Consider the following 55,834-nt stretch of genomic DNA (forward strand, 5'->3'; position numbering starts at 1 on the left):
TCCGTCACGTTCCTCATGGTGATCAACGCGGGCGGCATCGTCGGCATGCTCGTCGCGGGCCGCGCCGCCGACCGGTTCGGCGCGGTCAAGGTGTCCGCGCTCTGGTTCGTCCTGACCGCCTGCGGTGCGTTCCTGCTCCGCGCCCACCTGCCGCTCGGCGTCGCGTACGCCCTGGTCTTCGTCACCGGCGTCTGGCTGTTCTCCGCCCAGGTCATGGTCTACGCGGCCGCCCCTTCCGTGTACACGCCCGGCCAGCGCGCCACCGGCCTCGGCTGGATCACCGGCGTGGGCCGCACCGGAGCCGTGGTCGGCCCCTGGCTGGGCGGCGCGGTCGTCGCCGGAGGCAACGCGGGCCTCGGCTTCACCACCTTCGCCGTGGCCGCGGTCCTCGGCGCCGTGGCGATCTTCCTGGTGCCCCTCGTTCGGCGGAACACCGGGCCTGCCCCGGACGTTGCGGGTAACAGGATGGGAAAGATCCTCCCTGAGCACTAGGCTGGGATCTTTGCCTGCCTATTACCCTTGAGCCAAGGCCGCGCAGGGTGGCCATGGAGGAGTGAGATGAGGAGCAGTAACCCGGTCTTCTCGCGACGGGGGTTCAGCCGTGACAACGGCTACGCGAGCTTCAACGCGCAGCCGCAGGCCGGGGGACCCGCAGTCGGCACCCAGGGCAACCCCTACGCCGGCAACAACCCGTACGCGCAGAACCCCTACGCCCAGCAGGACCTGCAGTACGGCGCTCCGCCGCAGGCCCCGGCCACCACCGGCCGCATGACGATGGACGACGTCGTCATGCGCACCGCCACCACACTCGGCGTCCTCGTCGTGACGGCCGCGCTCGCCTGGGCGCTGCTGCCGGTCGACGCCGCGAACGTCAACAAGTCGTACGGCATCGCGATCGGCGCAGGCCTCATCGCGATGGTGCTCGGCTTCGTCCAGGCGTTCAAGCGCAAGGCGTCCCCGCCGCTGATCCTCGCGTACGCGGCGCTCGAGGGTGTCTTCCTCGGCGTCCTGTCGAGCATCGTCGACAACTACATCGCGAGCGGCGCGGCCATGCAGGCCGTGCTCGGCACGATGGCGGTCTTCGTGGCCGTCCTCGTCGCGTACAAGGCGGGCTGGATCCGCGTCAACCGCCGGTTCTACGGCTTCGTGATGGCCGCGGCCATGGGCTTCATCCTGCTCATGGCGGTGAACCTGCTGTTCGCCGTCTTCGGCGGCGGTGACGGCCTCGGCTTCCGCAGCGGCGGCCTCGGCATCCTCTTCGGCGTCATCGGCGTGCTGCTCGGCGCGTGCTTCCTCGCTCTCGACTTCAAGCAGGTCGAGGACGGCATCGCGTACGGCGCCCCGCGCGAGGAGGCCTGGCTCGCGGCCTTCGGCCTCACGATGACGCTGGTCTGGATCTACCTCGAGTTCCTGCGCCTCATCGCGATCCTGCAGGGCAACGACTGACCGGTCGGCAGCAGTGTCTGAAAGGGCCCGCACACCTACGGTGTGCGGGCCCTTTCATGCGTGCGGCTGTCGTGGGGACGGTCGGGTCGGGGGTGGAACGCTCAGCCCAGGCGGCGGGCGGCCCGCCGCAGGTCGTACTCATGGATGATCGCCTTGGCATGGCCGTACGCGAGGTCGTGCTCCCCGCGCAGCCAGCTGACCTTGTCTTCGAAGCGGAGGAAGCACGGGCCTTCCTCGACGGTGCGCAGCCAGTCGGAGATCTCACGACCGGTGCAGTGGGGGATGCGAGCCAGCAGATTCTGGTGGGTCTCCTGCGAGAACACTTGGGACATCGGCGCCTCCGGACGCATTGCGATGTAGCCGGTCCTTCAGGCCACCGTGCCTGAGCGTTCGGTTGTTGGCAACAGTCGAGGGAAGGCGCATAGGGTCGCGGCATGCTCGATACGACGCCGTTGACGGACGCAGTGGACCGATTCGCCGACCGGCTGCGCGCCGCTCCGCAGAGCAGGCTCCAGCGGGGGGCCGCCGCCGAGGCGCTCGCCCTCGCCAGGGAACTGTCCGCATGGGCGCAGCGCCTGGAGGACCCCGAGGGACCCGTACGGGAGATGCCGGACGCCGGGATGTTCGCCGGGGCCGACCAGATCACCGTCGCCGCACGCGACCTGTCCGTCGTCCTTGAGAACCCCGTCCAGCTGGGCGAGGCGCTCACCCTCGTGGAGGAGGCACAAAAACGCGCCGGGGTGTGAGCCGACCCGGCGCGTTCTTCGATGTGTGGACGTGGAAGCGGAGCGGGGCCCTCAGACGGACGCGATGACCCGGTCGGCCAGGATGTAGACGTTGTCGCGGCCGCAGGCGAACGTGAGCGCGTACGCGCCCGAGACACCCGAGCCGCCGAGCAGCACGGGGGACTCGCCCTCGCGCAGCGCCGCGGCCAGCTGCTCCGCGGTCTCGCGGTGGCCGGGCGTCATGCAGAGCGTCGTGCCGTCCACGAAGACGTACACGTCGAGCGTGCCGAGCGGACCCGGGCGCACATCGGCGAGCGCGGTGCGGGCGTCGGCCAGCTCCTCCAGACACGCCACCGTCCGCTCGTGGTCGCTGCTCCCGCCCGAGACGGGCGACTGCACCGGCACGAAGTCGGGGTGCGAGGGGTGACGGCGACGGGCGGCCGCGAGCTCCGCGGACTCCCCCGCAAACTCGTCCGCGCCCGCGTCGGCCGGCTCCACCACGGGCTCCAGGCCCGCCGCGAGACCCGGCTCCAGGCCCGCGAAATCGGCCTGGCGCGGCATGAACAGATCGTCACCGAGTCCCAGCGCGCCACCGAGCATGGACGGTGCGTCGGAGGCGTCCCGCGCCTCCTGCGCGGCCCAGAAGGCACGCGCTTCGGCGAGCTCGCGCTCCCGCTCCTCGGCGAGGGCGTCGGCGACGGCCGCGCGTATCTCCTCGGTGTCGGGCGTGGTGCGCGCGGCGGGCACGCCACGACCGGCGCCGATGGCGCGGTCATGGGCGAGCTCGTCCCGCAGTTCGGTGATCTGCCTGCGCAGTCCGTGGACGGTGTGCAGGGCAGCGGCGCCCACGGCCGTGGCGGCGGCCGTGGCGATGAGCAAAGCAAGAGGCATGGCGCTCACTGACGTACTCCCGGTTTCAAGTCGACCCCCGACTTCCTACATCAGCTTGAAGCCTGGACCATCCCGCTGTCAGTGCATTACGTCACGAAATGGACAGGTGTTTTGGGCGGGTGTTTAGGGGTGTTATGCCCCGAGAGCCCTGCTGACCTGCAAAAACCGTCTCCCCCAGGAGATACGTCACATCCTGGGGGAGATTGGATCACGATTCAGCAGAGGCGCAACCCCGCCTCCTGGGTCACCCGGTTCAGCTGAGGCGCTCGATGACCATCGCCATGCCCTGGCCGCCGCCGACGCACATGGTCTCCAGACCGAACTGCTTGTCGTGGAACTGGAGGCTGTTGATCAGGGTGCCGGTGATGCGGGCGCCCGTCATGCCGAAGGGGTGGCCCACGGCGATCGCGCCACCGTTGATGTTCAGCTTGTCCTCGTCGATGCCGAGGTCACGCGCGGAGGGGATGACCTGCGCGGCGAACGCCTCGTTGATCTCGACCAGGTCGATGTCGCCGATGCCGAGCCCGGCACGCTTCAGCGCCTGCTTCGACGCCTCGACCGGGCCGAGGCCCATGATCTCGGGGGACAGGCCCGAGACGCCGGTGGAGACGATGCGGGCGAGCGGCGTCAGACCGAGCTCGCGGGCCTTCGTGTCGGACATGATCACAAGGGCCGCGGCGCCGTCGTTGAGCGGGCAGCAGTTCGCCGCCGTGACCATGCCGTCGGGGCGGAACACCGGCTTCAGGCCCGAGACGCCCTCCAGGGTGACACCCGCGCGCGGACCGTCGTCCTGCGAGACGACCGTGCCGTCGGGGGTGGTGACCGGGGTGATCTCCCGCTCCCAGAAGCCGTTCTTGATGGCCTGCTCGGCCAGGTTCTGCGAACGCACACCGAACGCGTCCATGTCCGCGCGCGTGACGCCCTTCGTCCGCGCCAGGTTCTCGGCGGTCTGGCCCATCGCGATGTACGCGTCCGGGACGAGACCGTCTGCGCGGGGGTCGTGCCACGAGGCGCCCTCGGACTCGGCGACGGCGGCCGTACGGGCCTCCGCCTCGGCGAACAGCGGGTTGTGCGTGTCCGGCAGCGAGTCCGAGTTGCCCTTCACGAAGCGCGACACCATCTCGACACCGGCCGAGATGAAGACGTCACCCTCGCCGGCCTTGATCGCGTGCAGCGCCATGCGGCTGGTCTGCAGCGACGAGGAGCAGTAGCGGGTGACCGTACATCCCGGCAGGTGGTCCATGCCCATCTGCACGGCCACGATGCGGCCCAGGTTGTTGCCCTGCTCGCCGCCGGGCAGACCGCAGCCGAGCATCAGGTCGTCGATGTCCCGCGGGTCGAGCTCGGGGACCTTGGCCAGCGCGGCCTGGACGATCGTGGCGGTCAGATCGTCCGGGCGCAGGTCCTTGAGGGACCCCTTGAAGGCGCGGCCGATGGGAGAGCGGGCGGTCGAGACGATCACGGCTTCGGGCATCACGGCTCCAAGAGGTCTACGCGTACGAGCTATTCGCCTACCAGCTGGGAAGTTACCTTTACGTACTGTCCGGGTCACCGGTGTGCGCGTGTGACTCCCACCGCATTTTTCTAAGCGCTTGCTCAGGGCTCCTCCGGGGTAGGGGGAGCCCTGCTCGGGGGTGCCGGGGCCCTAGATGTTCAGCGGTGTCGGGTCCTGAGTCGTCAGACGCCGGCGCCTGCGACGCTTCAGCAAAGCCCACGGCCCCCTGGGACCCGTCGGCATCGCCGCCGTCACCTCCGTGCCGCCCTCTTCGGCCGCCTGGGCCGCAGCCCTGGCCACCGGCAGGAAACCCTCGCGCCGCGACACGTCCGGACGCTCCTCCTCCGGCCACAGCCCCAGCGACGCGCACAGCGTCGGCAGCACCGCCATCGCCGCCGTCGCATACCCCTCCGCCGACGGGTGGAAGTTGTCGGGACCGAACAGCTCCCGCGGGTTCGCCTGGAACTCCGGGCCGAGCAGGTCGCCCAGCGACACCGTGCGCCCGCCCTGCTCCACCGCGCCGATCGTCTGCGCCGCCGCCAGCTGCCGCGAGGCCCGCCGGGCCAGATACCGCAGCGGCTGGTTCACCGGCTCGATCGTGCCCAGATCCGGGCACGTCCCCACGACCACCTCCGCACCCGCCGTACGCAGCCTGCGCACCGCCGCCGACAGATGGCGCACCGACCGGGTCGCCGGCATCCGGTGCGTCACGTCGTTCGCGCCGATCATCACGACGCACACGTCGGGGACCCAGTCCGGATCCGAGAGGATCACCGCGACCTGACGGTCCAGGTCGTCGGACCTGGCGCCCGGCAGCGCCACGTTGCGCAGCTCCACCGGCCGCTCGGCCACCGCCGAGAGTCCCGAGGCGAGCAGCGCGCCCGGCGTCTGCCGGGCCCGGTGCACGCCCTGCCCCGCCGCCGTCGAGTCACCCAGCATCGCGAACCGCAACGGCTGCGTCTCCGCCACCTCCGCGGCCGGACGCTCGGCGAACCCCCTCCCGTAGAGACCGTCCGCGGACGGGACCTGCACGCCTCCCCTGTTGTGGTTGCCCACCTGCCGCTTCGCCAGCTGGACCTCCGCGATCAACAGACCGACCGCGGCCGCGCCGACCAGACCGATACCGCCGCCGCCGTACGCCGCGCCCGCGGCGATCCGCCGTGCCACCCTCGCCCTCGACATACGTCGCAGCCACCTGCCTCTGCGTAGTCCTTTTCAGCCGTACATCCAGTCATTGCCCCGTAAGCACGGTCGGCCAATCGCAACAGGCCGTGAAGGAGCGGCACTCGGCTTACGCTGACCGCACATCACATCGCGGATCCCTCACAGATCCATCGCAGCCCGGAGACAACGGTGCAATTCCACGACTCGATGATCAGCCTCGTCGGCAACACCCCGCTCGTGAGGCTCAACAGCGTGACCGAAGGCATTCAGGCAACCGTCCTGGCCAAGGTCGAGTACTTCAACCCCGGCGGTTCGGTGAAGGACCGCATCGCCCTGCGCATGATCGAGGCGGCGGAGGAGAGCGGCGCCCTCAAGCCCGGCGGCACCATCGTGGAGCCGACCAGCGGCAACACGGGCGTCGGCCTGGCCATCGTGGCCCAGCAGAAGGGGTACAAGTGCATCTTCGTGTGCCCCGACAAGGTCTCCACGGACAAGATCAACGTGCTGCGGGCGTACGGCGCGGAGGTCGTCGTCTGCCCGACGGCCGTGGACCCGGAGCACCCGGACTCGTACTACAACGTCTCCGACCGGCTCGTGCGTGAGACGCCCGGCGCCTGGAAGCCGGACCAGTACAGCAACCCCAACAACCCCCTCTCGCACTATCACTCCACCGGCCCCGAGCTGTGGGAGCAGACGGAGGGCAGGATCACGCACTTCGTGGCGGGCGTCGGCACGGGCGGCACGATCTCCGGCACCGGCCGCTATCTGAAGGACGCGAGCGAGGGCCGCGTACAGGTCATCGGTGCCGACCCGGAGGGCTCGGTGTACTCCGGCGGCTCCGGCCGCCCGTACCTCGTGGAGGGCGTGGGCGAGGACTTCTGGCCGACGGCGTACGACCGCACGGTCGCGGACGAGATCGTGGCGGTCTCCGACAAGGACTCCTTCCAGATGACCCGCCGCCTCGCCAAGGAGGAGGGCCTCCTCGTGGGCGGCTCCTGCGGCATGGCGGTGGTAGCGGCTCTGCGCGTGGCGGAACGCCTCGGCTCGGAGGACGTGGTGGTGGTCCTCCTTCCGGACAGCGGCCGCGGCTACCTCAGCAAGATCTTCAATGACGAATGGATGGCCGACTACGGCTTCCTCGCCGACGCGGGCACGAGCGCCCGCGTGAGCGACGTGCTCCAGGACAAGGAGGGCGGCGCGCTGCCGTCGCTCGTCCACATGCACCCGGAGGAGACCGTCGGCGAGGCCATCGAGGTGCTGCGCGAGTACGGCGTCTCACAGATGCCCATCGTGAAGCCGGGCGCCGGCCACCCGGACGTGATGGCGGCCGAGGTCATCGGGTCCGTCGTCGAACGGGAACTGCTCGATGCCCTGTTCACGCAGCGCGCCTCGCTCGGCGACCCGCTGGAGAAGCACATGTCCGAGCCGCTGCCGCAGGTCGGCTCGGGCGAGCCGGTGGAGGACCTGATGTCCGTGCTCGGCTCCGCGGACGCCGCGATCGTCCTGGTGGAGGGCAAGCCCAAGGGCGTGGTCAGCCGTCAGGACCTGTTGTCCTTCCTCGCGAAGAACGGCGGGAAGTAGCCGGAAGCAACGGGAGCGGGTTCGTGCAATCGGTACGAGCGCGACACGTGCGCGCAGCACCCGCTTAACACGCGTCCGGCACATTGGTGGGTGTCGGCAGGGGTGGGAGCGGCTCCCCGCTCAGGCCGGCACCGTAGCGGCGTCAAGGACCTCCGGAGCGGCTCCCGGACCTCCATGGACGCCTGCGGACGCGGTGGCCCGGTCCTGACCCGGTGCCGTGTCCTTCGCGGGGACCGCCGTCGTCCCGCCCCCCGTTCACGGGGGTGCGGCGGTCCCCGCGCATCACTCTTGCGAGCACTCCTCTATTCGACGAACAGGCCCCGTTCCGCGGCGCGCACGTCGAATTCCTCCAGGCGGGCCTGCGCCTCGGGCAGGTTGTCGCACATCGCTTCCAGGAGTACGCGGCCGAGCAGCATCGGTGAGCACGCCGTGTCGAAGGCGAGGCCCTCGCCGACCGCGGCGGGCAGGAGCAGGTCCGAGTACTTGGCGACGGGGGCGAATGCCGAGTCGGCGACGGTGATCACGGTGAGGCCGGCCGACTTGGCGTAGGCGAGCGCGTCGACGACTTCCTTGGGGTGGCGGGGGAGCGCGAAGCAGAGGAGCGCGGTGGCTCCGGCGCGGACCGCGGCGTCGACGCGGTCCGCGAGCATCGTGCCGCCCTCGTCGAGGAGCCGTACGTCGGGATGGACCTTCGCCGCGAAGTACGAGAACCCGTAGGACTGGGAGGCGGCGGCGCGCAGGCCGAGGACGAGGAGCGGGCGGGAGGCGGCGAGGAGGCGGCCCGCGCGTTCGATCGGGGCGGGGTCGGCGAGGAGCTGGGCGAGGTGGCGCAGGTTCTCGATCTCGGCCTCGACGGCCTGCTGGTACTCGTTGGCCGCGGCCGGGGTGGCGGGTGCGGCGGGGGCCACCTCGCGCAGGTGTTTGCGCAGGGCGGGGTAGCCGTCGAAGCCGAGTGCCACGGCGAAGCGGGTGACGGAGGGCTGGCTGACTCCCGCGAGTTCGGCGAGTTCCACGGAGGAGAGGAACGGGACGTCGGCGGCGCGGCGCACCATGCAGTGGGCGATGCGGCGCTGAGTGGGTGTCAGGCGGTGGACCTCGAAAAGCTGTTGGAGTCGTGCGGCAGGGCTGTCGTTCATTCCGTCCCCCCAGGTCGGTCTGATCCGGCTGTTGCGGTGGCGGCCGGTCCGTCTGTTCCGTCGGCGATGCGGGTGAAGCTGTCCAGGAGTCCCGCCGCGGCCAGGGTGACATCTTCCGTCAGGGGGCGGTCGGTGGCGTCCTGGTCGAGGACCGAGTCCGCGAGGGCGAAGGCGCGGCCGACCGGGAGTTCGGGGTCGGGGTGCATGTCGCGCTGGCGCAACGCCCTTACGGCGGCGACGAGTTCGCAGCCGACCACGAGGCGGTAGGCCTCACAGATGCGCAGGGTCTGGCGGGCGGCGAGGGATGCGAAGCTGGCCTGTTCCTCGACGCCGCGGGAGAGGACCGCGTGGCCGAGTGACGCGGGGGCGGCGAAGGCGCGCAGGTCGCCGAGGGCCGCTCCGGCCGCGTATTCGAGGATCATCACGCCCGAGGAGGCGGCCTCGCCGTCGGCGAGGAAGGGGCGCAGGCGGGTGTAGGACGGTTCGTTGAGCGTGGACAGGCGTGAGGTGGAGAGCCGGGCGACCTGGGTGATGGCGAGCCTGAAGTGGTCGAGCGCCAGGGCGAGTTGGGCCATGTAGAAGCCGCCGTGGTGGTAGGCGGCCATGTCCTGGGGGGAGATGAGGGGGTTCTCGGCGGCGGCGTTGATCTCGACGGTGAGTACGGCTTCGAGGGCGTCGGCGGCGTCCTGGGCGGGGCCGTGGATCTGGGGGAGGCAGCGGAAGCCGTACGGGTCCTGGATGCGGCCGAGGGGCGGGGTCGGGCGTTCGGGGGCCCCGAGGATCGTGCGCATGCGGGCGGCGACGGCGTACGAGCCGCGGTGGTGGCGGGCCTCGTGGACGGGCAGGGCGTACGCCTCGTAGGAGCCGTCGACGGCCAGCAGGGAGAGTGCGGCGACGAGCTGGGTGGCGGAGATCAGGCCGCGCAGTTCGTTCAGCGCGAGGGCCGACTGGCCGAGGGTGAGGGCGTTGCTGCTGATGAGGGCCAGGGCGTCGTTGTTGTCGAGGGGCTGGGCGTCGGGGGCGCCGTCGCCGCGCCAGGGGTGTTCGCCGGCGAGGGCGAGGCCCATCTGGGCGAGGGCGGCGATGTCGCCGGTGCCGACGGAGCCGAACTCGTTGACGACGGGGTGGGCGCCGGTCTCCAGGGCTTCGCAGAGCGCGGTGACGACGCTGGGGCGCAGCCCCGCGCCGCCGGCGAGGAGCTGATTGGCGCGGACGGCTAGCATGGCGCGGACCTGCCGTGCGGGCAGCTCGTCGCCGATGGCGCCGGCGTGGCTGCGGAGCAGGCGCAGGCCGTGGTCGGCGGCGGCCTCGGTGGGCACGTCCTCGTTCCGGTTCGCGCCGACGCCGGTGGAGCGCCCGTAGACGCGGCCCCAGGCGGCGATCTCGCGGGCGGCGTTCCAGGACTCCTCGACGCGCTTCATGGCGTCGGTGCCGGGCACGGGCCTGGCGGCCGAGTCGGCCAGGCGTACGACGTCGGGCACGGGGAGACCGTGTCCGTCGAGCACGACGACGGGCATGGGGCCCGGGGCGGCCTTCATTCGGGACTTACCCGCGGTGTCCGCGATGTGAGACGACATGATGCGCCAAACCCTCCTCAACCGGACGTCTTGTCTCGTTCCTCGGCTGCGTTAACCAGCGATTTACCTGGCGATGTGCGCCGGGGCATTGACAACTTATTCAGATACAGAGAACTCTGCATGACGATATGCAGCCCGGGCAAGGGGACTCCACATGATCCAGTTCGATACGGTCCACAAACGCTTCCCGAACGGCACGACGGCAGTGCACGACCTGACGCTCGACATGCCGGAAGGGGGCGTGACCGTCTTCGTCGGGTCCTCCGGTTGCGGCAAGACGACCAGTCTGCGGATGATCAACCGGATGGTCGACCCGACCTCCGGCACCATCCGCGTCGGCGGCCGTGACGTCCTCGAGCAGGACGCGGCCGAGCTGCGCCGCTCCATCGGCTACGTCATCCAGCAGTCCGGTCTCTTCCCGCACCGCACCGTCCTCGACAACATCGCGACGGTGCCGCTCCTGCTCGGCTGGGGCCGGCGCAAGGCGCGGGCGCGGGCGGCCGAGCTCCTGGAGACCGTCGGCCTCGCCGCCGAGGCCGGCAAGCGCTACCCGCACCAGCTCTCCGGCGGCCAGCAGCAGCGCGTCGGCGTGGCCCGCGCGCTCGCCGCCGACCCGCCGGTGCTGCTCATGGACGAGCCGTTCGGCGCGGTCGACCCCGTCGTGCGTACCCAGCTCCAGGACGAGCTTCTGCGCCTCCAGCAGGAGCTGAACAAGACCATCGTCTTCGTCACGCACGACATCGACGAGGCAGTACGGCTCGGCGACCGGATAGCCGTCTTCCGCACGGGCGGACACCTCGTCCAGTGCGCGCCGCCCGCCGAGCTGCTCGCCCGCCCCGCGGACGACTTCGTCGCCGACTTCCTGGGCGCCGAGCGCGGCCTGAAGCTGCTGTCCCTGGCCACGCTCGCGGACGTCGGCCAGGGGCCGGCCCCGGAGGGCACCGGCTGGGAACTGGTCCTCGACGCGGCCCGCAAGCCGCTGCTGTGGCGCGACGAGGGCACCTCCGCCGAGGTGCCGGTGCGCCCGCTGCGGGACTCGGACTCGCTCCTGTCGGCGCTGAACGAGTCGATCGCGGCGCCCGGCGGCCTCGTGGCCCGGGTCGACGCGGACGGCGTCCTGACCGGCGTCACGTCCCGCGACGAGATCCACGACCGCGCGGGCCTCGCCCACATAGCCGCCGGCACCCGCGTGGACGCGCCCGAGGCCACCGACGCCGGCGACACCGGTGACACCGCCGTCCGCGAGGACTCGGACGTGGCCTCATGACCATCGACTGGTCCTGGATCTCGGAGCACTCCTCCGACCTCACCACGCTCACGCTCTCGCACCTGCAGGCAGCGCTCTCCGCCGTCCTGTTCGGCCTGGTCGTCTCGCTGCCGCTGGCCGTCGTCGCCCATCGCGTCAAGCCGCTGCGCGGCTTCCTGCTCGGGTTCTCGAACGTCCTGTTCACGATCCCGTCGATCGCCGTGTTCGTCCTGCTGCTCCCGGTCTCCGGCCTCACCCGCACCACCACGGTCATCGGGCTGACGATCTACACGCTCGTGGTGCTCCTGCGGAACACCGTCGAGGGCCTCGACTCGGTGCCGGCGAAGACCAAGGAGGCCGCGAAGGCCATGGGGACGCGCCCGCTGCGCACCCTGCTCACGGTCGAGCTGCCCCTCGCCCTGCCGGTGATCATGGCAGGGGTGCGGATCGCGACCGTCATGGCGATCTCCCTGGTCTCCGTGGCGACGTACATCGGCGACGGCGGGCTCGGCCAGCTGTTCACCGACGGGTTCCAGCGCAACTTCCCGACCCCCGTCATCGCCGGCGTCGTGCTGACCCTGCTCCTCGCGCTCGCCGCGGACGCGGTCCTCGTCGCCGTGCAGTACGTGCTGACCCCCTGGACCCGCCGCCGGAGGAGTGCCTGAGATGTACGAGCTCTTCAAGAACCTCGGCGCGTGGCTGGTCGACGGCGACCAGTGGGCGGGCCCCGACGGCATCGGGCACCGCCTCGCCGAGCACCTCCAGTACTCACTGCTCGCCACGCTCATCGCGGCCGTCATCGCGCTGCCGCTCGGCCTGCTCATCGGCCACACCGGACGCGGCGCGTTCCTCGCGATCAACCTGTCCAGCTTCGGCCGCGCGCTGCCGACCGTCGGCCTGGTCGTCCTCGTCTTCCTGGCGAGCGGCCTGTCCATGTGGCCGGTCTACATCGCGCTCGTGGCCCTCGCGGTCCCGTCGATCGTCACCAACACGTACGCGGGCATGTCCGCCGTGGACCCGGAGGTCAGGGACGCGGCGCGCGGCCAGGGCATGCGCGGCCACCAGGTCCTGTTCCAGGTGGAGCTGCCGCTCGCGATGCCGCTGATCATGACGGGCCTGCGGCTCGCCCTGATCCAGGTCGTCGCGACGGCGACCATCGCCGCGTACGTCTCCTTCGGCGGCCTCGGCCGCTACGTCTTCGACGGGCTCGCCCAGCGCGACCTCGTGCAGGTGCTCGGCGGTGCCGTCCTCGTGGCGGTCGTCGCCGTCGTACTCGACCTCGCGCTCTCCGCACTGCAGCGCGCCCTCTTCCGCCACCGCCCCGCCAAGTCGGCCTAGGAGCACGCAAGATGAACCGCAGGACTGTCCTCGGCGGCCTGTTCGCCGCAGCTTCCGTCCCCGCGCTCGCCGCGTGCGGCGGCGGCATCACCTCTCTCGACGGCCAGGGTTCGGGCGGCGGGGGCGGCGGCTCCAGCAAGAACGGCGTCACCATCGGCACCGCCAACTTCACCGAGAACCAGGTGCTCGGCTACCTGTACGCGGCCGCGCTCGAAGCGGCCGGTGTGAAGACGAAGGTCCGCCCCAACCTCGGCACCCGCGAGATCCTCATCCCCGCCCTCAAGGGCGGCGACATCGACCTGCTCCCCGAGTACCAGGGCGCCCTCCTGCACTACCTCGACCCGAAGTCGACGGCCACCGAGGAGGGCGAGATGCAGAACGCCCTCGCCGTCGTCCTGCCCAAGGGCCTGCAGATCCTGCCCTACGGCCTGGCGGAGGACTCCGACGCGTTCGTCGTCACCCGCGAGACGGCGAGGAAGTACAAGCTGACCTCGCTCGCCGACCTGGCGAAGCACAACGGCAAGCTCGTCATCGGTGCCGCCCCCGAGGTGAAGAAGCGCCAGGTCGGCGCCGTCGGCCTGAAGGACGTGTACGGCGTCGAGTTCAAGGAGTTCAAGTCCCTCGACTCGTCGGGGCCGCTGGTCAAGGGCGCCCTGAAGAAGGGCGACGTCGACGTGGCGAACCTCTTCACCACCGACACGGACATCGTCGACAACCACTGGGTCGTCCTCACCGACCCCAAGAACCTCGTCCCCGGCCAGCACGTCGTCCCGCTCGTCGCCGACCGCAAGGCCGACTCGACGGTCCGCAAGGCGCTCGCGCGCCTGGGCAACGTACTGACGACGGAGCAGCTCACCGAGCTCAACCGGCAGGTGGACAAGGACAAGAAGGATCCCGAGGACGTCGCCAACGCGTACGCGCGTCAGCACGGGATCAGCAAGGGCTGAAGGAGAGTCGGATCATGGCCGAAGCACTCGTGGAGCGGCGCTCCATCGACGTAGTCCCCGACGAGGAACGCCACGGCACGGCGTTCTCGCAGTTCACGCTCTGGCTCGGCGCGAACCTCCAGATCACCGCTGTCGTGACGGGCGCACTCGCCGTCGTCTTCGGCGGGGACGTGGTCTGGTCGCTCGTCGGTCTCGTCGTCGGCAACCTGCTGGGCGGCGCCGTCATGGCGCTGCACTCGGCGCAGGGCCCCAGGCTCGGCCTGCCGCAGATGATCCAGTCCCGCGCCCAGTTCGGCGTGCGCGGCGCGGTCGTCCCGCTGCTCCTGGTGATCCTGATGTACGTCGGGTTCTTCGCGAGCGGCAGCGTGCTCGCCGGACAGGCCGTCGGCGAGCTCACGCACACCGGCGACACCACGGGTATCGTCGTGTTCGCCCTGGTCACCGGGGCGATGGCGACCGTCGGCTACCGCGTCATCCACGCGCTCGGCCGGGTCGCCAGCGTCGTGTGCGCCCTCGCCTTCGTCTACCTCGGCGTCCGGCTCCTGGACCGGGTCGACCTGTCCGCGCTGCTGCACGACGCGCACTTCGACGCCCCGATGTTCCTGCTCGCCATCTCGCTCTCCGCGTCCTGGCAGCTCGCCTTCGGCCCGTACGTGGCGGACTACTCGCGCTATCTGCCCCGCACGACGTCGGCGAAGGCCACGTTCTGGTGGACGCTGTCGGGGTCGGCGATCGGCTCGCAGTGGTCGATGACGTTCGGCGTCCTCGTCGCGGCGACCGCGGGCGAGAAGTTCCTCGACGGCCAGGTCAGCTACGTGGTCGGCCTCGGCGGCGCCGGGATCATCGCCTCGTTCCTGTACTTCGTGATCGCGCTCGGCAAGCTGACCATCAACGTGCTCAACACGTACGGCGGCTTCATGTCGATGGTGACGAGCGTCAGCGGCTTCCGCGGCCAGAAGGTCCTCTCGCAGCGCGGCAGGGCCGCGTACATCGCACTGATCATGGTCGCGGGCACGGCGGTCGCGCTCGTCGGCAAGGACAGCTTCCTGTCGTCCTTCAAGGACTTCCTGCTGTTCCTGCTGACGTTCTTCACGCCCTGGTCGGCGATCAACCTGGTCGACTACTACCTGATCTCCAAGGAGCGGTACGACATCCCGGCCCTCTCCGACCCGCACGGGCGCTACGGGGCCTGGCGCTGGGACGCGCTCACCGTGTACGCGGTCGGGCTCCTCGCGCAGCTCCCGTTCCTCGCCACGGCCTTCTACACGGGCCCGCTCGTCGAGCCGCTCGGCGGCGCCGACATCTCCTGGATCGTGGGGCTCGTGGTGCCGGCCGTCCTGTACTGGGCCGTGGCCCGGCGCAACACGGCGCACATACCCGAGCGGACGCTGCGTGAGCCGGTGGCGGCCGAGTAGGGCCCGGCCCAGGGACAAGAGGGGGGCTAGCCCCACTGTCACGGCGGGATTCGCTCCGTACCGTAGGCCGGTATGGAAGCCCGTGACGCCGAACTCAAGAAGGAACTCGACGCCACCCTGCACGCGCGCAGGGAACTCGGCGAAGAGTACGAGTCCGCGCTCGTCGACTCGTTCCTGGACAAGGTCGAGCAGCGCCTCGACGGTGCCGTGGACCGCCGCGTGCGGCGGCAGCTGGCGGAGCAGCAGATGGTCGTCGCCCGCGGCGCGCGCTCCCCGAGCGGCGACGGCGACACCTGGGGCGAGCGCTTCGGCTTCGGCGTCGTCTCCCTGGTCCTCGCCGTCCCGCTGTCCGCGATCGCCGTCGTCAACGCCGATCTCCCCGGCCTGCTGATCGCCTGGACAGGCATCGTCGGCGTGAACGCGCTGCACGCGGTGCGGGGGATGCCGAGGTTCGGGTCGCGCAAGGAGCGCGGCTCCTCGGACTGGGAGGACTGAGGGGGAGCGCGATCCCCGCGATCCCCTCGTACGGCCGCCTCTCAGAGAGCCCTCAGATTGCCTCGCTACTCTCCGCCCGGTTGACGTGACGCCGGAGTGCGGAGGTGGCAGGGGTGGCGACGCGCGGTGGGCAGGGTCTGGCCCGGGTGGCGGTGGTCGTGAGGGCGGGGGCCGGGCCCCTGTGGTGGCTCGGGGCGTGCGCGGCGGGCATCGGAGTGCTCCCGCCCGGACTTACGGGCCGGCGTATCGGCGTGCTCGTGGGAGCGGCCCTGTTCCTGCTCTCGGCGGCCACGGTCGCGGGCGTCCGGCGCAAGCGCTACGCGGGTCTGGCGCGCTCGGCGTCGCGCGCGGGCAAGTACGACGTGCTCCAGGACCGCGCGGTGACGGTACGCAACTGGCGCCGCGGTCACCGCTGGTGGCTGCTCCTCGCCTTCCTCACCGCCCTCGCCTCCGCCTTCGCCCTGCCCGCCGCGGGCGGCCTCCTCCTCGCCGGTACGGGCGTCGGCCTGCGCCTGAAGGCGGCCGGTCTCGGCCGCCTGGAACACCGTGACGACCGGCTCCTGTGGGTACGGGCCGACTGGCTCGACCGGCGCGCGGGCGAACCCGCGGGCGGACGCGTCAAGGGCTACCGGGTGACCGGCCCGCGCGCGGGGGACGCGGCGCCCGGCGGGGCACGGCGCCGCGCCTGAGTGAAGTCGGCCGGGCATCGACTTCGCCGCCCTTCCGATAGATTCATGAGCCATCAGAACGTGGTGCGGCGAGGGGAGGCGGACGGTGCGGCACTTCGGTGAGCTGGAACGGGCGGTGGTCCTGATGGATCCGGCGCTGCCGGACTCCGTGCGTGAAGGGCTGGAGAAGATCACCGGCCGTACCGTGGAACGCCACGACGCGGCGTCCACGCAGGCTCCCGGTCGGCCCGCCATCCACGTGGGCCCTGACCTGCCGGACTCGCTGCGCAACGGGCAACTCCTCTGGTTCCACAGCACCAATGCGGGAGTCGACGCTCTGCTGGCCTCCGGAACCTGGCCGGAGGGCGCCCTGCTCACCCGCACCGTGGGCCGCATGAGCGAGCGCATCGCCCAGTACGTGCTGGCCTGGATCCTCGCCGAGTGCCAGACCGTCCCGTCGTTCCTGGAGCAGCAGCAGCGCGCGCAATGGCGCCGTGTCCCCTCCGAACTCGCGGCGGGACAGCTCGCGCTGGTCTACGGCGCGGGGCGCATCGGCGAACGTGTCGCGGCGTTCCTGCGCGGCTGCGGCATCCGCACGATGAACGTCGCGCGGACCGCCCGCACCCTGCCGGACGGCGCGGAGGTGGTGACGGCCGAGACGGCCGACGCCCTGCTCGGCCGGGCGCGCTGGGTGGTGTCCGCCCTGCCGCTGACCGCGGGTACGGAGAACTACTTCGGCGCCGTGCGGTTCGCCGCCATGCGCGGCGCCACCTTCCTCAACACCGGTCGCGGCGCCGCCGTCGACCTGGACGCGCTCGCCGGGGCCCTGGACGAGGGCACGGTACGGGCGGCCGTGCTCGACGTGCTGCGTGAGGAACCCGCAGCACCCGACGCCGCGGTGTGGCGGCTGCCGCGCACCGTGGTGACCTCGCACTCCGCGGGCATCACGGCGCCCGACGATGTGTGCACCGACTTCGCGGCCTGCTGGGACGAGCTGCGCGCGGGGCGCACCCCCGCGCTCGCGGTGGACCCCGGCCGCGGCTACTGACGTCCCGTGAGGCCGTCCGCCCGCCACCGAGAACAGCGCCCGGCTCTTCTCCGCCGGCTACGACGGCACCCTGCGGGCGCGAGACGCCGATGACGGCAGCGAGCCACGCACCCTCCAGGCCCACGAGGGCCCCGGCAGCGCGTCCGGCGCGGCGTCGTCCCTGAGTGGGCCGGAGGGCCTGGAGGCTCAGACGTCCAGTTCCGCCTCGATCTTCTTCAGCTGGTGGCGTGCCATCGCCAGGTTCGCGCGGTTCTTGTCGAGGACCAGGTAGAGGAAGAGGCCGTTGCCGGAGCGCCCCGACAGCAGGCGGATCAGGTGGTACTGGGTGCCGAGCGTGATCAGGATGTCCTCGATCTCGTCCTTGAGGCCGAGGTGCTCCATGGTGCGGAGCTTCGCCCGTACGACGTCGGTGTTGCCGGCGGCGGCCACTTCGAGGTCGAAGTCCTTGGTGCCGCCGATGGTGCCGAGCGCCATGCCGCTCGTGTAGTCGACGAGCGCGGCGGCGGTGGCGCCTTCGATCGAGGTGACGGCGTCCTTGAGGGCGGCTTCGGTGTTGGCCATGGTCGGTCCTTTCGAGGGATACGCGTGTGCTGTGGAGTCGTTCAGGAAGCGGACGGGGGCGGTACGGGGCGTGTCGGCAGGCGCTGTTGCCGTGGCGACGGCCGTGGCTGGCGCCGGTCGGGTGCGGGACGGGGTTCGACGGGTGTCAGGACGTCCGCCACGAGTTCGCCGATGCGCGCCCCGGAGCGGCGGCCCTCCAGGTGCAGGCGGCCGACGCTGACCTGGTCGTCCGCGAGCAGTGTCAGGACGGCTGACGGGCCGGCCGCGTAGGTGGCCACATAGCCGTGCGTGCCGCGCACGAGGAGTTCGCGGAGGGCGCCGCGCCCCGTCGCGTCGGCCATGCGCAGGGCCACGCCGAGTGAGGCGGCGGTGAGCGCGGCGATGGACTCGGCCTCCACGCCGGGGGTGTCCTGGGCGAGGACGAGCCCGTCGACACCCGCCGCGAGCGCACCCGTGAGGCGGGGCATGCGAGCCCTCAACCGGTGCAGTTCTTCGAGGACTTCTGCCTCGGCCGTCATCAGCTGTCTCCTCTCGGCACGCTGGCGGAGCGCGCGTCTCACAGGGCCTCCAGCGCGTCTCTGAGGCGGCGTAACAGGGCGACGTCCGGGTCGGCCGACGCCGCGCCCGCCCAGGCGGAAACGGCCGGGGCGGGCGGCAGCGGACGCGGCGCCGCAGCCCGTACGAGGCCGGCGGCGGCGAGCCTGCGCAGATCCACCAGGGTGTGGAAGGCGGGCCTGCCGAGGACGTGGGAGATGTCGGCCGCGGTGCGCGCCCCGTCCACCAGGGCGAGCACCGCGCGCTGGCGCGGCGGTACCGCGGGGCGGCGGCCGCCGCCGTCCCGTTCGAGGGGCGCCGTGTCGGTCGCGGCGTCGGGGCGGATGCCGTGCAGCAGCTCGCGCCGGCGCAGCGTCTCGGCCTCCACGGACGCGACGGAGACGGGGTGGACGGTGCCGAACCAGTGGGCGGCGCCGTAGCGGAAGCGGGCCGGGGCGCCGCTGGGCGCGAGGGCGAAGAACGCGGCGTCGTAGAGGGCGCCCAGGTGGCACAGTTCGAGCGCGCCGTCGGTGAGCCGGCCGCTCTCCACGAGGTACCGGCCGACCCGCTGCCGTGTCCCGGCCGCGTCGACGGCCTCCCACCAGCCGTCGGGGTGCAGGGTGCCGCCGGTGGTGAGCAGGACGTCGATGCCGGGCGTCGCGGGGCTCTCGGCGTGCACGACCTGTCCGTCGGCGAGGTAGAGCGTGCCGCGGTCGCGCAGCAGGGCACCGGTGGCCCGCTCCTCGGCGAGGCGGCGCAGCATGGGGGAGACCCCGGCCGGCGCCGTGGTGCGCCCCTCGGCCCGGGCCGCTGCCGTCGCGGTCACCCGAGCACCAGCCGGTCCGCCATCTCGCCGAGCCGGATGCGGGACAGGGCCAGGTTGCCCTGGTCCCGGTCGAGCCAGAGATGGAGGAAGACGCTGCTGTCGAACGTGGTCCGCACGAAGCGCAGCACGTGATAGCCGTCCCGGCTGGTGACGATGACGTCCTCGACCGGCGGCTCGCCGGCGGACCAGTCGGCGCCGCCGGCGGGCGCGAAGGCGCGGTGCTCGGCTGTCATCCGGGCCAGCTCGGCGGCCTCCGCGGCGGTCGCCTCGTGGTCCCCGTTCGGCGAGTCCCCGACGGTGCCGAGGGCGAGCCCGCTGGTCCAGTCGACCACGGAGGCACCCCGCGCACCGGGCAGCCGCATGGCTTCCAGCAGGCACTCGTCGATTCCGGGCACACCGGACTCCTCCCGTACGTGACGTTCGGCCGTGTGCACGACGCTACGCAACGTACGGAGCCCAGGTGAGGGTTCTGGCATTTTCCAGTGGAACATGCGTGGAGCGACTAAAATCCGCCAACCGGCCTGATAATCGCGGGAGTCGGCCATGCCGGCCTGCCCGGAGACAGCCTGCCGGTAGGCCTCTTCCAGGGATCTTCCGGGCCTCCTTCAGGGTTCCTCCGGGGCCCACGGCCGCGCCTTCGGCGCATCGCCCGTGATTCCGTGACGACCTCCTCCGTCACCTGCCGCCCCGCACTGTCGCGAGGCCTGCCGGAATGCCCGGATTCGCCGTGTTCGGCACGACTGTGGGGCAACCGGCCGCGGAGATGTATTGACTAGGTCTATTCAGAACGCCAGGATGTGAATAACTACGGCAACAGTTTCTAGGAGGCAGCCATGTCAGGACCCCGCCCCGTACGAGCCCCGCGCGGTACGGAACTGAACACCCTGGGATGGCAGCAGGAGGGCGCCCTCCGGATGCTCATGAACAACCTCGACGCCGAGGTCGCCGAGTATCCCGACAAGCTGGTCGTCTACGGGGGCACCGGCAAGGCGGCCCGGTCCTGGGAGGCGTACGACGCGATCGTGCGCACGCTCAAGACGCTGAAGTCGGACGAGACCCTCCTCGTGCAGTCCGGCAAGCCGGTCGGTGTCATGCGTACCAGCGAGTGGGCGCCGCGCGTGCTGCTCGCCAACTCCAACCTGGTGGGCGACTGGGCCAACTGGGAGGAGTTCCGCAAGCTGGAGGCCGAGGGCCTGACCATGTACGGCCAGATGACGGCCGGCTCGTGGATCTACATCGGCTCGCAGGGCATCGTCCAGGGCACGTACGAGACCTTCGGCGCGGTCGCCCGCAAGAAGTTCGACGGCACTCTCGCCGGCACCATCACCCTCACCGCCGGCGTCGGCGGCATGGGCGGCGCCCAGCCCCTCGCCGTGACGATGAACGAGGGCGTCGCGATCTGCGTCGACGTCGACGAGACCCGCATCGACCGCCGCATCGGCACCCGGTACCTGGACGTGAAGGCCGACAACCTGGACCACGCCCTGGAGCTCGCGGTCCAGGCCCGTGACGAGCGCCGCGGCCTGTCCATCGGCGTCGTCGGCAACGCCGCCGAGATCTTCCCGGAGCTGCTGCGCCGCGAGGCCCCGATCGACATCGTCACCGACCAGACCTCCGCCCACGACCCGCTGGCCTACCTGCCCGTCGGCATCTCGGTCGAGGACTGGGACAAGGAGCGCGAGGCCGACCCGGCCGGCTTCACCGACAAGGCCCGCCAGTCGATGCGCCTGCACGTGGAGGCCATGGTCGGCTTCCTCGACAAGGGCGCCGAGGTCTTCGACTACGGCAACTCCATCCGCGACGAGGCCCGCAAGGCGGGTTACGACCGGGCCTTCGACTTCCCCGGCTTCGTCCCGGCGCACATCCGCCCGCTGTTCGAGGAGGGCCTCGGCCCGTTCCGCTGGGCCGCCCTGTCCGGCGACCCGGAGGACATCGCCAAGACGGACAAGGCGATCAAGGAGCTGTTCCCGGAGAACAAGCACCTGCACCGCTGGATCGACATGGCCGGCGAGCGGATCGCCTTCGAGGGTCTCCCGGCGCGTATCTGCTGGCTCGGCTACGGCGAGCGCCACCTGGCCGGTCTGAAGTTCAACGAGATGGTCGCCTCCGGCGAGCTCTCCGCCCCGGTCGCCATCGGCCGTGACCACCTCGACTCCGGCTCGGTCGCCTCCCCGTACCGCGAGACCGAGGCGATGAAGGACGGCTCCGACGCCATCGCCGACTGGCCGCTGCTCAACGCCCTGGTCAACACGGCCTCCGGCGCCTCCTGGGTCTCCATCCACCACGGCGGCGGCGTCGGCATGGGCCGCTCCATCCACGCCGGCCAGGTGTGCGTCGCCGACGGCACCGAGCTCGCCGCGCAGAAGATCGAGCGTGTCCTCACCAACGACCCGGCGATGGGCGTCATCCGCCACGTCGACGCGGGCTACGAGCACGCGGCCGACGTCGCGGCCGAGCGCGGGGTCCGGGTGCCGATGCGCGAGGGTGACGACGCGTGACGAGTCCTTCCTTCGGCGAGATGTGGCGCGACCTCGCGCCCATCGGCCGCAACGACGAGAGCGGCGGCTACCGCCGCTTTGCCTGGACCGGGGCGGACACCGACTGTCGCGCGTGGTTCAAGGCGCAGGCCGAGTCCCGAGGCCTGACCTACGAGCTCGACCGCAACGGGAACCAGTGGGCCTGGCTCGGTGACCCGGCCGCCGGGGACGCCGTCGTCACCGGCTCCCACCTGGACTCCGTGCCGGACGGCGGCGCGTTCGACGGGCCCCTCGGGGTCGTGTCGTCCTTCGCCGCCCTCGACGAACTCCGCCGCAGGGGAGCGGAGTTCACCCGCCCCCTCGCTCTCACCAACTTCGGTGACGAGGAGGGGGCCCGGTTCGGCCTGGCCTGCGTCGGCTCCCGCCTCACCGCGGGCCGGCTCACCCCCGAGCAGGCGGCGCAGCTGCGGGACGGCGACGGCGTCAGCCTCCCGCAGGCCATGGAGCGGGCGGGCTACGACCCGGAGGCGATCGGCCCCGACCCCGAGCGACTCGGGCGCATCGGCGCCTTCGTCGAGCTGCACGTGGAGCAGGGCCGCGCCCTGGACCTGTCCGGCGACGCCGTGGGCATAGCGAGCGCGATCTGGCCGCACGGCCGCTGGCGCTTCGACTTCCGCGGCGAGGCCAACCACGCGGGCACCACCCGTCTCGTGGACCGCCGCGACCCGATGCTGTCGTACGCGCAGACCGTCCTCGCGGCCCGCCGCGAGGCGGAACTCGCGGGCGCCGTCGCCACGTTCGGCAAGATCTCCGTCGAGCCGAACGGCGTCAACGCCATCCCGTCGCTGGTCCGCGGCTGGCTCGACTCCCGCGCCGCCGACCAGCAGACCCTCGACACGGTCGTGACGGCCGTCGAGAAGGCGGCCCGTGAGTACGCCGACGCGCACGGCATCGACCTGGAGACCGTGCGCGAGTCGTTCACGCCGGTCGTCGAGTTCGACCACGCGCTGCGCGACGAACTCGGCCGCATCCTCGGCACCGACGACCGGCTCACCGTCCCGGTCCTCGGTACCGGCGCGGGACACGACGCCGGAATCCTCGCGGACTCCGTGCCGACCGCCATGCTGTTCGTGCGCAACCCCACGGGCGTCTCGCACTCCCCGGCCGAACACGCCGCGGAGGACGACTGCCTCGCCGGGGTGAACGCACTCGCCGACGTACTGGAGGGCTTGGCGTGCAGGTGACGTACTGGCTGGAACATGCGTGGCTCGACCCGGAGGTCGAGCCGGGCGTGGTCGTCGAGGTGTCGTCGGACGGCCGCATCGCGGACGTGCGCACCGGCGTCGACACCCCGCCCCCCGGCGCGACCGTGCTGCGCGGCCTGACCGTCCCCGGCCTGGCCAACGCCCACAGCCACGCCTTCCACCGCGCCCTGCGCTCCACCGTCCAGGTGGGCTCGGGCACGTTCTGGACATGGCGCGAGGTCATGTACTCGGTCGCCGACCGGCTGACCCCGGACACGTATCACGCGCTCGCCACGGCGGTGTACGCGGAGATGGCGCTCGCCGGGATCACCACCGTCGGCGAGTTCCACTACCTGCACCACGCGCCGGACGGCACCCCGTACGACGACCCCAACGCGATGGGCGAGGCCCTGATCGCGGCCGCCGCAGAGGCCGGCATCCGCATCACGCTCCTCGACACGGCGTACGTCTCCTCGGGCTTCGGCAAGGAGCCCGACCGCCACCAGCGGCGCTTCTCCGACGGCACCACCGAGGCGTGGGCCGGGCGGGCCACGCTCCTCAAGGACCGCGACCACGCCCGCATCGGCGCGGCGATCCACTCCGTGCGGGCCGTCCCCGCGGACCAGCTCGGCACGGTCGCCGAGTGGGCGAGGACGCGCGGCGCGCCCCTGCACGTCCACCTCTCCGAGCAGACCGCGGAGAACGAGGCGTGCCTGGCCGCGCACGGCTGCACGCCGACCCGGCTCCTCGCGGACCACGGCGTGCTCGGCCCGAACACCACGGGTGTCCACAACACACACCTCACCGACGAGGACATCGCCCTGCTCGGCGGTTCCGGCACGGGCACGTGCATGTGCCCCACCACGGAACGCGACCTGGCCGACGGCATCGGCCCCGCCGTCGCCCTCCAGAGGGAGGGCTCGCCGCTCTCGCTGGGCTCGGACAGCCACGCCGTCATCGACCTCTTCGAAGAGGCGCGGGCGATGGAGCTGAACGAGCGGCTGCGCACGCGCACCCGGGGCCACTGGACGGCGGCGGCCCTGCTGCGCGCCGCCACGTCCGACGGGCACGCGGCGCTCGGCTGGACCGACGCCGGACGGATCGAACGCGGGGCCCTCGCCGACTTCACGACGGTGGCCCTGGACTCCGTACGCACGGCGGGCCCGCTGCCGCGCCTCGGCGCGGAGACGGCGGTGTTCGCGGCGTCGGCCGCGGATGTCCGGCACACAGTCGTGGGCGGCCGGCAGATCGTCCGTGACGGCCGGCACGAGCTGGTCGCAGACGTCCCCGGGGCGCTGGCCGCGGCGATCGGGGCGCTGCGGGCGTAAGGCTGTCTCCCCTTCCTCAGCCCGCCTCCTCCCCGAATGTCCTCGAACGCCGGACGGGCTGACACAACAGCCCTCCGGCGTTCGAGGTCTTCCCACCCACGGAGAGGAACCATGACCACCACCGTCATCACCAACATCGGCTCCCTGGTCACCAACGACCCGGCCCAGGGCGACAGCCCTCTCGGCCTCGTCGAGAACGCGGCCGTCGTCATCGAGGACGACCGGATCGCCTGGGTGGGGCCGCGGGCGAAGGCGCCGGCAGCCGACGTCACCCACGACGCCGAAGGCCGCGCCGTCATCCCCGGTTTCGTCGACTCGCACTCCCACCTGGTGTTCGCGGGCGACCGCACCCAGGAGTTCAACGCCCGTATGTCGGGCCGCAGTTACTCCGCCGGAGGCATCCGTACGACGGTCGCGGCCACCCGCGCCGCCACGGACGCGGAGCTGGAGGCGAACCTCACCCACTACCTCGCCGAGGCGCTGCGCCAGGGCACGACGACGTTCGAGACGAAGTCGGGCTACGGCCTGACCGTCGAGGACGAGGCGAGGGCGCTGCGCATCGCGGCGCGGCACACCGACGAGGTCACCTACCTCGGCGCGCACATCGTGTCGCCGGACTACTCGGACGACCCGGCCGCCTACGTCGCGCTCGTCACCGGCGAGATGCTGGACGCCTGCGCCCCGCACGCCCGCTGGGTCGACGTCTTCTGCGAGAAGGGCGCCTTCGACGGCGACCAGGCCCGTGCGATCCTCACGGCCGGCCGGGCCCGCGGCCTGCACCCCCGCGTCCACGCGAACCAGCTCAGCTACGGGCCCGGGGTCCAGCTCGCCGTCGAGCTCGACGCGGCGAGCGCCGACCACTGCACGCACCTCACGGACGCGGACGTCGACGCCCTCGCGAACAGCGGGACGGTCGCCACGCTGCTGCCCGGCGCCGAGTTCTCGACGCGCGCCGAGTGGCCCGACGCCCGTCGCCTCCTGGACGCGGGGGCGACCGTGGCGCTGTCCACGGACTGCAACCCGGGCTCGTCCTTCACGTCCTCGGTGCCGTTCTGCATCGCCCTGGCCGTAAGGGACATGGGGATGACGCCGGACGAGGCGATCTGGGCCGCGACGGCGGGCGGCGCGCGGGCGCTGCGCCGCGACGACATCGGCCGCGTGGCGCCGGGCGCGTACGCGGACCTGGCCCTGCTCGACGCGCCGAGCCATGTGCACCTGGCCTACCGGCCGGGCGTGCCGCTGGTGTCGGCGGTCTGGCGGCGCGGAGTGCGCGCCGCCTGACCGGTCGCACGCGCCGCCTCCGCACACACACGCCGCCTCCGCGCCCAGTGCGCGGAGGCGGCGGAGGTCGGCCGGCCGGCGTGACGGCTATTCCTCCAGCGTGAGGCCCTTGCGCAGGCGCACCAGCGTGCGCGAGAGCAGCCGGGACACGTGCATCTGGGAGATGCCCAGCTCGTCACCGATCTCCGACTGCGTCATGTTGGCGACGAAGCGCAGGGAGAGGATCTTCCGGTCCCGGGAAGGGAGTTCGGCGATCAGGGGCTTCAGGGACTCGACGTACTCGATGCCCTCGAGCTCGTGGTCCTCGTACCCGATGCGGTCCGCGAGCGCGCCCTCGGAGTCGTCCTCCTCGGGCTGTGCGTCCAGGGAGCTGGCCGTGTAGGCGTTGGAGGCGGCCATGCCCTCGACGACCTCGTCGTTCGTGATGCCCAGGCGCTCGGCGAGCTCGCCCACCGTCGGTGCGCGGTCGAACTGCTGGGCGAGTTCGTCGCCCGCCTTGGCAAGGTCGAGACGAAGCTCCTGGAGCCGCCGCGGAACGCGGACCGACCAGGACGTGTCACGGAAGAAGCGCTTGATCTCGCCGACGATGGTCGGCATCGCGAACGTAGGGAACTCGACGCCACGGCTCAGCTCGAAGCGGTCGATCGCCTTGATCAGGCCGATCGTGCCGACCTGGATGATGTCCTCCATCGGCTCGCTTCGGGAGCGAAACCGGGACGCCGCGAACTTCACCAGGGCGAGATTGAGTTCAACCAGCGTGTTGCGGACATACGAATACTCGTGGGTGCCCTCTTCAAGGGACTCCAGCCGCCCGAAGAGCGTTTTTGACAGGGCCCGTGCGTCCTGGGGAGCCACCTCGTCGAAAGGCGGGATCTCCGGCAGGCCGGCCAGGTTGTCGAAGGCCTCGTGTTCCGGTGGGGGTGTCGACGTCGACGCCTGGTCAGTACGCGATTCGTCGAGCCGGGGTGACATGATGTCCTCCATCGTTCTCGGCATATGGCTGCCGATGCCAATACGTGCACTGCGGTGTGCGGCGCCTCCGTAGCCGGCCGTGGTTGAAACTGTCCTTACTAGGCCTACCCGCTTTTACGCTCCGCTCGCAAGTGCGTTCTGTCAGTAAATGTCCGATTCCTAGGGGTTGTTCGGGTACCGGAGGGCGTGGCAAAGGCGTAATGTTCGAGGGCGTCAATGAACAGCCACGACGGTCGAGAAGACTCGGAAGAGAGAGACGTCATGGACCGCGGGACAGTCGGCAGCGCGCATCGGGGCCGGCTTCTGGTCGAGGTGCGGGAAGAGGGCGCCAGCGCCGTCGTGACTCCGGTGGGTGAGTTGGATCACCACACCGCCGATCTATTGCGAGAACCCCTGGAGAGCTGTCTCACCACCGGATTTTCACGGCTGGTGATCGACTGCTCACGGCTGGAGTTCTGTGACTCGACCGGGCTCAATGTGCTGCTCGGTGCCCGCCTCAAGGCGGAAGCCGCCGGTGGCGGAGTCCATCTGGCCGGGATGCTGCCCGTGGTGGCCCGGGTCTTCGAGATCACCGGCGCGGAGGCCGTCTTCACCGTCCATGAGTCGCTGGACGCGGCTCTCGGTGACTGACAGGACACATTCGCAGGTGAAGCACGGAAGTTACGCGTCAGTTGTCTCTACGTGATCGAGGCGTTACCAGCGTCACACCGGCCATGCCGAACAAGTGGGTGTTCTCGCGGATCGGCCGGGCAGGAGACATGCTGGGTCCCACGCCGGACCGCCCCGCCACGGCGGAACATTTCCACACATCACACGTCAAGAGTCTCGGTGAGGTGAAGTGCTGATGAGCACCACCCGGCCTTACTCGCCGGGCGACCGCGGCCCGGAGCCGGAGGCCGCCGGTGGGACCGGTGGCACGCCAGGTCTGCCCCCCGCCGACGTAGGGCGGGCAGCCGGGCACCAGAGCCGCAGGCTGAACCTGGTCGGGGCGGCCGGCATCGTCCCCCTGGCCCGTGACTTCACCCGTGAGGCGCTGCACGCATGGGGCTGGATGCCGGCGGACACCGCCGACCGGCGGGCCGCCGCCGAGGACGTCCTGCTCGTCGTCTCCGAGCTGGTCACCAATGCCTGCCTGCATGCCGAGGGGCCCGACGAGCTGCGCATCTCCTGCGACCGCAAGGTGCTGCGCATCGAGGTCTCCGACCGCGGTGCCGGGCAGCCCGCGCCGCGGACCCCGCACCGCGCCGGCCGCCCCGGCGGGCACGGGATGTTCATCGTGCAGCGCCTGTGCATGGACTGGGGGGTCGTCAGGACCGCGGGGGTCCCCGGCAAGACCGTCTGGGCCGAAGTCGGGGCGCCCGCCTGACCGGAGGCCTTGGGGGGCTAGGGGTTACCCCGGGTTCGCACGTCTCTTCGCATGCGCCGGATCCCGTCGGATCCGGCGCATGCTTATGTCTTCCCTCGGCAAGGTCCCCGGCGTACCTTGAGCGCCCGATCTGATGTGCCGTCAGTAACTTGGCGCGTGCCACTCAGGAACTCCCGGCATGAGGGGAACTCGAGGTGTCGTACCGGACGTACCAGAAGCGAACGGCAGGGCTCGCGCTCGCCGCGGCCCTGGGCTGTGGCGCGGCTTCCACGGTGCTGCTGGCCGCACCCGCAGCCCACGCAGATGTGCAGGACGTCAACTACCAGTGCAAGACGCCGATCGGGAACAAGGGAGCGGTCTCCCCGATCGACATCAAAGGCGTGAAGAGCGGCAGCGGCTACAAGATCACCATGTCCTTCCAGAAGGGCGTCTCGTCCAGCCCGGTCGAGCTCGGCAAGGGCGCGATGAAGCCCAGTGCCGTCATCAAGCTGGGCGGCGCGGAGAGCGGCTCCCTGCCGGTGTCCGGGCCGCCGAACGCGGAGGCGGTGCCCGCCAACACCCCCATCAAGATCAGTGACCTGTCGGGCACGTACACGCCGGCCAAGACCGGCAAGGTCACCTTCACGGCGGGTGTCCTCACCATCAAGGCGCTCGGCACCACGACCACGTGCACACCCGCGAACAGCCCGAAGCCGTCACTGACCCTGGACGTCAAGTCGGCCGGGGGCGGCGGCACTTCGGGCGGCTCGCAGAACACCCCGTCCGGCGGCGAACTGCCGCAGACCGGACCCGAGGACTCCGCGATCGCGCTCGGCACCCTCGGCGGCACGGTGCTGCTCGCGGGCGCGGCGGGCGTGCTGTGGCTGACGCGGCGCAACCAGGCGGCGCGCTGACCTCGGCGGCCGTGCCCGTCCGACACCCGTACGCGATGACCTGGAGCCGCCGATGCCGTTCAGTCCCCGGGCCCGCGCCCGCCTGCGCGCGCTGTGCGGGGCCGCCGTCCTGCTGACCGCGGGGGCGGGGGTCCCGGCGGCCGCGGCCGGTACGGCGCCCGCGTGGTCGGTCGCCCCGTCGGCGGGCGGCGGCACCAGGCCCGCGACGGACGGGCGCCCCTACTTCTACGCGGAGGGGGTGCCCGGCACCGTGCTCCAGGACAAGGTGGCCGTCACCAACCCCGGTGGCCGCCCCCTGACCGTGAAGCTGCGGGGCGCCGACGCCGACAACACCGGCACCGGCGCCCTCTCCCTGCGCGCGAAGTCGACCGACACGGGCGCGTGGATCACCTTCGCCCGGCGCGAGGTGAAGATCCCGGCGCGCACCCGCGCCGAGGTGCCCTTCACCGTCACCGTCCCGGCCGACGCCACACCCGGCGACCACCCCGGCGCCGTCGTGGCGAGCGCGAACGGGCGCGACGCCGGGGTCAGCGTCCATCTGCGGGTCAGCGGCCCCACCCTGTCGGCGCTCACCGTCGAGCGGGTGCGGATCACCGGCGGCCGGATCTCCTACGACCTCGTCAACCGCGGCAACACCGTCCTGACGCCGAGGCTGGCCGTGCGGGCCGACGGCGTCCTCGGCCGGGCGCTCGACCGGCGACCGCGCACGCTGCCCGTCGAGCTGCTGCCCGGCCGCCGCGTCACCCTCAGCGAGCCCTGGAAGAACGCCCCCGCCCTCGACTCGGTCCGGGTGAGGCTCACGGTCACGGCCGGGGGCGGCGCCCACGACGAGGCGACGGCGACGAAGCGGTTCGTGCCGTGGGCGGCGGTCGCGGGAACGTGCGCCGTGATCCTGGCCGCCGGGGGCGCGGCCTTCTGGCTCGTACGCCGACGGCGGCAAGCGAACGGCGAGAACGGTGAGAACGGCGCGGACGGCGGAAGCGGCGAGAACGGCGCGGACAGCGGGAACCACGGGAGCCAAGAGATCCACGAGATCCAAGAGATCCAAGGGAGTCGGACATGAACCGCCGCCACCGCTGCGGGCCCCGGCTGTGGGCGGCAGCGCTCGTCCTGGTCACCGCGCTCGGCCTCGCCGCCCTGCCGCAGCTGACCGCCTCCGCCGCCTCCGCCGCGGAAGGGCCGACCGTCACGCTGTCCAAGTCCCAGGAAGGGACGGGCGGTTCGATCACCGTCAGCGGCTCCGGGTGGCGTTCCAAGACGCTGCTCATGATGCTCATCTGCGGCCAGTCCGAACCCGGCAGAGGGGTCATCGGCGGCACGAACTCCTGCGCCAACGCCGACGGCCGCGCCGTCACCACCGGGGACAAGGGCACCTTCAGCAAGAAGCTCCCGGTCGCCGAGCCGCCCGTGCCCTGCCCGTGCGTCGTCCACGTGGCGACCGTCACCGGCGACAAGGCGCAGGCGGACGCGGTGCTCAAGGTCGCGGGCCATCCGGTCGAGGCGCTCCCCACGCCGTCGGGCGGCGGGAAGCTGTCCGTCCTCACCGATACGCGGCTCGACGGTTCGAGCGGCGTCCTGACCTGGTTCGGCGCCCCGGCGTCGCGCACCTTCGTCTTCACCGTCGGCAACGTCGGCTCGGCCCCCCTCAAGGACCCGGTCTTCCAGGTCGGCACCTCCCACGGCGTGTTCGCCCCGCAGTGGGAGGACCAGCAGTGGCGCGGCACGATCGCCCCCGGCAGGAAGGCGCAGATCAAGCTGCCCGTCGAGCTCACCTCGGGGGCGCACGGCAACTACCTGGTCTCCCTCAAGTTCGGCGGCAAGGTCCTCGCCGAGCAGCCGTGGGGCGTGGGCCGCCCCTGGGGCGTGACGCTCTTCTGGATCCTGCTCTGCGTCGTCGTACCCGCCGCCGTGTTCCGTATCGGGATGGCTGTCGTCGATCGCGTGCGCCCCCGGCGGTCCGGCGGCGCGGGCCGGCACCGTGGAGCACTGCACTTTCCCGAACTGGCCGCGCGCACAAGGAAGTTGCGCGTGGCCGACTCCTCCCGACGTGCCCCGGACCTGCCGCGTGCCACCTCAAGGACCGGTACCCACACCACTACGGCCCTGCCCTGGTTCACCCCGGACACCGATCCGGGCGCACCGGCCGGTCAGCTCTCCGCACCGCCAGACAACAGCCCGACAACGAAGGGAAACACGTGAGCACCCAACGGAGAGTGAGCGCGGCCGGCGTCGCCCTGATGCTGGGCGGTGCGGGCCTGCTGCTCGCCGCCGCACCGGCGCAGGCAGCCGAGGTCGCGTACAAGACCGAGTGCATCCCGCCCTCGATCTCCGGCCTGCCGCCCGTGGAGGGCACGACGAAGGTGGAGATCACGGCGCCCGCCGAGGCGAAGGTGGGGGACGAGGTGGAGGTCGTCTGGAAGACGACACAGGCCGCCTCGAACAACCCCGACGTCCTCGACCTGGACAAGGACACCGTCAAGCCGACCGGCACGGTCAAGGTGGGCGGCGCGCAGACCGCGGACCTGGCGGTGGAGGGCCCGCGCAGCAACCCGCCGATCAAGAAGAACAGCCCGATGGTGCTCCCCGACATGAAGGGCAAGATCAAGCTGACGGCGCCCGGCGAGGTGACGCTGACCCCGGACAAGTACAACATCAACGTCAGCAAGCCGATCTCGACGGACACCAAGTGCTCGCCCAAGGAGACGGTGAAGCCCGGCGCGACCATCAAGGTCACCGACGCGGGCGGCGCGACCACGGGCGGGCTGCCCACCGGCCTCCCGACGGGCCTGCCCACCGGGCTTCCCACGGGTCTGCCCACCGGACTCCCCACGGGTCTGCCGACGGGCAGCGCCAGCGCCACTCCCACCGGTGGATCGTCCAGCTCCAGCGGCGGTGACACCAGTGGCAGCGGCGGCGGGCAGAGTGACTTCACCGGCAAGGAGGTCCAGATCCCGTACAAGTGCAAGACGCCCATCGGTGACAAGGACGCCACGTCGCCGGTGCAGATCAACGCGAAGAAGGACGGCGGGAACTACGGCCTCACGGTCCAGTTCAAGAAGTCCGTCATGGACAGCCCGGCCGACATCCCCGCCGACTCGGTCAAGCCGTCGATGGAGGTCAAGCTGGGCGGGGCCGACAAGGGCACCGTGCATGTGGAGGGCCCCACGAACAAGGAGGCCATCAAGTCCGGTGCGCCCATCAACATCCCTGACCTGACGGGTACCTACAAGCCGGGCGCCGACGGCAAGTCGACCCTGTCACCCGGCGTCCTCACGGTGAAGGCCCTCGGTACGACGACCACGTGCACCCCGTCGAAGACGGAGGTCTCGCTGGAGATCGACACGGCGGCCCAGCCGGGTGGCGCGGCAGGCGGCTCGGGTTCGGGATCGGCGGGCGGCGCGGACACCTCCGGCGGCCTCGCGGAGACAGGCTCGTCGAACGACGGCATGCTGCGCGCCCTCGGTCTGGTCGCGGGCACGGTGATCCTGCTGGGCGGAGCGGTGTTCACGTTCCTGCCGAAGCGGCGGGGCCGGGTGGGCTGAGCGGACGGCTGAGCCGATGGGCCCGGGGCGCGCACGGCCGCCCCGGGCCCCTGCCGGCTTTTGAGGGTCAGTAGGTTCTTGACCCTCACACCGTGTCAGGCGGTCAGCTCGGAGACATCATGTTCACCATCGGAGACTTCGCCCGGCACGGCCGCGTCTCGGTCCGGATGCTGCGTCACTACGACGCGACCGGCCTGCTGCGCCCGGCCCACGTCGACCCTGCGAGCGGCTATCGCTACTACACCGCTGCTCAGCTCGCCCGCCTCAACCGGATCATCGCCCTCAAGGACCTCGGATTCGTCCTTCAGCAGGTGCGGGACATCGTGGACGAGAAGGTCGGTGTCGAGGAACTGCGCGGCATGCTCCGGCTGCGGCAGGCGGAACTGGAGTCCGCCATGGCTGCCGCGGGGGCACGGCTGGTCCAGGTCGAGGCGAGGCTCCGAGCGATCGAGAGCGAGGGGCACATGCCCACGGACGACGTCGTCATCAAGAGCGTCCCCACTGTTCGGGTGGCGGAGCTGACCGCGACCGCCGCGAGTTTCGAGCCCGAGGACATCGGCCCGGTCATCGGGCCGCTCTACGACGAGCTGTTCCGGTGCCTGGGCTCGGCGGGCATCACCCCCACGGGCCCCGGAGTCGCGTACTACGAGGACGCCCCGGAGGGTGGCGGCAGGATCAGCGTGCACGCCGCCGTCCAGGTCTCCGCCCCTCTTCAGGACGGCGTCCTCCGTGTCCTCGACCTGCCGTCCCTCGACCGGGCGGCGACCATCGTGCACCGCGGTTCGATGGACACCGTGCTCCCCACCGCCCAGACCCTGGCCCGCTGGACCGACGCCAACGGCTACCGGGCGAACGGGTACCCCCGCGAGGTCGGTCTCGAGTGCCCCGAGAACGTTGACGACTGGGTGACGGAACTGCAGGCACCGGTGACCCGGGCCTGACCGGTCGCCGTCCGCGACACCAAGCCCCCCACGGCGAAGCCGCCGGGGCGTACAGCGCGAACGCCGAAGGGCCGCCGCACCGAATCCGGTGCGGCGGCCCTTCGCGCATGTGCGGGCGAGCGGAGCGACTAGCGGACGTCGCCCATGAGCTCCTTGACCTTCTTGCGGTACATGAAGACCGCGCCACCCGCGATCACCGCGAGTGCGGCCTCCAGGGCCACGACGCCCGAGCCGTTGAGGTCGGCGCCGTACGTGGAGAGCAGACCCGTCACCGCGTCGCCCGCCGTCACCGCGAGGAACCAGACACCCATCATCTGGGAGCCGTACTTCGCCGGGGCCATCTTGGTGGTCACCGAGAGGCCGACCGGGGACAGGGTCAGCTCGCCGACCGTCTGGACGAAGTAGATCAGGACGAGCCACCAGGGGCTGACCTTGCCGTCGCCCGCGGCCGTCAGCGGCAGCAGGAAGACGAAGAAGGAGATACCGACGAGGACCAGGCCCAGCGAGAACTTGGTGACCGTGCTCGGCTCCTTGCCCTTGCGGGCCAGCGCCAGCCAGATCATGGCGGCGACCGGGGCCAGCGCCATGATGATCACCGGGTTCACGGACTGGAACCAGGAGACCGGGAAGTCCCAGCCGAAGACGCTCGTGTTGGCGTGGCTGTCGGCGAAGATCGACAGGGTCGAGCCGCCCTGGTCGTAGATCATCCAGAAGACGGCGGCGGCGACGAAGAACCAGATGTAGCCGGAGACCTTGGACTGCTCGGTGCTCGTCAGTTCCTTGTCGCGCTTGATGCGGCCGAGGACCACGATCGGGACGATCAGGCCGACCAGCATGAGCGGGACCATCACCCAGTTCAGGGTGTAGGTGCCGGTGCCCACGACGATGCCGTAGAAGACGACCGCGATGAGCAGCCAGATCATCGACTTCTTCAGCGTGGCGGCACGCTCGGCGGCGTCCAGCGGCTTCGGGACGACCGACGACTGCTCCGACAGGTGGCGGGTGCCCAGCAGGAACTGGCCGAGGCCGATCGCCATGCCGACCGCGGCGAGCGCGAAGCCGAGGTGCCAGTTCACGTTCTGGCCGATGGTGCCGATGACCAGCGGCGCGGCGAACGCGCCGAGGTTGATGCCCATGTAGAAGACGGTGAAGCCGCCGTCACGGCGCGGGTCGTCCGGGCCGTTGTACAGGTGGCCGACCATCGTCGAGATGTTGGACTTCAGCAGACCCGAACCGACGGCCACGAAGAGCAGACCGACGTAGAAGACGCCGTTCGACGGGACGGCCAGCAGCAGGTGACCGAGCATGATCACCGCACCGGCGATCGCGGTCGTCTTGCGGGGTCCCCACACACGGTCGCCGAACCAGCCACCGGGCATGGCGAGCAGGTACACCGTCGAGACGTAGACGGAGTAGATGGCGATCGCGGTGCCGGCGTCGAGGCCGAGCCCCTCGGGGGCCACCAGGTACAGCGGAAGCAGGGCGCGCATGCCGTAGTAGGAGAAACGCTCCCACATCTCGGTCATGAACAGAGTGGCCAGACCGCGAGGGTGGCCGAAGAAGGTCTTGCCGCCGGAGGGTGCCCCGGTGGATTCCTTCGTCAGGCTGGTCGCCATGGAAGTTCCTTGCTGGTACGGGTCGCGGGTCGTGGGTGACCGCGCGGCCAGTGAGGGGGGTGGCCGGCACCGGGACCTGCCGTCCTCCTCCCCACGCCCACAGGGGATCGCCTCCGCGTGCGAAGACGCTTACGGAGGCCAGGTACGGCTGTCCCGGGATCCACGCCCCGTGCGCGTCTTCGCGTCCGGGGCCCGGCCCACAGGTCATTCCTTCAACGCTGGCGGTGACCAGCTCACACATGAAAGAGACCCTTGCAGCGTGCGACGCTCAAAGGCCTTCTTTAGTGCATCAGGCGTTCAGTCACCATACGACACGACAGTGCGGCATATGGAAGGACTTGAGAGATGGATCACAGGCCCTGATGGAACCGTGCGCATGGTTTCGAAGGTGCCTCCCAGGGTCTCATCCCACAGCCGCAGGCCCGCCCGGCCAGGTCACGGCCCTGCCGGATCACCTCCCGGCCGCCGTCCGGCGCGGACTACCATCACTGCATGACCCGTGTACTGCTCGCCGAGGACGACGCGTCCATCTCGGAGCCACTGGCCCGCGCCCTGCGCAGGGAGGGTTACGAGGTCGAAGTGCGTGAGGACGGCCCGACCGCGCTCGACGCGGGACTTCAGGGCAACATCGACCTCGTCGTACTCGACCTGGGGCTGCCCGGCATGGACGGCCTGGAGGTCGCCCGGCGGATGCGCGCCGAGGGGCACACGGTGCCCGTCCTCATCCTGACGGCCCGCGCCGACGAGGTGGACACCGTCGTCGGCCTGGACGCCGGCGCCGACGACTACGTCACCAAGCCGTTCCGTCTCGCCGAACTGCTCGCCCGTGTACGGGCCCTGCTGCGCCGCGGCGCCGCCGAGCCCCAGCAGCCGCCCGCCACGCACGGCGTCCGCATCGACGTCGAGTCGCACCGCGCGTGGATGGGCGACGAGGAACTCCAGCTCACCGCCAAGGAGTTCGACCTGCTGCGGGTCCTGGTGCGCGACGCCGGCCGGGTCGTCACGCGCGACCAGCTGATGCGCGAGGTCTGGGACACCACGTGGTGGTCGTCGACGAAGACCCTCGACATGCACATCTCCTGGCTGCGCAAGAAGCTCGGCGACGACGCCGCCAACCCGCGCTACATCGCCACGGTGCGGGGCGTCGGTTTCCGTTTCGAGAAGAGCTGACGTACGGGTACAGCCATGCGCCGCCGTCTGATCAACTCCACGCTCGCCGTCGTGCTCGTCGTGATCGCTGTCTTCGGGATCTCGCTCGTCCTCGTCGAGACCCGCACGATCACCAACAGCGCCCAGGAGCGGGTGGACTCCGAGGCGGTCCGGCTCGTCAGCATCGTCGACAGCCGGCTCCTCGGTGACGAACAGGTCAGCGGCGCGATCCTGAGGAACCAGGTCGGTCCCGACCGGTTCGCCAGGATCGAGCTGCCGGGGCGCCCCCCCATCGAGATCGGGGAGCGCCCCCGGGGGGACGTCATCCAGGGCAGCGCCAAGGGCGAGAAGGGCGAGACGGTCACCGTCGAGGAGCCCCGCTCCTCCGTCACCCGCGAGGTCGGTCGCACGCTGCTGATCATCGCCGGGGTGGCGCTGCTCGCCGTCATCGCCGCGGTCCTGCTCGCCGTGCGCCAGGCCAACCGGCTCACGTCCCCGCTCACCGACCTCGCGTCCACCGCGGAGCGCCTCGGCTCGGGCGACCCCCGCCCGCGCCACCGCCGCTACGGGGTGACCGAGCTGGACCGGGTCGCCGACGTCCTCGACTCCAGCGCCGAGCGGATCGCCCGCATGCTGACCGCCGAGCGGCGCCTGGCGGCCGACGCCTCGCACCAGCTCCGCACGCCCCTCACGGCGCTCTCCATGCGCCTGGAGGAGATCACCGTCACCGATGACCTGGACACGGTGAAGGAGGAGGCGATGATCGCCCTCGCGCAGGTCGAGCGGCTCACGGACGTCGTCGAGCGGCTGCTGACCAATTCGCGCGACCCGCGTACGGGGTCCGCGGTCTCCTTCGACCTGGACGAGGTCATCAAGCAGCAGCTGGAGGAGTGGCGCCCCGCCTACCGCAGCGCGGGCCGCGCCATCGTCTCCTCGGGCAAGCGGCATCTGAAGGCCGTGGGCACGCCGGGCGCCGTCGCCCAGGTGCTCGCCGCGCTGATCGAGAACTCGCTCATGCACGGCGGCGGCACCGTCGCGCTGCGCACCCGCGTCACCGGCAACCAGGCCGTCGTCGAGGTCACGGACGAGGGCCCCGGGGTGCCGGGGGACCTGGGGGCGCGGATCTTCGAGCGGACCATCAGCGGCCGCAACTCGACGGGCATCGGCCTCGCGGTCGCCCGCGACCTGGCCGAGGCGGACGGCGGCCGCCTGGAGATGCTCCAGACGAGCCCGCCGGTGTTCGGCCTGTTCCTGTCGCGTACGCCGCTGAAGAAGTCGGCGGCGGGTGAGGGGACGGAGACGGTTCGCTAGCCGGCCGGCCGGTGGGCGGCCCGGTCAGCGGTGGGTGCGCTGGATGTCGGAGCGGCGGTCCGCGCGCCCGTCGCGCCCGTCCCCGGCCCCCAGGAACGATTCGGCGTGGGCGACGGCCTCGCGGCCGGGCATGGTCTTGAAGACCCACGTGCGGTACGACCAGAACCGGAACAGCGTCGCGATGCCGATGCCGACGAACTTGAAGACGTTGCGCTGCAGCGAGCTGTCCCAGCCGAAGCCGTAGATCGCCATGTACAGCACGCCGTTCTCGATCACCAGGCCGACCGCGCTGAACGCCAGGAACAGCGAGAGCTCCCGCGTCCGGCCGCTCTTGTCGCGGTCACGGTAGGTGAAGTAGCGGAACCCCACGTAGTTGAACGCGATGGCGATGACCGTGGCGATGATGTTCGCCCGGACCGCCTGAAGGTTCGTGGTGTGCCACAGAAAGTTGGAGACGCCGAAGTTCACCAGGGTTCCGAGCGCGCCCACGGCACCGAATTTGGCAACCTCGCGACCGAGCCGGTCGAGCCGCGCACGCCAAGTGGCAGGTCCGTTCAAAGTGCTCGCCCCAGCCCCCGTAGTTCCGATATATCGACTCAGTCATGCTAACCAGGCGGCAGGTCGGGCGCCTGGGGACGCCTAATCCTGGCACCGCGGGGCGGCCGATACCCTGGGGGTGTGACGTTCCCGGTAGTCGGCATGGTCGGCGGGGGGCAGCTCGCTCGTATGACACACGAGGCGGGCATCCCGCTCGGCATCAAGTTCAAGCTCCTCAGTGACACTCCTCAGGATTCCGCGGCGCAGGTCGTCAGCGATGTCGTCATAGGCGACTATCGCGACCTGGACACGCTGCGTGACTTCGCGCGGGGCTGTGACGTGATCACCTTCGATCACGAGCACGTACCCACGGAGCACCTGCGGGCCCTGGAGGCGGACGGTATCCCCGTGCGTCCTGGACCCGAGGCGCTGGTGCACGCCCAGGACAAGGGTGTGATGCGCGCGAAGCTCACTCAGATCGGCGCTCCCTGCCCGCGCCACCGCCTCGTGAAGGACCCCGCCGATGTGGCGGCCTTCGCGGCGGAGGGCGCCACTGACGGCAGCGACGGTTTCCCCGTGATCCTCAAGACGGTGCGCGGCGGCTACGACGGGAAGGGGGTGTGGTTCGTACGGTCCCTGGACGACGCGGCCGAGCCCTTCAAGGCCGGCGTCCCCGTCCTCGCGGAGGAGAAGGTCGACTTCGTACGCGAGCTCGCGGCCAATGTCGTCCGCTCCCCGCACGGCCAGGCCGTGGCCTACCCGGTCGTCGAGTCCCAGCAGGTCGACGGCGTGTGCGACACGGTGATCGCGCCCGCCCCCGGCCTCGACGAGGGCCTCGCCCTGCGCGCCGAACAGCTGGCCCTCGGCATCGCGAAGGAGCTCGGTGTCGTCGGGCACCTCGCGGTGGAACTCTTCGAGACCCGCGACGGCCGCATCCTCGTCAACGAACTGGCGATGCGCCCGCACAACTCCGGCCACTGGACCCAGGACGGGGCCGTGACCTCGCAGTTCGCGAACCACGTCCGCGCCGTCCTCGACCTCCCCCTCGGCGACCCGCGCCCGCGCGCCCCGTGGACGGTCATGTGCAACGTCCTCGGCGGCGACTTTCCCGACATGTACTCCGCGTACCTGCACTGCATGGCGCGCGACCCGAAGCTCAAGATCCACATGTACGGCAAGGACGTGAAGCCCGGACGCAAGGTCGGCCACGTCAACACCTACGGCGACGACCTGGACGACGTGCTGGAGCGCGCCCGTCACGCAGCCGGCTACCTCAGAGGAACGATCACCGAATGAGCACGTCCCCTGTCGTTGGCATTGTCATGGGTTCCGACTCCGACTGGCCCGTCATGGAGGCCGCCGCCCAGGCTCTCGACGAGTTCGAGATCCCCTACGAGGTGGATGTCGTCTCCGCGCACCGCATGCCGCGCGAAATGATCGCGTACGGCGAGAACGCCGACGGCCGCGGCCTCAAGGCGATCATCGCGGGCGCCGGGGGAGCCGCCCACCTGCCGGGCATGCTCGCCTCCGTGACCCCGCTGCCCGTCATCGGCGTCCCGGTCCCGCTGAAGTACCTCGACGGCATGGACAGCCTGCTGTCCATCGTGCAGATGCCCGCGGGCGTCCCCGTCGCCACCGTCTCCGTCGGCGGCGCGCGCAACGCGGGCCTGCTCGCGGCCCGCATCCTCGCCACCCAGGACGAGGAACTCCTCGGCCGCATGCGGGAGTTCCAGCAGGAGCTCAACGACCAGGCCACGGAGAAGGGCAAGCGGCTGCGGGCCAAGGTCGAGGGCGCGTCCGGCTTCGGCTTCGGAAAGTGACGGCGATGACCACCTCCCTGGAGCGGGCCCGCGAGATACTCGCCGACTTCCCCGTCGTCGACGGCCACAACGACCTGCCGTGGGCGCTGCGCGAGCAGGTCGCGTACGACATCGACGCGCGGGACATCGCCGTCGACCAGAGCGCGCATCTGCACACCGACCTGGCGCGGCTGCGGGCCGGCGGGGTCGGCGCGCAGTTCTGGTCCGTGTACGTGCGCTCGGACATGGCCGGTGACGTGGCGGTCAGCGCGACGCTGGAGCAGATCGACTGTGTCCAGCAGCTGATCGAGCGTTACCCGGCAGACCTGCGGCGCGCGCTGACGGCCGCCGACATGGAGGCCGCCCGCGCCGAGGGCCGTATCGCGTCCCTCATGGGCGCCGAGGGCGGCCACTCCATCGGCAACTCGCTGGCCACCCTGCGCGCGCTGCACGCCCTGGGCGTGCGCTACATGACGCTCACGCACAACGACAACATCGCGTGGGCGGACTCGGCGACGGACGAGCCGGGCGTCGGCGGACTCTCGCCCTTCGGCCACGAGGTCGTGCGGGAGATGAACCGGGCCGGCATGCTCGTCGACCTCTCGCACGTGGCGGCGACCACGATGCGGGCCGCGCTCGACACCTCCGTCGCGCCGGTGATCTTCTCCCACTCGTCCTCGCGCGCGGTGTGCGACCACCCGCGCAACATCCCGGACGACGTCCTGGAGCGGCTGCCCGCGAACGGCGGCGTCGCGATGGCCACGTTCGTGCCGAAGTTCGTCCTCCAGGCCGCTGTCGACTGGACGGCCGCCGCGGACGACAACCTGCGCGCGCACGGCTTCCACCACCTGGACACGTCGCCGGAGGCCATGAAGCTCCACCGCGCCTTCGAGGAGGCGCGCCCGCGTCCGGTCGCCACCGTCTCCACGGTCGCCGACCACCTCGACCACATGCGCGAGGTCGCCGGCGTCGACCACATCGGCATCGGCGGCGACTACGACGGCACGGCGTTCCTGCCGGACGGCCTCGGCGACGTCTCGGGCTACCCGAACCTGATCGCGGAGCTCGTCGACCGCGGCTGGTCGGCCCCCGACCTCGCCAAGCTGACCTGGCAGAACGCGGTACGGGTCCTCGGCGCTGCGGAGGACGTGGCCCGGGACGAGCAGTCCCGCCGCGGTCCGTCGAACGCGACGCTGGAGCAGCTCGACGGCTGAACGGCCCCCCGATCGAGGGCCCTGGTCCGACGGCTGAACGCCCTGTCCAGAACCTCCGGAGTTTCTCCGCTCCGGAGGTTTGGGCGGCCCGGTGTCGCCCGAACGCGCGGCCCACCAGGTGGCTGCGGGCCATGCGTGTGACGGTGAACGTTACTGCCGACACCGTCGACGCCCGGAGCTTTGCATGGCAGACCTGCAGGATGAACTGACCGCCACCGCCGAGATAGGCGAGCTCGACGAGCTCGCCTCACCGACCGAGGAGGCTCCCGAGCCCCCCGCGGACGACCCGCTCGCCCGCGCCCGTGCCCTCCTCACGCACCACCCCGTCGCCGACGGCTACTGCGGTCTGCCCGCAACGCTGCGCACCCTGCCCTGGTACGACCTCGAACTGGGCGACAGCTCGGTCGACACCGACCTGCCCCGGTTGCGTGACGGTGGTGTCGGCGCCCTCCTGTGGACGCTGCGCCTGCTGCCCGGCACGGCACACGCCGAACACCCGGTCACCGCGGTCCTCGAACAGCTCGACCTCGCCAAGCACGTCGTGGCCGAGTATCCCGAGGGCCTGCGCCTGGCCCGCTCCGCCTCCGAGTCGTGCGACGCCCGCGACTACGGCCGCATCGCCGTCCTCATGGGCCCCGCACCGGCCGCCGCGATCGGGGACTCCCTCGCCACGCTGCGCGCCCTGCACACGCTCGGCCTGCGCGTGCTCACCCTCACCGGCACCTCCTGGGCCACGGAGGCGGGGCTGACCCGGTTCGGTGACGAGGTGGTGCGCGAGATGAACCGGATCGGCGTCCTCGCCGACCTCACCGGCGCCTCCGTGCGCACGGCCCGCCGGGTCTTCGCCCTCACCAAGGCCCCGGTGATCCTCACCCACTCGGGGGCCCACGCCCTCAACAGCCACCCCGACAACGTCCCCGACGATCTGCTCGCCGACCTCGGCGTGGCCAAGGGCGTGTGCCTCGTGCCGTGCTCCGCGGAGCGCACAGGATCCGAACTCGGCGACGTCGCCGACCATCTGGACCATGTGCGGCGGGTGGCGGGCCCGGAGTCCGTCGGCCTCTCGGGCGCGTACGACACCGGAGCCGTGCACCCGGACGGCCTCGCCGACGTCTCGCGCTATCCGCACCTCATCGCGGAACTGATCGGGCGGGGCTGGTCGGACTCCGATCTGGCACAGCTCACGTGGGGCAACGTCCAACGCGTGCTGCGCGAGACGGAGTTCGCGGCACGAGCGGCCGCGCTGCGCCGCCCGCCGTCGACGGCGAGGATCGAACTCCTCGACACCTGACGGGCGGCCGGGGGAGCGGACTCAGCAGGCGCACAGGCAGAACGGGTGCCCTGCCGGGTCCGCGTAGACCCTCCAGGTGCGCGAGCGGTCCTCCGCGTCGAGGACCTTCGCGCCCAGGGCCAGCACGCCCTTCTCCGCCGTGTCGAGGTCCTCGACCGTGAGGTCCAGGTGGAACTGCTGCGGCCGGTCGGGCGCGGGCCAGGACGGCGCCACGAAGTCGGGCGCCGCCTGGAACGCGAGCGGCCGGCCGCCCGGCACCTCCAGGTCGACCCACGTGCCGTCGTCGCTCGTCACGGTGCCGCCGAGCACCTCCGCGTAGAAATCGGCGAGCGCGCGCGGTTCGCGACAGTCCAGGACGACGACACCCAGCGTGGCGAGAGCCATGACATCTCCTCGGTGTGAGGGTTACCCGTAGAGGCGTGCATGAGGTAACCGCGTCAGTTACTGCATGCTCCCGCAGACTACGGTCCCTAGGCGGCGGGGCGGCCCATCGCCCGGTACGTCCAGCCCGCCTCGCGCCACAGCACCGGGTCCAGCGCGTTGCGTCCGTCGAGGATCAGCCGCGTGCCGGCCAGCGCGCCGAGCGCCGCCGGGTCGAGCTCGCGGAACTCGCGCCACTCCGTCAGGTGCAGCACCACGTCCGCGCCGCGCACGGCCGCCTCGGCGGACTCCGCGTAGCCGAGTGTGGGGAACAGGCGCCGCGCGTTGTCCATGCCCTTCGGGTCGTAGACCGTGACCTGGCCGCCCTGGAGGTGGATCTGCCCGGCGACGTTCAGCGCGGGGGAGTCCCGTACGTCGTCGGAGTCCGGCTTGAACGTGGCGCCGAGCACCGCGACACGCTTGCCCAGGAACGAGCCCCCGCCGAGCGCCTCACGCGTCATCTCGACCATCTGGCCGCGGCGCCGCATGTTGATGGAGTCGATCTCGCGCAGGAACGTCAGCGCCTGGTCCGCGCCCAGCTCACCGGCGCGCGCCATGAACGCGCGGATGTCCTTGGGCAGACAGCCGCCGCCGAAGCCGATCCCGGCCCGCAGGAACTTGGACCCGATCCGCTCGTCGTAGCCGATCGCCTCCGCGAGCTTCGCGACGTCGCCGCCCGCGGCCTCGCAGACCTCGGCCATCGCGTTGATGAAGGAGATCTTCGTCGCGAGGAACGAGTTGGCCGCGGTCTTCACCAGCTCGGCCGTCGGGTAGTCCGTCACCACGAACGGCGAGCCCTGGCCGACCGGCGTCGCGTACACCTCGCGCAGGGTCTTCTCGGCGCGCTCGCTGCGCACACCGACGACGATCCGGTCCGGGTGCAGGGTGTCGCCCACCGCGAAGCCCTCGCGCAGGAACTCCGGGTTCCAGGCCAGCTCGGCGCCCTCCGGCAGGAGCGCGGCCAGCCGGGCGGCGGAGCCCACCGGCACCGTCGACTTGCCGACGACCAGCGCGCCCGACTTCAGGTGCGGGGCGAGGGAGGAGAACGCGGCGTCGACGTACGACATGTCGCAGGCGTACTCGCCGTGCTTCTGCGGGGTGTTCACGCACACGAAGTGGACGTCACCGAAGTCGCCGGCCTCGGCCCAGTCCATGGTGAAGCGCAGCCGGCCCGTCGACCCCTCGATCCCGGCGACGTGCTTGCGCAGCAGGTCCTCGAGACCGGGCTCGTACATGGGGACCTCGCCCCGCGTGAGCATCTCGATCTTCTCGGGCACGACATCGAGACCCAGCACCTCGAAGCCGAGTTCGGCCATGGCGGCGGCGTGCGTGGCGCCGAGGTAGCCGGTGCCGATCACGGTGATCTTCAAGGCCATGAGAGCTCCAGAGGTGTACGGCTGCAGTGCGGCCCCGAGCATAGTCGCGCGTGACGCCGGCCCTCACCGGGCACGTTTCCGCTGTCGCGTAGCTCACGTATCCCTCTGGTGGGCAGACGCATAAAATTTGGGTTACTTAACGGTAATTAGCGTCCTTGGAGCGTGAGACACCTTGGCAGGATCGCCCGAATTCGACCTGTACCGTCCGGCCGAAGAGCACGACATGCTCCGCGAGTCCGTGCGGGCCCTGTGCGAGGCCAAGATCGCGCCGTTCGCCGCGGCGGTGGACGAGGAGGCGCGTTTCCCGCGGGAGGCCCTCGACGCCCTTGTCGCGAACGACCTCCAGGCGGTGCACGTACCGGAGGCCTACGGCGGCGCCGGGGCCGACGCCCTCGCGACCGTCATCGTGATCGAGGAAGTGGCCCGCGTCTGCGCGAGCTCCTCCCTCATCCCGGCCGTGAACAAGCTGGGCTCGCTGCCCGTCATCCTCTCCGGCTCCGAGGAGCTGAAGAAGAAGTACATGACGCCGCTCGCCAAGGGCGAGGGCATGTTCTCGTACTGCCTCTCCGAGCCGGACGCGGGCTCCGACGCGGCCGGCATGAAGACGCGCGCGGTCCGCGACGGCGACTCCTGGGTGCTCAACGGCGTGAAGCGCTGGATCACCAATGCCGGCGAGTCCGAGTACTACACGGTGATGGCCGTCACCGACCCGACCAAGCGCTCGAAGGGCATCTCCGCCTTCGTCGTCGAGAAGTCCGACGAGGGCGTCTCCTTCGGCGCCCCGGAGAAGAAGCTCGGCATCAAGGGCTCCCCGACGCGCGAGGTCTACCTCGACAACGTTCGCATCCCCGCCGACCGCATGATCGGCGAGGAGGGCACCGGCTTCGCCACGGCGATGAAGACCCTGGACCACACCCGCGTCACCATCGCGGCCCAGGCCCTCGGCATCGCCCAGGGCGCCCTCGACTACGCCAAGGGCTACGTCAAGGAGCGCAAGCAGTTCGGCAAGCCGATCGCCGACTTCCAGGGCATCCAGTTCATGCTCGCCGACATGGCGATGAAGATCGAGGCGGCCCGCGCGCTGACGTACCAGGCCGCGGCCAAGTCGGAGCGCGGCGACGCGGACCTCACCTTCCAGGGCGCCGCGGCCAAGTGCTTCGCCTCGGACGTCGCCATGGAGGTCACCACGGACGCCGTCCAGCTGCTCGGCGGCTACGGCTACACCCGCGACTACCCGGTCGAGCGCATGATGCGCGACGCGAAGATCACGCAGATCTACGAGGGCACGAATCAGGTCCAGCGGATCGTGATGGCCAGGAACCTGCCGTAACAAGGTTCGCTCAGCAGGAGATCCTGGGCTGGTACTGGGCTGGTACTGGGCTGGTACTGGGCTGGTACTGGGTGGGCCGGTACTGGGCCGAGACCGGCCTCCAGGCCGCTTCTGGACCGCACGGACACCACGGCCCCCGGCGAGATGCCGGGGGCCGTTCGTGTCTGGGTCCGGAGTGCCGGTCAGGGCAGGATCTCGACGTACCCGTCGGTTCCGTGCACGCGGATCCGCTGCCCGTCGCGGATCAGCCGGGTGGCCTGCTCCACGCCCACGACGGCCGGCAGGCCGTACTCCCGGGCGATCACCGCGCCATGGGTCATCAGGCCGCCGACCTCCGTCACCAGGCCCGCGATTCCGACGAACAGCGGCGACCAGCTGGGGTCCGTGAAGGCCGTGACCAGGATGTCGCCCGCCTCGAGATCGGCCTCCGCCATGTCGAGGACGACGCGGGCCCTTCCCTCGATGGTCCCGGCGGAGACCGGTACGCCGACCAGGGCGCCGTCCGGCACGTCGTCGCGCCGGTAGGCCCCGGTGAGGGCCTCGCCGTCCGAGGTGAGCACCCGGGGCGGGGTGAGCGCGTGGTGCGACCGGAACGCGTCCTTGCGCTCCTTGACGAGCCGCTCGTCCAGCCGGTGCGAGCGCACGACGTCGTGGAGTTCCTGGAAGGTGAGGTAGAAGGCGTCCTCCTTCTCGGGAAGCACGCCCGCCTGCACGAGGCGCTCGGCCTCCGCCAACAGGGCCTGCTTGTACACGAAGTAGCGGCTGATGATGCCGTACTTGGGGTACTCCCGGTATCCGATGAAGGTTCTGACCCGGTCGATCATCCGCTTGGTCTCGTCGGCCTTCCGGTCCCCGTCCGGCAGGGCCCGCAAGCGGGACAGCACGTCCTGTTCCTTCTGCTGCGCCTTCTGCCGCCCCTGCTCGAAGCGCCGCTCGGCGGCGCCCGGCCCGAAGGTCCTGACGTTGTCGAGGATCACGGGCACGAGCGTGCCGGGGCGCTCGCGCCAACGGGGCCTCGTGATGTCGATCTCGCCGACGCAGCGCATGCCGTACCGGGCGAGGTAGGCCTCGATCGCGTCGCGCGCCTCGGTCCCGCCCGCGACTTTCGCCAGCTCGTCCAGGAAGCGGGCGTCGTCGGTGTTCTCGACGTCCTGCAGGAACGCCACCACCTCCGGCCGCGGGCGGATCACGTCCGCGACGTCGAGCAGCGCGAGGCCCATCTCCGAGGTGATGTTGCCGGGGGCGGACAGCGTCAGCGTGTCAGCCGCGTTCTTCTCGCCCAGCCACCCCTGCAGCTTGTCGTTGAGCCACCACGTGGCCTCCATCCCCGCCATGATCGCCTGAATGCTCAGCGGATCACTGAGGACCCGCTTGTGCTCCTCGAAGGCCTCCAGGAGGAAGTCGAACAGCGCCGGTCCGGTCTTCGTCCGGACGTCGCGCTCCAGGGCGGCGACGGACACCTGGCTGCGCTCGATCAGCTCGGTGACGACGGCCGGATCGGTCTCGATCGGGGCGGGCGCACCGCCGGCGGGCGCACCGCCGGCGGGCGCACCGCCGGCCGGCGGCCCGCCGGGGCCCGCGTCCGGGAGCGAGGGGACGAAACCGTCGCGGTCGAGGACGGTCTCCAGAGCGTTCCTGATCAGCGGATCGCCCTTCCCCATGGCGTCCAGGAGGCCGGCGCGGCTCGCGGGCGAGGCCAGGCGCCGGGTGACGTCGACGAACAGCCTCCCGCCGGCCTCGTGCATCGCCACCATGGCCGTCAGCTGCCACATGGAGAACCCCAGCGGCTTCATGGGGTCGGTCATCATCTGCCCGTGACCGACGGAGACGTAGACGCGGTTCTCCTGGTCGCCGGTCTCGGGGACGGGGAACAGCGTCGTGATCGGCCGGCTCTGCACGATCCGGAAGTCATCGTCGACCAGGCACCACTCGATGTCCTGCGGGCGGCCGAAGTGCGCTTCGATCCGCCGCCCGAGCTGCACGAGCCGCACGGCCTGCGCATCCGTCAGCGCCGGCTGCTCCTGTCGCTGCGAGTCGATCGCCACTTCCCGCGTACCGCCGGCGGGCAGGGCGTGCACCGCGCGCTGTTTGGCGGCGATCGCCCTGTCCACGACTTCGCCGTCCCGCACCTTGAAGACGTCCGGGTTCACCAGGCCGGAGACCAGGGCCTCGCCGAGGCCGAAGCCGGCGTCCACGGTGGCGACCTTCCGGTCGCCCGTGACGGGGTCGGCCGTGAACAGAATGCCGGACGCGTGCGGGAAGACCATCCGCTGCACGACCACGGCCATGTGGACCGTGCGGTGGTCGATGCCGTTGCGCCGGCGGTAGGTCACGGCCCGCTCGGTGAACAACGAGGCCCAGCACCGGCTGACGTGCTGGAGGATCGCCGTCGGTCCCATGACGTTCAGATACGTGTCCTGCTGGCCGGCGAAGGAGGCCGTGGGCAGGTCCTCCGCCGTCGCGCTGGAGCGGACTGCGCAGGCGGCCTGCTCGCCGAGCCGGGCGAGCGCGCGGGTGATCGCCGTCGCGAGATCGTCCGGGACGGCGACCTCCTCGACGGTCCGGCGGATCTCCGCGCTGAGGGTGCGGATCGCCTCCCGGTCGTCCGGGTCCAGGCGCGACAACCGGTCGAGCTGATCGTCGATCGCCGGTGCTTGCGCCATGATCCGCCGGAAGGCGTCCGTCGTCACACAGAAGCCGGCCGGTACGCGGATGCCTTCGATCCGCGACAGCCCGCCCAGGTGCGCGCCCTTGCCGCCGACGACCGCGACCTGCGTCTCGCCGACCTCTTGAAGATCCAACACGTACTGCTCACTCATCGCGTCACCTCCGAGTCAGCCGTGTTCCGTCGCACTGCGGTGGCCGATCGAATCACCGGCGCCTCTCCCACTCCGTCGGACCTCTTGCCGAGCGCCCCGCACCTTCTCGGCGGGCACCCGCAACTGCAGGCCGCCGATTCTGCGCCATGACCTGGGCCTTGCGGCAAGTCCCCCACCGCGCTATATGTTGAGAGTGGCAAGGAGAGCGCTCTCCTTGCCTTTGCTTTTTTTGCCGTCCGACGGCGCGCGGGACGACTCCCCAGGAGCAGACCGGACGCGGACGGAGGGCCGGGCGCGGCAACGTGATCGGCGCCGAACGGCCGGAAAAGAACGGGGCAGCAGGCCCGAGCCGGACCTCCGCCTCGGGCCTGCTGCCCCGTTTCTTACGTCAGTTGCCCGACGGTCAGTTGCCCGACACCGTCACCGGCGCGTCGTCCTTCAGTTCGCCCACCAGCTGCTTGACCTTGGTCTTGTCCCAGACGAGGTTGCCGCCGACGGAGCCGGAGACCGGCATGTTCATCGACTTGCCGTCGCCGCCGGTGACGCCCTTCATGGCGAAGAACATCGAGCCCAGGTCCCACAGGCTCATGTCCTTGTCGACGACGAGCGAGTCGAGGCCCGCCCCCATCGTCGGGTAGAGCTTGAACGGGTTCAGGACCGTCGACGGGGTGGCCACCTGGTGGGCCAGCGCCGACAGGAACGCCTGCTGGTTCTTGGTGCGCTGGAGGTCGCTCGCCGCGAACGCGTGGCGCGTACGGACGAAGGCGAGGGCCTGCTGGCCGTTCAGCGTCTGCTTGCCCTTCTGGAAGTCGGCTCCGGACCACTTGTCCTTGAAGCCCTCCTTCAGGTTCATCTCGACGCCGCCGACCGCGTCCACGATCTTCGCGAAGCCGCCGAAGCCGATCTCCGCGTAGTGGTCGATGTGCAGCCCGGTGTTGAACTCGACGGTCCGCACGAGCAGTTCGGGGCCGTCCTCCGCGTAGGCGGCGTTGAGCTTCACCTGGCGGCCCTGGTTCGGGTAGAGCTTGCCGGAGTCCGAGCCCTTGTAGGACGGGATGGTGACGTTCGAGTCACGCGGCAGGGAGATCATCGTGCTGCCGTTGTCGCCGGTGTGCAGGATCATCATCGTGTCCGTGCGCTTGCCCTCGGCGGACCCGGTGTGCAGCTTCTTCTTCTCCTCGGCGGACATTCCGGCCCGGCTGTCCGTGCCGACGATGAGGTAGTTGGTGCCCTCGCCGGTCTCGGGCCGTTCGATGACCTTGGAGAGGTCGACGTCGCGGTGGAGCTTGGAGTCGGCCCAGAAGTATGTGCCTATGCTCACACCGAGGAACACGACGACGAGGGTGAGGACGGCCCACTTGATGCGCCGGCCCCAGCTCGGCCGCGGCCGCGGGGGCGCGTACCCGTCGGCCGGGTCGTTGTCGTTCGGTACGTAGCCGCCGCCGCGGCGCCCGCCGCCACCGCCGTAGACCTGGCCGGTGTTGTACCCGCTGTCGTACTGGTCGCCGTAGCCGTCGCCGTACGAGGGCTGCGGCGGCACCGTCGGCCGGGGCGGCGCGGAGCGGCGGGAGCCGCCGCCCTGCCCGCGCTGCACGTGCGGCATCGCGCGGGCGCCCTCGGGGCGCGCGCTGGCACTGCCGCGACCGTAACCGCGGTCGCCGCCGCCCTGACTCTCGCCCCAACCCTCTGGCCAATCATTCATGGCCCCAGTGTGCCGTCCGGTGCTGTGTGCCCCACAAGGGCGGGTGGGGAATCGGACCCGGGCTGTTGCAGAGCTGACACAAAGCAACCCGTGTCCTGCCCGGCATAAGGTGGAGGCCATGACAGACCAGGCCCGCGGCACGGAATCCGAAATTCCGGGTAAGCCGACCTCAGCTTCCCGTACGACGTTGTCGCACATCATGACCCATAACGACACCAATCTGCTCGGAACGGTACATGGTGGCGTGATCATGAAACTGGTCGACGACGCGGCGGGCGCCGTGGCGGGCCGGCACTCCGGCGGCCCCGCCGTCACCGCCTCCATGGACGAGATGGCCTTCCTGGAGCCGGTGCGCGTGGGCGACCTGGTCCATGTGAAGGCTCAGGTCAACTGGACGGGCCGGACCTCCATGGAGGTCGGGGTCCGGGTCCTCGCCGAGCGCTGGAACGAGTCGACGCCGGCGCAGCAGGTCGGCTCCGCCTACCTCGTGTTCGCCGCGGTCGACGGAGACGGCAAGCCGCGCTCGGTGCCGCCGGTCCTGCCGGAGAGCGAGCGCGACAAGCGGCGCTGCCAGGAGGCCCAGATCCGCCGCCAGCACCGGCTCGCGCGCCGCCGGGCGATCATGGAACTGCGGCAGCAGCGCGCGGCCGACGGCATCGAGGACTGAGCCCTTCCGGAGGCGGACCGGCGTCAGCCGCACACCACCTGGTCCCCGGTGACCGCCCCGAACTCGCCCTGGCGCGAGTCCTCGGCCCGCACCGCGCGCACGGCCTTGAAGTCCGGGCCGGCCAGCACCTTCAGTACCGCGCCCTGCCCCTTCACCGCCTGCAGCTGGGCCCCCGGCAACGCCGTCGCCAGCGCCCTCGCCGACTGGTCCCAGCGCGGGTCGTAGAGGATCACCGTGTGCTGGGCGGTGCGCTGCGCGGCGTTCATCGGCGTACCGCTCGTGCGGAACCCCGTCCCCCGCAGCCCCGCGTCCACCTTCCCGCCGAGCCCCGGCGTCATCGTGCCGTTCTCGACCTGGACGCGGATCTGCTGCGGGGCGACGCCGACGACCGTCTGCTCCTTCTTCTTCCTGTGGTGCACGGCGAGCGGCTTGTCCTCACGCAGCGCCTTGAACAGCTTCGCGGACTTCGCCGGGTCCCACTTCACCGTCGAGCCGATGCCCTTGACCGGGAAGCTGGCTTCGCTGATCGGCACGGTCGTGAACTCCGACGACGACGGGGAGAACCCCCGCATCGCCTGCCCGAGCTCGACCATCCGGTCCGTGCCGAACCCCTTGTCCGCGCGCACGGAGCTGAGCAGCGTGCGGGCCACGTCGCGGAATTTCACCGGGTTCAGGAGCACCCCGGACGACGTGGCCTTCGCGATGAGCGCGGCGAGGAAACGCTGCTGGCGCTGCATCCGGCCCAGGTCGCCCGCCCCGTCGGTGTGCCGGGCGCGCACGTACTGGAGGGCCTGGCCGCCGTCGAGCGTGTGCGTGCCGACGGCCATGTCGAGCCCGGTGTACGAGTCCTTGAGCGGATGCGCCGTGCAGATCTCGACGCCGCCGAGCACGTCCACCGTCTTCATGAAGCTGGTGAAGTCGACCTCCATATAGTGGTCGATCTTCACGCCGGTCATGTGCTCGACGGTGCGCACGGTCAGATGGGGCCCGCCCTCCGCGTACGCCGCGTTGAGCTTCACCGGGTGCTGGTGGTGCTGCTTGCCCGTCGTCTGGTCGGTGTGCTGGGGGATCTCGGCGTACGAGTCCCGGGGCAGGCTGACGATGCTCGCGCGGTCCTTGTCGGCGGAGAGGTGCACGATCATGATCGTGTCCGTGCAGTGACAGGGCGCACCTCCCAGCCGGTACTTCTTCCTCTCCGCCGGGGTGATCTTGTCGCGGCCGTCGGTGCCGACGAGCAGCACGTTCATCCCGTGGCCGCCGGAGGGGCGGTTCTTCATGTCCTTGAAGGGGTCGATGCGGTTGATGTCGTTGTCGAGCCCGGTGACGACCGCGTGCCCGATCCCGGCGGCCGCGAGCACCGTGACCGAGACCGTCGTCGCCACCCGCATGGCCCACCGCGGCTTCCTCCTCCGTACGGGGGCAGGCACGGGGGGACGATGGCGCTCCTGCCGTGGGGGACGCGGCGGGCGTGCGGGGGAACGGGTCGGCGGAGTGGGCACGTGGGGACACCTCCGAGAAGGTGGGCGTGGGATCGCGAGCACCAGAGGCCCATACGATCTCCTGCCCGCGGCTGTGACCACGGCGGCGCGCGCCGGTGTCCCCCATTAGCGGTAACGTGACGCCTGATGAACGCGAATTCCGACAAGCAGCTTCCGCCCGTATCGGTGATCATGCCCGTCCTCAACGAGGAGCGGCACCTGCGCGGAGCCGTCGAGGCGATCCTGGCGCAGGAGTACGGCGGCGAGATGGAGGTCGTGGTCGCGCTCGGCCCGTCCTCGGACCGCACGGACGAGATCGCCGCGGAACTCGTCCGCGAGGACCCCAGGGTCCACACCGTGGCGAACCCCACGGGCCGCACGCCCGCGGCGCTGAACGCCGCGATCGAGGCGTCCCGCCACCCCATCGTGGTGCGCGTCGACGGGCACGGCATGCTCTCGCCGAACTACATCGCGACGGCCGTCCGGCTCCTCGAGGAGACCGGCGCGCAGAACGTCGGCGGCATCATGCACGCCGAGGGCGAGAACGACTGGGAGCACGCGGTCGCCGCCGCCATGACGTCGAAGATCGGCGTCGGGAACGCGGCCTTCCACACGGGCGGCGAGGCCCAGCAGGCCGAGACCGTGTTCCTGGGTGTCTTCCGGCGCGAGGCGCTGGAGCAGCAGGGCGGCTACAACGTGGAGTTCATCCGCGCCCAGGACTGGGAGCTGAACTTCCGCATCCGCGAGGCCGGCGGCCTGATCTGGTTCTCGCCCGAGCTCAAGGTCTCGTACCGGCCGCGGCCCAGCATGAAGGCGCTCGCCAAGCAGTACAAGGACTACGGCCGCTGGCGCCACGTCGTCGCCCGCTACCACGAGGGCTCGATCAACCTGCGCTACCTCGCGCCGCCGGCCGCCGTGTGCGCGATCGCCGCGGGTCTGGTCGTGGGCGCCCTCGCGACGCCGTGGGGCTTCGTGATCCCGGGCGGCTACCTGGCGGCCATCACGGCCGGTTCGGTGCCGGCCGGCAAGGGGCTGCCGCTGAAGGCGCGCCTGCAGATCCCGGTCGCGCTCGCCACGATGCACATGTCGTGGGGCTGGGGCTTCCTGACCAGCCCGGGCTCCCTCGCGAAGAAGGTCATCGCGTCGCGCCGCCCCGCGGTGCTCAGCGAGGCGTGAGCCTCACGTCCGCTCTCTCCGGGGCCGAGCCGCTCGGCCCCGGAGCTTTGGCCCCTGTCACCAGGTGAAGTTCCTGTTCACCTTCATGCAGGCCTTCTTGTCCGACCCGTTGAGCGCGAGCGCGGTGTCCGGGGTGGTGTCGTCGTCCTGCGAGGACTTCGGGTAGCTGTTCCCCTCCCGCCAGTCGTCGCCCACGATGAGCGTCACCCCTGAGACGTCGGTCGACTGCTTCACCGAACTCAGCGGAATACCAAGGGACTTGGCGACCCGCTGGGCATCGCCCTCCAGGTCGACGCTCGGGAAGCGGATGACCGTCTTCTCCTCGCTCAGCGACGCCGACTGGTCGGCGGACGCCTTGGTGAAGCCCTTCGTGGTCAGGATCTGAGACACCGTGCTCGCCCGGCCCGGCGCCGCGGGCAGCTCCGCCGTCCGCGTGCCGTTCTGCACCTGCACCGCGATCTTGCCGTCGGGCGCCGCCGGGTCGTCCGACTCCTTGGGCGGCGCCTTCTTCTTGTCCTTGCCGTCCAGGGCCACGTCCTCGCGTACCAGCCGGAACAGCTTCTCCGCGTCGCCCGGCTTCGGGGCCACGCGCGCGCCCACGTACACGAACGGCATCGTCGTCATGGTGATGCGATCCGGCGCGGGCTTCTTCAGCTCGTTGCTGAGGTCGTAGAGCTTCTTGACCGTGTCGAGGCCCTCGTCGACGCGGAGCGCCTTGGTGGCCTCCTCGGCGAGGGAGCGCAGCTTGCCGGGGTTGGTGATGGTGGCGTTCTCCCGCATCTGGCGCACCATCGAGTTCATGTACATGTGCTGCGCCTTGGTACGGGCGATGTCGCTGCCGTCCTCGAAGCCGTAGCGCGTACGCAGCCACTGCAGGGCCTGCTCGCCCTTGACCGGGTGTGTGCCCTTCGCCAGCTTCAGGCCCGAGCCGTGGCCCTCGCTGTCCTTGGAGTAGATGTTGGCGTCCACGCACACCGGTACGCCGCCGATGGCGTCCGCCATGGAGACCACGCCCGCGAAGTCGACCATCATGAAGTGGTCGATGTGGATGCCGGTCAGCAGTTCCCAGGTGGCCACCGTGCAGCCGGGGCCGCCGCGGCCGAGCGACTCGTTCGTCATCTGCCGCCCCACCGTGGCCGGGTACTCCCTGCCCGTCTTCGGGTCGGTGCACTTCGGCAGCTGGAGCAGCGTGTCGCGCGGCATGCTCACCACCGACATGTTGGTGCGGTCCGCGGAGAGGTGGACCAGCATCTGCACGTCCGCGAGCGGTACGCCGCCGAAGGTCTCCTTGGCGCCGCCGAGCTTCTGGTTGGCCTTGGAGTCCCGCGCGTCCGAGCCGATCAGCAGGATGTTCAGCGGGGTCTGGCCCGCCGCGTTCGGCGTCGGCTTCGCCGCCCGGTGCTCTCCGATGTTGAGCTTGTCCGTCTTGATGTTGCTGTTGAGGTGCTCGTACCAGAGATAGCCCGCTCCCGCGGCACCGAGTATCAGTACGGCGAGAGTGATCGAGAACCAGCGCAGTATCCGGTGTTTGCGTCGCCGCGGGCGCGCGTCGCCGTGCCGGGGCCCGCGCGGCCTGTCGCCGTCACCCTGCCCTTTGCCCCGCGTCCGTCCGCCCTCGGGCCCCCCGGCCTCGTGCGGACCGGCGCCCCGGCCCGGATCACCCGAGCCGACCGGCTGACGGACCTGCGCTCGTGGCCCGTCCCCCCGCACACTGCTCTGCCTCATGCCCCACCCCTCCCGCCCCGGCCTACACCTCGGCCGCCCCGATCCTGTCTGTTAGACAGTCAAGAGGCGGCCGAGGTTGGTCACTTGGCGCACACAGTCTTGTCCGCTGTCGCCTTCTGGATGTCCGCCGGAGCCTTCGTCGGGGCGGCGATGGGTGTCCCGGCCTCCTTGAAGTCGGCTCCGAGAGTCAGGATCATCGCCGGCAGACCCTGGTCGTTCTTCTCGCTCTTGCCGGGCTTCATGGCGGACGAGGGCAGCCCCATGATGTCGGCGAGCTTGCGGGCCTGGTCGGCCTGGTCCGGCGCGTACTCGAGCGTCGTCTTCGACAGCTTCTTCGGCGCGTTGCCCAGCTGGCTCGACTTGAGGACGCCCTCGTTGTTCTGCAGCCACGTCAGCGTCGCCTGCGCGGCGCCGACGGTCTCGCTGCCGTTGTAGATGTCGACCCGGACCTCGGAGGCGTCGGCGCGGGAGCCCTTGAGCAGCGCGTCCTGCTTCGACTTGGCGGCCTTCTTGTCCTTCGCCACCTCGGTCAGGGAGACGTCGTCCTGGATCATCGCGAACAGCGGGTCCGCCTTGGCCGGGTTGACGACGACCGTCGCGTGGACCTTCTCGGCGGGGTTGTCTATCACGGGCAGCGTGGTGAAGGTGATGTTCTTCGGCGGCACCTTCTTCAGCTCCAGCGCCACGTCCTTGAGCTCGGTGAGGCTTCCTATGCCGGTGTCCACCGTCAGCGCCTTGGTCGCCGCCTCGGCCAGGCCCGACAGCTTGCTCGGGCTGGTGAGCGTGTCACTGGAGCTCATCTTGCGCATCAGCGAACCGAGGAACTGCTGCTGCTGCTGGATGCGGTCCAGGTCGCCCTGGTTGCCGAAGCTGTGCCGGGTGCGCACGAACGCGAGGGCCTGCTCGCCCTGCACGGTGTGCTTGCCCTTGGAGAGCTTCAGATGAGAGTCGGGGTCGTCGACGTCCTTGGCGAGACAGATGTCCACACCGCCGACCGCCGTCGTCAGCGTCTTGACGGCGTTGAAGTCGGCCATCATGAAGTGGTCGGGCTGAACTCCCGTGATTTCCTTGACCGTTGCCATCGTGC

General features: G+C 70.9%; 52 protein-coding genes (2 of these 52 cut by a window edge). 32 read left to right on the forward strand and 20 right to left on the reverse strand.

What is annotated here, in order from left to right:
* Together ACZ67T_RS13105 and ACZ67T_RS13110 are read left to right on the forward strand one after the other, a co-directional pair.
* Window positions 1-492, forward strand: the 3' end of a protein-coding gene (locus tag ACZ67T_RS13105; protein WP_469983661.1) for an MFS transporter. Its footprint begins 873 nt before the window's first position; only the last 492 of its 1,365 coding nucleotides appear in the window; its start codon lies off the left edge, out of view; the stop codon is at window positions 490-492.
* A gap of 66 nt (window positions 493-558) precedes the next feature.
* Window positions 559-1,446 (forward strand): Bax inhibitor-1/YccA family protein, encoded by an 888-nt coding sequence (locus tag ACZ67T_RS13110; RefSeq protein ID WP_469983663.1) that lies wholly within the window; start codon window positions 559-561, stop codon window positions 1,444-1,446.
* Window positions 1,447-1,547: 101 nt separating this feature from the next.
* Here the strand turns inward: ACZ67T_RS13110 and ACZ67T_RS13115 are convergent, their stop codons facing one another.
* On the reverse strand, window positions 1,548-1,778 hold the full coding sequence (locus ACZ67T_RS13115) for a DUF4287 domain-containing protein (protein WP_199842040.1): 231 nt from the start codon (window positions 1,776-1,778) through the stop codon (window positions 1,548-1,550).
* A 102-nt stretch (window positions 1,779-1,880) separates the two neighbouring features.
* Between ACZ67T_RS13115 and ACZ67T_RS13120 the strand changes: the two genes are divergently transcribed.
* Complete coding sequence (locus ACZ67T_RS13120) at window positions 1,881-2,192, forward strand: hypothetical protein (RefSeq protein ID WP_469983665.1); 312 nt, start codon at window positions 1,881-1,883, stop codon at window positions 2,190-2,192.
* A 51-nt stretch (window positions 2,193-2,243) separates the two neighbouring features.
* On the opposite strand, the gene ACZ67T_RS13125 is transcribed toward ACZ67T_RS13120, so the two are convergent.
* The 3 genes from ACZ67T_RS13125 to ACZ67T_RS13135 all read right to left on the reverse strand — a co-directional run bounded on the left by ACZ67T_RS13125 (window position 2,244) and on the right by ACZ67T_RS13135 (window position 5,739).
* Entirely contained in the window at window positions 2,244-3,062 is an 819-nt protein-coding gene (locus ACZ67T_RS13125) for a hypothetical protein (RefSeq protein ID WP_454402292.1), read from the reverse strand.
* A gap of 253 nt (window positions 3,063-3,315) precedes the next feature.
* Entirely contained in the window at window positions 3,316-4,536 is a 1,221-nt protein-coding gene (locus tag ACZ67T_RS13130; RefSeq protein ID WP_469983667.1) for an acetyl-CoA C-acetyltransferase, read from the reverse strand.
* A gap of 171 nt (window positions 4,537-4,707) precedes the next feature.
* Complete coding sequence (locus tag ACZ67T_RS13135; protein ID WP_469983669.1) at window positions 4,708-5,739, reverse strand: SGNH/GDSL hydrolase family protein; 1,032 nt, start codon at window positions 5,737-5,739, stop codon at window positions 4,708-4,710.
* Between the two features lie 171 nt (window positions 5,740-5,910).
* On the opposite strand from ACZ67T_RS13135, the gene ACZ67T_RS13140 reads away from it, so the two are divergent.
* A complete protein-coding gene (locus ACZ67T_RS13140) occupies window positions 5,911-7,302 on the forward strand; it encodes a cystathionine beta-synthase (RefSeq protein ID WP_469983671.1) in 1,392 nt (463 codons plus the stop codon).
* A 302-nt stretch (window positions 7,303-7,604) separates the two neighbouring features.
* Here ACZ67T_RS13140 and ACZ67T_RS13145 read toward each other — a convergent pair whose 3' ends face one another.
* Both ACZ67T_RS13145 and ACZ67T_RS13150 read right to left on the reverse strand, forming a co-directional pair.
* A complete protein-coding gene (locus ACZ67T_RS13145; protein WP_469983673.1) occupies window positions 7,605-8,438 on the reverse strand; it encodes a MurR/RpiR family transcriptional regulator in 834 nt (277 codons plus the stop codon).
* Window positions 8,435-10,015, reverse strand: coding sequence for an aromatic amino acid ammonia-lyase (locus tag ACZ67T_RS13150; protein WP_469983675.1), 1,581 nt, complete (start codon window positions 10,013-10,015; stop codon window positions 8,435-8,437). Before ACZ67T_RS13150 ends, ACZ67T_RS13145 begins: the two co-directional genes overlap by 4 nt.
* 154 nt (window positions 10,016-10,169) lie before the next feature.
* Here ACZ67T_RS13150 and ACZ67T_RS13155 point away from each other — a divergent pair, with 154 nt between their 5' ends.
* From ACZ67T_RS13155 to ACZ67T_RS13190, 8 genes are all read left to right on the forward strand, one after another.
* A complete protein-coding gene (locus ACZ67T_RS13155) occupies window positions 10,170-11,282 on the forward strand; it encodes an ABC transporter ATP-binding protein (RefSeq protein WP_469983677.1) in 1,113 nt (370 codons plus the stop codon).
* On the forward strand, window positions 11,279-11,926 hold the full coding sequence (locus tag ACZ67T_RS13160; protein ID WP_469983678.1) for an ABC transporter permease: 648 nt from the start codon (window positions 11,279-11,281) through the stop codon (window positions 11,924-11,926). Before ACZ67T_RS13155 ends, ACZ67T_RS13160 begins: the two co-directional genes overlap by 4 nt.
* A gap of 1 nt (window position 11,927) precedes the next feature.
* Window positions 11,928-12,599: an ABC transporter permease gene (locus ACZ67T_RS13165; RefSeq protein ID WP_100597925.1), complete on the forward strand. Its 672-nt coding sequence runs from the start codon at window positions 11,928-11,930 to the stop codon at window positions 12,597-12,599.
* 11 nt (window positions 12,600-12,610) lie between these two features.
* Window positions 12,611-13,546 (forward strand): ABC transporter substrate-binding protein, encoded by a 936-nt coding sequence (locus tag ACZ67T_RS13170; protein WP_469983680.1) that lies wholly within the window; start codon window positions 12,611-12,613, stop codon window positions 13,544-13,546.
* A 14-nt stretch (window positions 13,547-13,560) separates the two neighbouring features.
* Window positions 13,561-14,961: a purine-cytosine permease family protein gene (locus ACZ67T_RS13175; RefSeq protein WP_469983682.1), complete on the forward strand. Its 1,401-nt coding sequence runs from the start codon at window positions 13,561-13,563 to the stop codon at window positions 14,959-14,961.
* A gap of 72 nt (window positions 14,962-15,033) precedes the next feature.
* On the forward strand, window positions 15,034-15,456 hold the full coding sequence (locus ACZ67T_RS13180; RefSeq protein WP_469983684.1) for a hypothetical protein: 423 nt from the start codon (window positions 15,034-15,036) through the stop codon (window positions 15,454-15,456).
* A gap of 113 nt (window positions 15,457-15,569) precedes the next feature.
* Window positions 15,570-16,145 carry a hypothetical protein gene (locus tag ACZ67T_RS13185; protein WP_469983686.1) on the forward strand — a complete coding sequence of 192 codons (576 nt, stop codon included), beginning with the start codon at window positions 15,570-15,572 and terminating at the stop codon, window positions 16,143-16,145.
* Window positions 16,146-16,269: 124 nt separating this feature from the next.
* Window positions 16,270-17,172 carry an NAD(P)-dependent oxidoreductase gene (locus tag ACZ67T_RS13190; protein WP_469983789.1) on the forward strand — a complete coding sequence of 301 codons (903 nt, stop codon included), beginning with the start codon at window positions 16,270-16,272 and terminating at the stop codon, window positions 17,170-17,172.
* Between the two features lie 186 nt (window positions 17,173-17,358).
* Here ACZ67T_RS13190 and ACZ67T_RS13195 read toward each other — a convergent pair whose 3' ends face one another.
* The 4 genes from ACZ67T_RS13195 to ACZ67T_RS13210 are packed head-to-tail and all read right to left on the reverse strand — an operon-like array spanning window position 17,359 to window position 19,488.
* Window positions 17,359-17,733, reverse strand: coding sequence for a roadblock/LC7 domain-containing protein (locus ACZ67T_RS13195; protein ID WP_469983688.1), 375 nt, complete (start codon window positions 17,731-17,733; stop codon window positions 17,359-17,361).
* A 41-nt stretch (window positions 17,734-17,774) separates the two neighbouring features.
* Complete coding sequence (locus tag ACZ67T_RS13200) at window positions 17,775-18,251, reverse strand: roadblock/LC7 domain-containing protein (RefSeq protein WP_469983690.1); 477 nt, start codon at window positions 18,249-18,251, stop codon at window positions 17,775-17,777.
* Between the two features lie 38 nt (window positions 18,252-18,289).
* Window positions 18,290-19,093, reverse strand: coding sequence for a transcriptional regulator (locus ACZ67T_RS13205; RefSeq protein WP_469983692.1), 804 nt, complete (start codon window positions 19,091-19,093; stop codon window positions 18,290-18,292).
* Window positions 19,090-19,488, reverse strand: a complete 399-nt coding sequence (locus ACZ67T_RS13210) for a hypothetical protein (protein ID WP_453718971.1) — start codon at window positions 19,486-19,488, stop codon at window positions 19,090-19,092. The genes ACZ67T_RS13205 and ACZ67T_RS13210 overlap by 4 nt, the downstream gene beginning before the upstream one ends.
* A gap of 438 nt (window positions 19,489-19,926) precedes the next feature.
* Between ACZ67T_RS13210 and hutU the strand changes: the two genes are divergently transcribed.
* From hutU to hutI, 4 genes are all read left to right on the forward strand, one after another.
* On the forward strand, window positions 19,927-21,591 hold the full coding sequence (hutU, locus tag ACZ67T_RS13215) for a urocanate hydratase (protein WP_469983694.1): 1,665 nt from the start codon (window positions 19,927-19,929) through the stop codon (window positions 21,589-21,591).
* 20 nt (window positions 21,592-21,611) lie between these two features.
* On the forward strand, window positions 21,612-22,814 hold the full coding sequence (locus tag ACZ67T_RS13220) for an allantoate amidohydrolase (RefSeq protein WP_469983790.1): 1,203 nt from the start codon (window positions 21,612-21,614) through the stop codon (window positions 22,812-22,814).
* Window positions 22,805-24,142: a formimidoylglutamate deiminase gene (locus tag ACZ67T_RS13225; RefSeq protein ID WP_469983696.1), complete on the forward strand. Its 1,338-nt coding sequence runs from the start codon at window positions 22,805-22,807 to the stop codon at window positions 24,140-24,142. The genes ACZ67T_RS13220 and ACZ67T_RS13225 overlap by 10 nt, the downstream gene beginning before the upstream one ends.
* 111 nt (window positions 24,143-24,253) lie before the next feature.
* Complete coding sequence (gene hutI / locus ACZ67T_RS13230) at window positions 24,254-25,423, forward strand: imidazolonepropionase (RefSeq protein WP_469983698.1); 1,170 nt, start codon at window positions 24,254-24,256, stop codon at window positions 25,421-25,423.
* An 87-nt stretch (window positions 25,424-25,510) separates the two neighbouring features.
* Here the strand turns inward: hutI and ACZ67T_RS13235 are convergent, their stop codons facing one another.
* Entirely contained in the window at window positions 25,511-26,395 is an 885-nt protein-coding gene (locus ACZ67T_RS13235; RefSeq protein WP_469983700.1) for an RNA polymerase sigma factor SigF, read from the reverse strand.
* A 261-nt stretch (window positions 26,396-26,656) separates the two neighbouring features.
* On the opposite strand from ACZ67T_RS13235, the gene ACZ67T_RS13240 reads away from it, so the two are divergent.
* From ACZ67T_RS13240 to ACZ67T_RS13270, 7 genes are all read left to right on the forward strand, one after another.
* The gene (locus tag ACZ67T_RS13240) at window positions 26,657-27,025 is read left to right on the forward strand and encodes an STAS domain-containing protein (protein ID WP_469983701.1); all 369 of its coding nucleotides are present in this window, start codon (window positions 26,657-26,659) and stop codon (window positions 27,023-27,025) included.
* Window positions 27,026-27,239: 214 nt separating this feature from the next.
* Window positions 27,240-27,761, forward strand: coding sequence for an ATP-binding protein (locus ACZ67T_RS13245; RefSeq protein ID WP_469983703.1), 522 nt, complete (start codon window positions 27,240-27,242; stop codon window positions 27,759-27,761).
* 194 nt (window positions 27,762-27,955) lie between these two features.
* Window positions 27,956-28,654, forward strand: coding sequence for an LPXTG cell wall anchor domain-containing protein (locus tag ACZ67T_RS13250; RefSeq protein WP_469983705.1), 699 nt, complete (start codon window positions 27,956-27,958; stop codon window positions 28,652-28,654).
* Window positions 28,655-28,706: 52 nt separating this feature from the next.
* Window positions 28,707-29,717 carry a COG1470 family protein gene (locus tag ACZ67T_RS13255; protein WP_469983707.1) on the forward strand — a complete coding sequence of 337 codons (1,011 nt, stop codon included), beginning with the start codon at window positions 28,707-28,709 and terminating at the stop codon, window positions 29,715-29,717.
* Window positions 29,714-30,853 (forward strand): hypothetical protein, encoded by a 1,140-nt coding sequence (locus ACZ67T_RS13260; RefSeq protein ID WP_469983709.1) that lies wholly within the window; start codon window positions 29,714-29,716, stop codon window positions 30,851-30,853. Before ACZ67T_RS13255 ends, ACZ67T_RS13260 begins: the two co-directional genes overlap by 4 nt.
* A gap of 38 nt (window positions 30,854-30,891) precedes the next feature.
* Window positions 30,892-32,196 (forward strand): hypothetical protein, encoded by a 1,305-nt coding sequence (locus ACZ67T_RS13265; protein ID WP_469983791.1) that lies wholly within the window; start codon window positions 30,892-30,894, stop codon window positions 32,194-32,196.
* 119 nt (window positions 32,197-32,315) lie between these two features.
* Window positions 32,316-33,137: a MerR family transcriptional regulator gene (locus ACZ67T_RS13270; RefSeq protein WP_469983711.1), complete on the forward strand. Its 822-nt coding sequence runs from the start codon at window positions 32,316-32,318 to the stop codon at window positions 33,135-33,137.
* Window positions 33,138-33,265: 128 nt separating this feature from the next.
* Here ACZ67T_RS13270 and ACZ67T_RS13275 read toward each other — a convergent pair whose 3' ends face one another.
* A complete protein-coding gene (locus tag ACZ67T_RS13275; protein WP_469983713.1) occupies window positions 33,266-34,753 on the reverse strand; it encodes a peptide MFS transporter in 1,488 nt (495 codons plus the stop codon).
* Between the two features lie 492 nt (window positions 34,754-35,245).
* Here ACZ67T_RS13275 and ACZ67T_RS13280 point away from each other — a divergent pair, with 492 nt between their 5' ends.
* Entirely contained in the window at window positions 35,246-35,923 is a 678-nt protein-coding gene (locus ACZ67T_RS13280; protein WP_362897580.1) for a response regulator transcription factor, read from the forward strand.
* A 15-nt stretch (window positions 35,924-35,938) separates the two neighbouring features.
* Complete coding sequence (locus ACZ67T_RS13285; protein WP_469983715.1) at window positions 35,939-37,213, forward strand: ATP-binding protein; 1,275 nt, start codon at window positions 35,939-35,941, stop codon at window positions 37,211-37,213.
* Between the two features lie 24 nt (window positions 37,214-37,237).
* Here the strand turns inward: ACZ67T_RS13285 and ACZ67T_RS13290 are convergent, their stop codons facing one another.
* Complete coding sequence (locus ACZ67T_RS13290; RefSeq protein WP_469983717.1) at window positions 37,238-37,771, reverse strand: GtrA family protein; 534 nt, start codon at window positions 37,769-37,771, stop codon at window positions 37,238-37,240.
* 120 nt (window positions 37,772-37,891) lie between these two features.
* On the opposite strand from ACZ67T_RS13290, the gene ACZ67T_RS13295 reads away from it, so the two are divergent.
* The 4 genes from ACZ67T_RS13295 to ACZ67T_RS13310 all read left to right on the forward strand — a co-directional run bounded on the left by ACZ67T_RS13295 (window position 37,892) and on the right by ACZ67T_RS13310 (window position 42,054).
* Window positions 37,892-39,046 (forward strand): 5-(carboxyamino)imidazole ribonucleotide synthase, encoded by a 1,155-nt coding sequence (locus ACZ67T_RS13295; protein WP_469983719.1) that lies wholly within the window; start codon window positions 37,892-37,894, stop codon window positions 39,044-39,046.
* Window positions 39,043-39,570, forward strand: coding sequence for a 5-(carboxyamino)imidazole ribonucleotide mutase (gene purE / locus ACZ67T_RS13300; protein WP_376262448.1), 528 nt, complete (start codon window positions 39,043-39,045; stop codon window positions 39,568-39,570). Before ACZ67T_RS13295 ends, purE begins: the two co-directional genes overlap by 4 nt.
* A 5-nt stretch (window positions 39,571-39,575) precedes the next feature.
* Entirely contained in the window at window positions 39,576-40,763 is a 1,188-nt protein-coding gene (locus tag ACZ67T_RS13305) for a dipeptidase (protein WP_469983721.1), read from the forward strand.
* 184 nt (window positions 40,764-40,947) lie between these two features.
* Complete coding sequence (locus ACZ67T_RS13310) at window positions 40,948-42,054, forward strand: dipeptidase (RefSeq protein ID WP_469983723.1); 1,107 nt, start codon at window positions 40,948-40,950, stop codon at window positions 42,052-42,054.
* Between the two features lie 21 nt (window positions 42,055-42,075).
* On the opposite strand, the gene ACZ67T_RS13315 is transcribed toward ACZ67T_RS13310, so the two are convergent.
* Window positions 42,076-42,438: a VOC family protein gene (locus ACZ67T_RS13315; protein ID WP_469983724.1), complete on the reverse strand. Its 363-nt coding sequence runs from the start codon at window positions 42,436-42,438 to the stop codon at window positions 42,076-42,078.
* Window positions 42,439-42,524: 86 nt separating this feature from the next.
* Window positions 42,525-43,850 (reverse strand): UDP-glucose dehydrogenase family protein, encoded by a 1,326-nt coding sequence (locus ACZ67T_RS13320; RefSeq protein WP_469983726.1) that lies wholly within the window; start codon window positions 43,848-43,850, stop codon window positions 42,525-42,527.
* A gap of 172 nt (window positions 43,851-44,022) precedes the next feature.
* Between ACZ67T_RS13320 and ACZ67T_RS13325 the strand changes: the two genes are divergently transcribed.
* Window positions 44,023-45,180 (forward strand): acyl-CoA dehydrogenase, encoded by a 1,158-nt coding sequence (locus ACZ67T_RS13325; RefSeq protein WP_469983728.1) that lies wholly within the window; start codon window positions 44,023-44,025, stop codon window positions 45,178-45,180.
* Between the two features lie 182 nt (window positions 45,181-45,362).
* On the opposite strand, the gene rph is transcribed toward ACZ67T_RS13325, so the two are convergent.
* Window positions 45,363-47,999 (reverse strand): rifamycin-inactivating phosphotransferase, encoded by a 2,637-nt coding sequence (rph, locus tag ACZ67T_RS13330; RefSeq protein WP_469983730.1) that lies wholly within the window; start codon window positions 47,997-47,999, stop codon window positions 45,363-45,365.
* Between the two features lie 403 nt (window positions 48,000-48,402).
* Window positions 48,403-49,701, reverse strand: coding sequence for an LCP family protein (locus tag ACZ67T_RS13335; protein WP_469983731.1), 1,299 nt, complete (start codon window positions 49,699-49,701; stop codon window positions 48,403-48,405).
* Window positions 49,702-49,819: 118 nt separating this feature from the next.
* Between ACZ67T_RS13335 and ACZ67T_RS13340 the strand changes: the two genes are divergently transcribed.
* The gene (locus ACZ67T_RS13340; RefSeq protein WP_100597952.1) at window positions 49,820-50,368 is read left to right on the forward strand and encodes an acyl-CoA thioesterase; all 549 of its coding nucleotides are present in this window, start codon (window positions 49,820-49,822) and stop codon (window positions 50,366-50,368) included.
* Window positions 50,369-50,391: 23 nt separating this feature from the next.
* Here ACZ67T_RS13340 and ACZ67T_RS13345 read toward each other — a convergent pair whose 3' ends face one another.
* Window positions 50,392-51,867, reverse strand: a complete 1,476-nt coding sequence (locus ACZ67T_RS13345) for an LCP family protein (RefSeq protein WP_469983732.1) — start codon at window positions 51,865-51,867, stop codon at window positions 50,392-50,394.
* Window positions 51,868-51,993: 126 nt separating this feature from the next.
* Here ACZ67T_RS13345 and ACZ67T_RS13350 point away from each other — a divergent pair, with 126 nt between their 5' ends.
* Entirely contained in the window at window positions 51,994-53,022 is a 1,029-nt protein-coding gene (locus tag ACZ67T_RS13350) for a glycosyltransferase family 2 protein (RefSeq protein WP_469983733.1), read from the forward strand.
* 57 nt (window positions 53,023-53,079) lie between these two features.
* Here ACZ67T_RS13350 and ACZ67T_RS13355 read toward each other — a convergent pair whose 3' ends face one another.
* Together ACZ67T_RS13355 and ACZ67T_RS13360 are read right to left on the reverse strand one after the other, a co-directional pair.
* Window positions 53,080-54,747 (reverse strand): LCP family protein, encoded by a 1,668-nt coding sequence (locus tag ACZ67T_RS13355; protein ID WP_469983735.1) that lies wholly within the window; start codon window positions 54,745-54,747, stop codon window positions 53,080-53,082.
* Between the two features lie 80 nt (window positions 54,748-54,827).
* Window positions 54,828-55,834: the 3' portion of an LCP family protein gene (locus ACZ67T_RS13360; RefSeq protein WP_469983737.1), read on the reverse strand. It continues 727 nt past the right edge of the window; 1,007 of the gene's 1,734 nt are visible here — the last part of the coding sequence; its start codon lies beyond the right edge, outside the window — the gene reads right to left on this strand; its stop codon occupies window positions 54,828-54,830.

This window comes from Streptomyces sp. NPDC107517 (assembly GCF_055582645.1).

Excerpts from the sequence above, each read along its gene's own strand:
- ACZ67T_RS13190 (WP_469983789.1), top strand. The coding sequence starts at position 16,270 with ATGGATCCGGCGCTGCCGGACTCCGTGCGTGAAGGGCTGGAGAAGATC.
- ACZ67T_RS13220 (WP_469983790.1), top strand. The coding sequence starts at position 21,612 with ATGTGGCGCGACCTCGCGCCCATCGGCCGCAACGACGAGAGCGGCGGC.
- ACZ67T_RS13115 (WP_199842040.1), bottom strand. The coding sequence starts at position 1,778 with ATGTCCCAAGTGTTCTCGCAGGAGACCCACCAGAATCTGCTGGCTCGC.
- ACZ67T_RS13310 (WP_469983723.1), top strand. The coding sequence starts at position 40,948 with ATGGCAGACCTGCAGGATGAACTGACCGCCACCGCCGAGATAGGCGAG.
- hutI (WP_469983698.1), top strand. The coding sequence starts at position 24,254 with ATGACCACCACCGTCATCACCAACATCGGCTCCCTGGTCACCAACGAC.
- ACZ67T_RS13235 (WP_469983700.1), bottom strand. The coding sequence starts at position 26,395 with ATGTCACCCCGGCTCGACGAATCGCGTACTGACCAGGCGTCGACGTCG.
- ACZ67T_RS13240 (WP_469983701.1), top strand. The coding sequence starts at position 26,657 with ATGGACCGCGGGACAGTCGGCAGCGCGCATCGGGGCCGGCTTCTGGTC.
- ACZ67T_RS13340 (WP_100597952.1), top strand. The coding sequence starts at position 49,820 with ATGACAGACCAGGCCCGCGGCACGGAATCCGAAATTCCGGGTAAGCCG.
- ACZ67T_RS13265 (WP_469983791.1), top strand. The coding sequence starts at position 30,892 with ATGCTGGGCGGTGCGGGCCTGCTGCTCGCCGCCGCACCGGCGCAGGCA.
- ACZ67T_RS13255 (WP_469983707.1), top strand. The coding sequence starts at position 28,707 with ATGCCGTTCAGTCCCCGGGCCCGCGCCCGCCTGCGCGCGCTGTGCGGG.
- ACZ67T_RS13335 (WP_469983731.1), bottom strand. The coding sequence starts at position 49,701 with ATGAATGATTGGCCAGAGGGTTGGGGCGAGAGTCAGGGCGGCGGCGAC.
- ACZ67T_RS13120 (WP_469983665.1), top strand. The coding sequence starts at position 1,881 with ATGCTCGATACGACGCCGTTGACGGACGCAGTGGACCGATTCGCCGAC.
- ACZ67T_RS13160 (WP_469983678.1), top strand. The coding sequence starts at position 11,279 with ATGACCATCGACTGGTCCTGGATCTCGGAGCACTCCTCCGACCTCACC.
- ACZ67T_RS13175 (WP_469983682.1), top strand. The coding sequence starts at position 13,561 with ATGGCCGAAGCACTCGTGGAGCGGCGCTCCATCGACGTAGTCCCCGAC.
- ACZ67T_RS13350 (WP_469983733.1), top strand. The coding sequence starts at position 51,994 with ATGAACGCGAATTCCGACAAGCAGCTTCCGCCCGTATCGGTGATCATG.
- ACZ67T_RS13315 (WP_469983724.1), bottom strand. The coding sequence starts at position 42,438 with ATGGCTCTCGCCACGCTGGGTGTCGTCGTCCTGGACTGTCGCGAACCG.
- ACZ67T_RS13270 (WP_469983711.1), top strand. The coding sequence starts at position 32,316 with ATGTTCACCATCGGAGACTTCGCCCGGCACGGCCGCGTCTCGGTCCGG.
- ACZ67T_RS13125 (WP_454402292.1), bottom strand. The coding sequence starts at position 3,062 with ATGCCTCTTGCTTTGCTCATCGCCACGGCCGCCGCCACGGCCGTGGGC.
- ACZ67T_RS13305 (WP_469983721.1), top strand. The coding sequence starts at position 39,576 with ATGACCACCTCCCTGGAGCGGGCCCGCGAGATACTCGCCGACTTCCCC.
- ACZ67T_RS13285 (WP_469983715.1), top strand. The coding sequence starts at position 35,939 with ATGCGCCGCCGTCTGATCAACTCCACGCTCGCCGTCGTGCTCGTCGTG.
- ACZ67T_RS13155 (WP_469983677.1), top strand. The coding sequence starts at position 10,170 with ATGATCCAGTTCGATACGGTCCACAAACGCTTCCCGAACGGCACGACG.
- ACZ67T_RS13195 (WP_469983688.1), bottom strand. The coding sequence starts at position 17,733 with ATGGCCAACACCGAAGCCGCCCTCAAGGACGCCGTCACCTCGATCGAA.
- ACZ67T_RS13275 (WP_469983713.1), bottom strand. The coding sequence starts at position 34,753 with ATGGCGACCAGCCTGACGAAGGAATCCACCGGGGCACCCTCCGGCGGC.
- ACZ67T_RS13170 (WP_469983680.1), top strand. The coding sequence starts at position 12,611 with ATGAACCGCAGGACTGTCCTCGGCGGCCTGTTCGCCGCAGCTTCCGTC.
- ACZ67T_RS13200 (WP_469983690.1), bottom strand. The coding sequence starts at position 18,251 with ATGACGGCCGAGGCAGAAGTCCTCGAAGAACTGCACCGGTTGAGGGCT.
- ACZ67T_RS13260 (WP_469983709.1), top strand. The coding sequence starts at position 29,714 with ATGAACCGCCGCCACCGCTGCGGGCCCCGGCTGTGGGCGGCAGCGCTC.
- ACZ67T_RS13245 (WP_469983703.1), top strand. The coding sequence starts at position 27,240 with ATGAGCACCACCCGGCCTTACTCGCCGGGCGACCGCGGCCCGGAGCCG.
- ACZ67T_RS13280 (WP_362897580.1), top strand. The coding sequence starts at position 35,246 with ATGACCCGTGTACTGCTCGCCGAGGACGACGCGTCCATCTCGGAGCCA.
- purE (WP_376262448.1), top strand. The coding sequence starts at position 39,043 with ATGAGCACGTCCCCTGTCGTTGGCATTGTCATGGGTTCCGACTCCGAC.
- ACZ67T_RS13135 (WP_469983669.1), bottom strand. The coding sequence starts at position 5,739 with ATGTCGAGGGCGAGGGTGGCACGGCGGATCGCCGCGGGCGCGGCGTAC.
- ACZ67T_RS13145 (WP_469983673.1), bottom strand. The coding sequence starts at position 8,438 with ATGAACGACAGCCCTGCCGCACGACTCCAACAGCTTTTCGAGGTCCAC.
- ACZ67T_RS13130 (WP_469983667.1), bottom strand. The coding sequence starts at position 4,536 with ATGCCCGAAGCCGTGATCGTCTCGACCGCCCGCTCTCCCATCGGCCGC.
- ACZ67T_RS13110 (WP_469983663.1), top strand. The coding sequence starts at position 559 with ATGAGGAGCAGTAACCCGGTCTTCTCGCGACGGGGGTTCAGCCGTGAC.
- rph (WP_469983730.1), bottom strand. The coding sequence starts at position 47,999 with ATGAGTGAGCAGTACGTGTTGGATCTTCAAGAGGTCGGCGAGACGCAG.
- ACZ67T_RS13320 (WP_469983726.1), bottom strand. The coding sequence starts at position 43,850 with ATGGCCTTGAAGATCACCGTGATCGGCACCGGCTACCTCGGCGCCACG.
- ACZ67T_RS13165 (WP_100597925.1), top strand. The coding sequence starts at position 11,928 with ATGTACGAGCTCTTCAAGAACCTCGGCGCGTGGCTGGTCGACGGCGAC.
- ACZ67T_RS13150 (WP_469983675.1), bottom strand. The coding sequence starts at position 10,015 with ATGTCGTCTCACATCGCGGACACCGCGGGTAAGTCCCGAATGAAGGCC.
- ACZ67T_RS13355 (WP_469983735.1), bottom strand. The coding sequence starts at position 54,747 with ATGAGGCAGAGCAGTGTGCGGGGGGACGGGCCACGAGCGCAGGTCCGT.
- hutU (WP_469983694.1), top strand. The coding sequence starts at position 19,927 with ATGTCAGGACCCCGCCCCGTACGAGCCCCGCGCGGTACGGAACTGAAC.
- ACZ67T_RS13180 (WP_469983684.1), top strand. The coding sequence starts at position 15,034 with ATGGAAGCCCGTGACGCCGAACTCAAGAAGGAACTCGACGCCACCCTG.